Annotated in this window: 41 protein-coding genes (2 of these 41 cut by a window edge); 22 read left to right on the top strand and 19 right to left on the bottom strand. The window is 53.0% G+C overall.

Annotated features, from left to right (window positions below; all coding sequences use genetic code 11):
• Positions 1 to 599 carry the 3' portion of a TSUP family transporter gene (locus VE954_RS19335; protein WP_324955768.1) on the top strand. 169 nt of this gene lie to the left of the window's left edge, so only the last 599 of its 768 coding nucleotides appear in the window; its start codon lies off the left edge, out of view; it ends in the stop codon at positions 597 to 599.
• Here the strand turns inward: VE954_RS19335 and VE954_RS19330 are convergent.
• Complete coding sequence (locus VE954_RS19330; RefSeq protein WP_324955766.1) at positions 582 to 1,481, bottom strand: MnmC family methyltransferase; 900 nt, start codon at positions 1,479 to 1,481, stop codon at positions 582 to 584. The genes VE954_RS19335 and VE954_RS19330 overlap by 18 nt on opposite strands.
• A 469-nt stretch (positions 1,482 to 1,950) precedes the next feature.
• Here VE954_RS19330 and VE954_RS44670 point away from each other — a divergent pair, with 469 nt between their 5' ends.
• Complete coding sequence (locus VE954_RS44670) at positions 1,951 to 3,024, top strand: hypothetical protein (protein ID WP_324955764.1); 1,074 nt, start codon at positions 1,951 to 1,953, stop codon at positions 3,022 to 3,024.
• 64 nt (positions 3,025 to 3,088) lie between these two features.
• Here VE954_RS44670 and VE954_RS19320 read toward each other — a convergent pair whose 3' ends face one another.
• From VE954_RS19320 to VE954_RS19310, 3 genes are all read right to left on the bottom strand, one after another.
• Positions 3,089 to 5,584, bottom strand: a complete 2,496-nt coding sequence (locus VE954_RS19320) for a S9 family peptidase (protein WP_324955760.1) — start codon at positions 5,582 to 5,584, stop codon at positions 3,089 to 3,091.
• A gap of 199 nt (positions 5,585 to 5,783) precedes the next feature.
• Positions 5,784 to 6,230: a mannan-binding lectin gene (locus VE954_RS19315; protein ID WP_324955758.1), complete on the bottom strand. Its 447-nt coding sequence runs from the start codon at positions 6,228 to 6,230 to the stop codon at positions 5,784 to 5,786.
• 73 nt (positions 6,231 to 6,303) lie between these two features.
• Positions 6,304 to 6,870, bottom strand: coding sequence for a hypothetical protein (locus VE954_RS19310; RefSeq protein ID WP_324955757.1), 567 nt, complete (start codon positions 6,868 to 6,870; stop codon positions 6,304 to 6,306).
• 271 nt (positions 6,871 to 7,141) lie between these two features.
• Here VE954_RS19310 and VE954_RS19305 point away from each other — a divergent pair, with 271 nt between their 5' ends.
• Both VE954_RS19305 and VE954_RS19300 read left to right on the top strand, forming a co-directional pair.
• Positions 7,142 to 10,600: an ATP-binding protein gene (locus VE954_RS19305; protein WP_324955755.1), complete on the top strand. Its 3,459-nt coding sequence runs from the start codon at positions 7,142 to 7,144 to the stop codon at positions 10,598 to 10,600.
• Positions 10,597 to 15,024, top strand: a complete 4,428-nt coding sequence (locus VE954_RS19300; protein ID WP_324955753.1) for a response regulator — start codon at positions 10,597 to 10,599, stop codon at positions 15,022 to 15,024. Before VE954_RS19305 ends, VE954_RS19300 begins: the two co-directional genes overlap by 4 nt.
• Positions 15,025 to 15,117: 93 nt before the next feature.
• On the opposite strand, the gene VE954_RS19295 is transcribed toward VE954_RS19300, so the two are convergent.
• Both VE954_RS19295 and VE954_RS19290 read right to left on the bottom strand, forming a co-directional pair.
• Positions 15,118 to 17,307, bottom strand: coding sequence for a prolyl oligopeptidase family serine peptidase (locus VE954_RS19295; protein WP_324955751.1), 2,190 nt, complete (start codon positions 17,305 to 17,307; stop codon positions 15,118 to 15,120).
• 78 nt (positions 17,308 to 17,385) lie between these two features.
• A complete protein-coding gene (locus tag VE954_RS19290) occupies positions 17,386 to 17,928 on the bottom strand; it encodes a GNAT family N-acetyltransferase (RefSeq protein WP_324955749.1) in 543 nt (180 codons plus the stop codon).
• Positions 17,929 to 18,387: 459 nt separating this feature from the next.
• Between VE954_RS19290 and VE954_RS19285 the strand changes: the two genes are divergently transcribed.
• Complete coding sequence (locus VE954_RS19285; protein ID WP_324955747.1) at positions 18,388 to 18,822, top strand: DUF5360 family protein; 435 nt, start codon at positions 18,388 to 18,390, stop codon at positions 18,820 to 18,822.
• A 4-nt stretch (positions 18,823 to 18,826) separates the two neighbouring features.
• Here VE954_RS19285 and VE954_RS19280 read toward each other — a convergent pair whose 3' ends face one another.
• Entirely contained in the window at positions 18,827 to 19,990 is a 1,164-nt protein-coding gene (locus VE954_RS19280) for a PQQ-binding-like beta-propeller repeat protein (protein WP_324955745.1), read from the bottom strand.
• A gap of 243 nt (positions 19,991 to 20,233) precedes the next feature.
• Here VE954_RS19280 and VE954_RS19275 point away from each other — a divergent pair, with 243 nt between their 5' ends.
• Entirely contained in the window at positions 20,234 to 22,552 is a 2,319-nt protein-coding gene (locus tag VE954_RS19275) for an NADP-dependent malic enzyme (protein ID WP_324955743.1), read from the top strand.
• Between the two features lie 43 nt (positions 22,553 to 22,595).
• Here VE954_RS19275 and VE954_RS19270 read toward each other — a convergent pair whose 3' ends face one another.
• The 5 genes from VE954_RS19270 to VE954_RS19250 all read right to left on the bottom strand — a co-directional run bounded on the left by VE954_RS19270 (position 22,596) and on the right by VE954_RS19250 (position 28,992).
• Positions 22,596 to 22,967: a hypothetical protein gene (locus VE954_RS19270; RefSeq protein ID WP_324955741.1), complete on the bottom strand. Its 372-nt coding sequence runs from the start codon at positions 22,965 to 22,967 to the stop codon at positions 22,596 to 22,598.
• A gap of 100 nt (positions 22,968 to 23,067) precedes the next feature.
• The gene (locus tag VE954_RS19265; RefSeq protein WP_324955739.1) at positions 23,068 to 23,418 is read right to left on the bottom strand and encodes a response regulator; all 351 of its coding nucleotides are present in this window, start codon (positions 23,416 to 23,418) and stop codon (positions 23,068 to 23,070) included.
• Between the two features lie 220 nt (positions 23,419 to 23,638).
• Complete coding sequence (locus VE954_RS19260; RefSeq protein ID WP_324955737.1) at positions 23,639 to 26,971, bottom strand: hypothetical protein; 3,333 nt, start codon at positions 26,969 to 26,971, stop codon at positions 23,639 to 23,641.
• 135 nt (positions 26,972 to 27,106) lie between these two features.
• Positions 27,107 to 28,135, bottom strand: a complete 1,029-nt coding sequence (locus VE954_RS19255) for a M14 family zinc carboxypeptidase (RefSeq protein ID WP_324955736.1) — start codon at positions 28,133 to 28,135, stop codon at positions 27,107 to 27,109.
• A 17-nt stretch (positions 28,136 to 28,152) separates the two neighbouring features.
• The gene (locus VE954_RS19250; RefSeq protein WP_324955734.1) at positions 28,153 to 28,992 is read right to left on the bottom strand and encodes a GNAT family N-acetyltransferase; all 840 of its coding nucleotides are present in this window, start codon (positions 28,990 to 28,992) and stop codon (positions 28,153 to 28,155) included.
• A gap of 152 nt (positions 28,993 to 29,144) precedes the next feature.
• Between VE954_RS19250 and VE954_RS19245 the strand changes: the two genes are divergently transcribed.
• From VE954_RS19245 to VE954_RS19235, 3 genes are all read left to right on the top strand, one after another.
• On the top strand, positions 29,145 to 29,909 hold the full coding sequence (locus tag VE954_RS19245; protein WP_324955732.1) for a lysophospholipid acyltransferase family protein: 765 nt from the start codon (positions 29,145 to 29,147) through the stop codon (positions 29,907 to 29,909).
• A 224-nt stretch (positions 29,910 to 30,133) separates the two neighbouring features.
• Positions 30,134 to 31,132, top strand: coding sequence for a hypothetical protein (locus VE954_RS19240; RefSeq protein WP_324955730.1), 999 nt, complete (start codon positions 30,134 to 30,136; stop codon positions 31,130 to 31,132).
• 82 nt (positions 31,133 to 31,214) lie between these two features.
• A complete protein-coding gene (locus tag VE954_RS19235) occupies positions 31,215 to 32,633 on the top strand; it encodes a hypothetical protein (protein ID WP_324955728.1) in 1,419 nt (472 codons plus the stop codon).
• Position 32,634: 1 nt separating this feature from the next.
• Here the strand turns inward: VE954_RS19235 and VE954_RS19230 are convergent, their stop codons facing one another.
• Positions 32,635 to 33,402 carry a hypothetical protein gene (locus tag VE954_RS19230; RefSeq protein ID WP_324955726.1) on the bottom strand — a complete coding sequence of 256 codons (768 nt, stop codon included), beginning with the start codon at positions 33,400 to 33,402 and terminating at the stop codon, positions 32,635 to 32,637.
• Positions 33,403 to 33,579: 177 nt separating this feature from the next.
• Here VE954_RS19230 and VE954_RS19225 point away from each other — a divergent pair, with 177 nt between their 5' ends.
• The 8 genes from VE954_RS19225 to VE954_RS19190 all read left to right on the top strand — a co-directional run bounded on the left by VE954_RS19225 (position 33,580) and on the right by VE954_RS19190 (position 46,599).
• The gene (locus VE954_RS19225) at positions 33,580 to 35,388 is read left to right on the top strand and encodes a S8 family peptidase (RefSeq protein ID WP_324955724.1); all 1,809 of its coding nucleotides are present in this window, start codon (positions 33,580 to 33,582) and stop codon (positions 35,386 to 35,388) included.
• Positions 35,389 to 35,641: 253 nt separating this feature from the next.
• Positions 35,642 to 36,868 carry a hypothetical protein gene (locus VE954_RS19220; RefSeq protein WP_324955722.1) on the top strand — a complete coding sequence of 409 codons (1,227 nt, stop codon included), beginning with the start codon at positions 35,642 to 35,644 and terminating at the stop codon, positions 36,866 to 36,868.
• Positions 36,869 to 36,916: 48 nt separating this feature from the next.
• Complete coding sequence (locus VE954_RS19215) at positions 36,917 to 37,609, top strand: hypothetical protein (protein ID WP_324955720.1); 693 nt, start codon at positions 36,917 to 36,919, stop codon at positions 37,607 to 37,609.
• Between the two features lie 75 nt (positions 37,610 to 37,684).
• Complete coding sequence (locus tag VE954_RS19210; RefSeq protein WP_324955718.1) at positions 37,685 to 39,271, top strand: hypothetical protein; 1,587 nt, start codon at positions 37,685 to 37,687, stop codon at positions 39,269 to 39,271.
• A 198-nt stretch (positions 39,272 to 39,469) separates the two neighbouring features.
• Positions 39,470 to 40,867, top strand: coding sequence for a hypothetical protein (locus VE954_RS19205; RefSeq protein WP_324955716.1), 1,398 nt, complete (start codon positions 39,470 to 39,472; stop codon positions 40,865 to 40,867).
• 140 nt (positions 40,868 to 41,007) lie between these two features.
• Complete coding sequence (locus VE954_RS19200) at positions 41,008 to 42,861, top strand: DNA topoisomerase IV subunit B (protein ID WP_324955714.1); 1,854 nt, start codon at positions 41,008 to 41,010, stop codon at positions 42,859 to 42,861.
• A complete protein-coding gene (locus VE954_RS19195; RefSeq protein WP_324955712.1) occupies positions 42,858 to 45,275 on the top strand; it encodes a DNA gyrase/topoisomerase IV subunit A in 2,418 nt (805 codons plus the stop codon). The genes VE954_RS19200 and VE954_RS19195 overlap by 4 nt, the downstream gene beginning before the upstream one ends.
• 853 nt (positions 45,276 to 46,128) lie before the next feature.
• Positions 46,129 to 46,599 carry a response regulator gene (locus tag VE954_RS19190; RefSeq protein ID WP_324955710.1) on the top strand — a complete coding sequence of 157 codons (471 nt, stop codon included), beginning with the start codon at positions 46,129 to 46,131 and terminating at the stop codon, positions 46,597 to 46,599.
• Here the strand turns inward: VE954_RS19190 and VE954_RS19185 are convergent.
• The gene (locus VE954_RS19185) at positions 46,596 to 47,879 is read right to left on the bottom strand and encodes a hypothetical protein (RefSeq protein ID WP_324955708.1); all 1,284 of its coding nucleotides are present in this window, start codon (positions 47,877 to 47,879) and stop codon (positions 46,596 to 46,598) included. The genes VE954_RS19190 and VE954_RS19185 overlap by 4 nt on opposite strands.
• A gap of 165 nt (positions 47,880 to 48,044) precedes the next feature.
• On the opposite strand from VE954_RS19185, the gene VE954_RS19180 reads away from it, so the two are divergent.
• Positions 48,045 to 48,989, top strand: a complete 945-nt coding sequence (locus VE954_RS19180; RefSeq protein ID WP_324955706.1) for a dimethylarginine dimethylaminohydrolase family protein — start codon at positions 48,045 to 48,047, stop codon at positions 48,987 to 48,989.
• Here the strand turns inward: VE954_RS19180 and VE954_RS19175 are convergent.
• Positions 48,971 to 50,251 (bottom strand): HAMP domain-containing sensor histidine kinase, encoded by a 1,281-nt coding sequence (locus VE954_RS19175; RefSeq protein ID WP_324955704.1) that lies wholly within the window; start codon positions 50,249 to 50,251, stop codon positions 48,971 to 48,973. The two genes, VE954_RS19180 and VE954_RS19175, sit on opposite strands and share 19 nt — an antisense overlap.
• A gap of 138 nt (positions 50,252 to 50,389) precedes the next feature.
• Here VE954_RS19175 and VE954_RS19170 point away from each other — a divergent pair, with 138 nt between their 5' ends.
• From VE954_RS19170 to VE954_RS19160, 3 genes are all read left to right on the top strand, one after another.
• Complete coding sequence (locus VE954_RS19170) at positions 50,390 to 51,235, top strand: M15 family metallopeptidase (protein WP_324955702.1); 846 nt, start codon at positions 50,390 to 50,392, stop codon at positions 51,233 to 51,235.
• 116 nt (positions 51,236 to 51,351) lie between these two features.
• Positions 51,352 to 52,530 (top strand): agmatine deiminase family protein, encoded by a 1,179-nt coding sequence (locus VE954_RS19165; protein ID WP_324955700.1) that lies wholly within the window; start codon positions 51,352 to 51,354, stop codon positions 52,528 to 52,530.
• A gap of 264 nt (positions 52,531 to 52,794) precedes the next feature.
• Positions 52,795 to 53,277: a hypothetical protein gene (locus VE954_RS19160; protein ID WP_324955698.1), complete on the top strand. Its 483-nt coding sequence runs from the start codon at positions 52,795 to 52,797 to the stop codon at positions 53,275 to 53,277.
• A 6-nt stretch (positions 53,278 to 53,283) separates the two neighbouring features.
• On the opposite strand, the gene VE954_RS19155 is transcribed toward VE954_RS19160, so the two are convergent.
• The 4 genes from VE954_RS19155 to VE954_RS19140 form a co-directional block, all read right to left on the bottom strand.
• Positions 53,284 to 54,165 (bottom strand): DMT family transporter, encoded by an 882-nt coding sequence (locus VE954_RS19155; RefSeq protein WP_324955696.1) that lies wholly within the window; start codon positions 54,163 to 54,165, stop codon positions 53,284 to 53,286.
• Between the two features lie 30 nt (positions 54,166 to 54,195).
• Positions 54,196 to 54,873 carry a hypothetical protein gene (locus tag VE954_RS19150; protein WP_324955694.1) on the bottom strand — a complete coding sequence of 226 codons (678 nt, stop codon included), beginning with the start codon at positions 54,871 to 54,873 and terminating at the stop codon, positions 54,196 to 54,198.
• Positions 54,874 to 55,029: 156 nt separating this feature from the next.
• The gene (locus tag VE954_RS19145; protein WP_324955692.1) at positions 55,030 to 55,956 is read right to left on the bottom strand and encodes a chemotaxis protein CheA; all 927 of its coding nucleotides are present in this window, start codon (positions 55,954 to 55,956) and stop codon (positions 55,030 to 55,032) included.
• A 110-nt stretch (positions 55,957 to 56,066) separates the two neighbouring features.
• Entirely contained in the window at positions 56,067 to 56,321 is a 255-nt protein-coding gene (locus VE954_RS19140) for a hypothetical protein (RefSeq protein WP_324955690.1), read from the bottom strand.
• A 222-nt stretch (positions 56,322 to 56,543) separates the two neighbouring features.
• Between VE954_RS19140 and VE954_RS19135 the strand changes: the two genes are divergently transcribed.
• Positions 56,544 to 57,671, top strand: the 5' portion of a protein-coding gene (locus tag VE954_RS19135; RefSeq protein WP_324955688.1) for a DNA topoisomerase VI subunit B. It continues 1,008 nt past the right edge of the window; the window shows 1,128 of its 2,136 coding nt (coding positions 1-1,128); its start codon is at positions 56,544 to 56,546; its stop codon lies off the right edge, out of view.

Genomic DNA, 57,671 nt, shown 5'->3' with positions numbered 1-57,671 from the left:
CCCGAGCGCTTCTGCATGCCAGACATATTAAATGGTCAATCATGCCATTTTATGCGGCGGGGGCGTTCGTCGCTTACGCAGGGTTTGCCTGGCTGAACTTTATTCCGGACGTGTGGCTGATCTATCTTATTATGGGCTTCATGCCCTGGGTCGCGATTTTTGGCCGACGATGGATGGTTCTCCAGATTGAGAAGCCGCAGCATGCCGTAGCGTGCGGATTGCTGGTCACGCTTCTGCAGTTGGCCTGTGGCGTATCAGGGCCGGCATTGGATATTTTTTATCTTCATACGAGCCTCGGACGGCACAGTATCGTGAGTACGAAAGCTTTGACTCAGACTTTGGGCCACGCTTTGAAACTTATCTATTATGGAAACCTGCTGGCGCATGATGATCTGCAGACTTTGGGGCTGAGGCTTCCGCTGTCTGTCTGCGTCATCACATTGCTGGGAACGGCTGCGGGAGGCTTCCTCTTAAATCAAGCGAATGACCAGAATTTTCAAAAGTGGTCGCGCCGCATTCTTCTTGGCATCGGAACGATTTATTTATACCAGGGTGGGCATGGGCTTTGGCGAAGTTTTGCATCAGCGTGGTTGCCATAGGCTGAATATGGGCTGCGAATTCCACGCCTCGCTGGGGCATATCTGCGCCCTGCGAAATTGCTCGGAGAGCTGCACGACCTCAAAATCTTCTTCGCTGATTCTTTCGATGGCATAGCTTTGACCTCGCAATGGAGCCGAGGCATGTGAGAGATAGACCTTCTTGAGAAACTCCCGGGAAAGAGGCCGATGAATTTCCACAGGGCTATTCGAGGCCAGCGTTGTTTCCTCCTTATCCCCGATCGCCGTTCCCACCCCGACAATGAATCCAGCCATCAGCCAGGTCACACGCACGAGAGTCGAGCGCGTGTAGTTGCTGAGCAAACAGGGGGGCGCGCCGTCCAGCCTTTGTCTTAATCTCTTAAAATGCTCGAGCGTCCACATTTCGACATTGGCGCTTGGTGAATAGGGGTCATAGAAAATTGCCTGGGGGACTGGCAGATCAGTCTTGAGCATCTGCTCCCGAAAATCCCCAAGATGAAGATACCAGCGTATCCTTGGATTAACCTGCACCACTCCGTCCTGCAAAAGACTGCTGAGGACGGGCGCGTAGGGAGCGAGATAGTCGAGATGCTCGGTATGCTGCAATCCGAATTGCAGAGGTTCCAGTGTCTTGTCAAAACTATGAATTTCCACCTGCCCAGCGCAATCCTTTAAGGCTTCGAGCGCAGCCACGGCATTCGCAGCGGCTCCCAATCCTACATCCCAGATCACCAGACGACCTGATTTTTTGAGGCGTTCCGTCAGCCTTTGCTGTTCGACGTGCAGAATGCGGGCTTCGGCGACGGGACCTATGCCGGGATGAAAGGTTTCCTGGTTATCGATCAAGCGAAGACTCTTGATCCCGGATTTGAGTTCGACGATTTCAAATTTTGTCTCTGGCATAAAGAGGGATTCGTCTCGCATTCATGGCCCGATCAAGGAGGATCGGAGTGGATATAAGGGGCGGCATTCGAGTGCGGATTCTACCTCAAACTCCGGCTAAGCTCTATAATGAATAGCCGCTCCTCGCCGCTGTCGTGGCCTCGGAACGGGGCTTCCTTCGGCCTCATTTTGCAAACCCTCTTATGACTTTTCCCGCTATAATTACAGGGAAAAATAATTCGACATGCATTCAGAGCTTGCGATTTTGCAAGTGTCTCAAAAATTCTGAAAAATGATTATCATAAATTCCAGTATCTTATGCGTAAAAGTTTGCAAAATTAGCAGATATATTATTCTGAAATTTCATATTTCTCCTAAAATAACAATAACATAAAAATTTTACTTAATTGCAGAAACTAACGTCCGATAAGTCTTTTGTAGGTTGTGATGGGTGCCTCCCATCGATCTGAAACTCACTTGGAGACTAAACATGAAAAACAACATCCGTCTCGCTCCTGTCTGCATAGCTTTGGCTGGTTATCTGCTGGTCGGCTGCGGTCAAAATGATGAACGCGCCGACGTTTCGTCTAACCTGGCAAGCGACGAGGCTCAAAGCGAGGCAGCAGTCTCGGCCGGCTTCAATGAAGCCATGGACAGCATGAGCGATACCAACATGTCGAGCTCATCCAGCAGCGCCCTGGCTCTCGACGGCGGCATCGGTGTGGATGTGGAAATCACCATGGACCGCAACTGTGCGGTGGTCGATGGTAACGCTGTCGTGACCATCAATCGCGACAAGGAAATGAGCTGGGAGCGTTCCAATGCACGCGTCTCCATCAGCGCCTCGTCAACCATTGAAAACGATATCATTCGCACCTGGTCCAAGGATGATGCATCCGTTGCCTGTGAACTGAATGGTAAAGCAGCGGCGATTGATTTTGAACCTGATCTGACCGGTTATGAATTGAATGTCTCGGTGAAGCGCAGTGCCAGCCGCGTGATGGAAAAAACAGTGGCGCGCACGGGTGAAACAACCAGTCGTTCCCTGAAAAGTACGGTCGAAGGGACCCGTTCGGCCCTTTGGTTATCCCAGGAGACAGAAGCCGACGGCAGCATTAGCCGCACCAAAAGTGTGAGTTTCAACGTGACCCGTACCGATAACTTTGTGGCCAAGGACGGTACGATCAAGGATTTGCAGTTGACTGTGGAAACCAAGGAAGATCTGCAGGTGACGGTGACCTGGGATAACCTCACCCGCGACCGTCAGCTGCTGTCCAAGAAAATAGCCTCGGGTATTATCAAGGCCTCGCATGCGGCAACGGGCTATATGGAAGCAAGCTTCAGCAATCTTCTGATGAAATTCGAAGATGCAACGTGTGCGGTGGAATCTGGTTCGATGGAAGCGAAAATCTATGCTGAAGGCTCGGTCGAAGCTTCCAAAATTTACGCGCTGACCGCTGTGGATGGAGCCATTACAGTGAGCGACGTCACCGATCCTGCCAATCCTCAAGAGGTCGAAGACTTTGATTACTCGCCTTGCGACCTTAAGGACTTCAATTACTAAAAAAGTTCTTAACTAGCCGAAAACTCCTGTTGGTCAAGGTCCCAACAGGAGTTTTCATTGTCCATCAGCCTTTATTCTCTGGATCTGTTTGCGATGCCTGACGGTCGTCGCGAGTTTCAGGGTTCTTCACATAAGTGTCAAACCACTGAAGCGATTCCCACACCACGTGCTCGATGGATTCCCGGGCCTGGTAGCCATGCGATTCAAACGGTAAACGCACGAGACGCACCGTGCCTCCGTTCCCTCGCACAGCCTCATACAATTTTTCCGATTGCATGGTCTCTGTGCCCGGATTGGCGTCGGCCGCTCCATGAATCAGCAGGAGTGGTTTCTTGATTTTGTCAGCAACAAAGAAGGGCGATACCTTCTGATAAACTTCCGGCGCCTCCCAAACTGTTCTCGTCTCGTTTTGAAAGCCGAATGCTGTCAGACTGCGATTGTAAGCACCACTGCGGGCAATTCCGGCTTTGAACATATTGGTATGAGCCAGAAGGTTGACTGTCATCAATCCTCCATGACTGTGCCCCATCACGCCGATGCGGTTGCGATCGGTGACGCCCATGTCAACGGCTTTGTTGACAGCGGCTTCCGCGCCGGCAATCAATTGCTCCATGTAATTGTCATAAATTTTATTCGTATCACCGATAACCGGGATGGAAGCATCGTCGATAACAGCATAGCCAGCCTGCAGGAAAAACAGCTGCAGGGGCCAGCCAGGCATTGTGAACTCCTGTGTGGAACCCGTAACCTGTCCTGCTACCTTGGCATCCGAATAATCCAGTGGATAGGCCCACAGGACAGTTGGCAGGCGGGTACCCTTCTGATGGCCAGCAGGCAGATAGAGGGTGAACGAAAGGTCCACGCCATCCGCACGTTTGTATTTTACGATCTGTTTGGTAATGCCGCGGAGAGCCGGTAGCGGATCTTGAAACTGAGTCAGAGCCTTGTTACGGCTCGACCATTGCGCTTCTCCCGCAGGAGCTTTGGCAGTCACCTGGGTCAGCTTGTGTACGAAATAATTTGGGAATTCTTGAGCAGATTCGCGACGAGTCAGGAACTCCTGAGTGCTGGACCCGACCCAGCCAAGGTAATGTTCCAGATGTCCGCGATCGCTGCGGAACAGGCGTTCCTTTTTCATGGTTTTGATATTCAAGGCGTCGAGGAAAGGACGGTCTCCTTCCGGCGACGATCCCTGACCGCTCAGGAACACCCGATCACCGTCCTGGTGAATGAGGTAGCGGCCATTCTTCTGCGCACGACGAACAAATTCACCAGGATTGCTATAGACATCATCCGAGCTGAAGTTTTCCAGCACCTGGGGTTTCATCTGCGGTGTATCGATGTCGATCAAGGATACTTTAATCATATGACTGATCGCGTCATATTCGGTAGCTACCGCCATATCTTTCTGTTCGCCCCAGGAAAGTTCGACCAATCTCTGCTCGGTCTTATAAATTTCCTGAGCTGCACCTTGAAAGGGAGCTCGGAGCACCATCAGGCGATCCCGAGGGCTGGCTTTCTTGAGCGACTCGCCGCCGTCCAGGGCTTCGACGTACACCAGTGTTGCAGGTTCATTACCGCGCCACTGAAAAGATCGTGGGCCAGTCTGGACTCCATGGATGGGAACTCTTTCCACCAGGGGCAATGAGGCGATACGCGCTGGAGCCTGGCCGTTGGCCTTCCAAACTTCAACGTTGGTTGGAAAACGATTATAGGTCGTCACATAGGAAAACGGCCGGTGGATGCTTTGCACCAGGATATGCTCACCATCCGGGGCTGGATCCACTTTGGTAAAGAGAGCAGGCTTGCCGAGATTTTTAATGCTGCCTGATTTGACATCGACTAATGCCAATTGCGAGCGGCCATAGTATTCGAAAAGTTTTTCATCATGCGGGTTTTTGAGGACATCACGCACTTCATAGGTGCTGCTGGCCTTCGTACGACCCAGGGATTCCTGAATGGAAGGGCCAAAGACTTCGGTGTCGGCAGGTTCCTTGCCAGCATTGGGATCCACCAGCTTAACGAGTAGATGCTGCTGATCAGGCATCCAAACCACGGCTCGGTCCAGGATACGATTGACCTGCACTTTATCCAGGCGGCGCACAGCGCCTGAATCGGCTTGACCGATCCAAAGTTCGACACCCTTATCGGTGTCGTTGGTGAACGCAAAATATTTTCCGTCGGCGCTCCATTGCAGGGATCCTATATGGGCTTCGCTTGGGACTTTGACGGTTTTCTGCTGACCGCTGGCTGTATCCACCAAAACAAGACCGCTGAGAAAGCGACTGCTATGGAGTGATTTATTGTGAGGAGTCACGCGCACTCCAGCCAGTCGATAATAAGGAGCCGATAGTTCCTTGATCGATGGGTAACGGATAGGGGTCCCAAGGATCATTTTATCCGAACGAGGGCTCAGGAAAGAGCGAGCCGGCAACTCTGCATTGAGGGTTTTCAGAATCTCAGCTGGTGGCTTTTGATAGCTGGCCTGAGCCATGAGTGGTGTGAGCTCAGAACCGGAAATCAGTAGGCATGCAGTCAGGATGGTCTTGCTTAAAAGCATGGAGTCTCCAAAACAGAAAGATAGGAGAAGGTTGCTCTACCACAAGTGAAGTTTTAGGGCCAGTCGGAGCCTTTTTATGAGAACGTTTTTTGCTGGTTCAGCTATGTCTGTATGAACAGGGCGTAGCTCGTTAAGGAAAGAACGCTCATCGAACTGACAAGCGTCCTAACCGGATCCATCGCGCTCAAAAGAAGTCTGGTTATTCGAACGGGAGTGGACGCTTCGTACACTTCAAGGCTTTAAAGCTAAAAGCTTCGCCTTGGTCGCACGCTACATTACGAAGTTTATCTGCAGCTTTGCAGTAGTTGTCGCCAAAAGACGTGCGACCTTTGGAATCTTCGCATTCCCAATTTTCAACGCCAAATGTGCAAAATAAACGCTCGGTGCAGTCCGGTGATGGAGCGGGAGCAGGTTCAGGTTCAGCATTGGGGGAGCAGCTGCAGGCCGACTGTTCGTTCGGTACAGTCGTCCACCAGTGACCATTCCAGGATTCATTGATACTGGAGCAGGCTGCAGGGCACACCTGGTTGGCATGATCATTGTTCCAGATCGCTGGAATTTCCAGCGTCGCAGCTTGGCCAGCTCCTGATTGTGCTGCCATGAAAAGTCCAAAAGAAAGTGACATCAAAAGTTTTTTAAAGCTCATAGTGGTTATCCAATTCGTAAGTTACCTGGTGTTTAAGACAATGCGGATGAGACGGTTTTAGAAACTGATTCCATCAAGGGATAGCGATTTGTTCGACGACGAACGACTTGCGTGGCAAGCTTGTAAGACCTTCGACGGTCCGGTAATTTCCCTCCACTAAAGCGATCATGCCGCTGGAAAAAGCATTCTCTTTCTGATGGGTGCGCAAATCGATTCTTACGAAGTGACCGTTGTCCAGCTCAAGGGCTGTGAAGGGTTCGCCGCCAGACGCTTGAAGCGATATCATGGTTCCGCTCAGAGACGTTTCCTGAGAAAGAGTTTCGATATTTTCCACTTCGATATAGGGTGTGCGAGCGGCAGTCGAGGCCGACTTCTGTGGACCTCCGACTTTCACTTGCTTACCGACTTTGAAGAGATGCTCGAGATTGTACGCTTTCAGATCCAGATCAACCTTGGTTCCATCAGAAAGCGCCAACGCATACTGGGTTTTTTGCCCACGGGTGAAGGTGCCGTCCAGGTATTTGTAGGTCCAGAATTGGGTTTCAGTTTCCCCGGCAAACGCGGCATTTTCCAATGCGATGGAGACGACGGGGCCTTGCAGTACGATCATGGCTACAATAAGACTGCGAGTGAACTTCATGTGATACCTCTTGAGATTTGATTGGGTCTTGCCGTTTCGTCCGGCTGAGATCGTTTTATCGAATCCGATCGGACATGACGAGGCAATCAGCGGGACATCACGGGACGTGACTCGCGCCGGGGACGAAATCAAGTGTGGAAACAGATGCGGTGTGGATATTTGTACTCATTAAAAAAGATGCTGTCTGGGCCTGGTGCGCTGCTTGGGATTATTGTTTACAAGTATGTTGGCTGGAAAGACGAATCACCGATAGGCCCTTCGAGGGCTATCTATGCCGAATTCATACTTGAGCGTATCAAAGCATTTTCTCTGGTGGCTGAGCAGGCTGGTTGTTGTGCTGGCTGCCGTCTGGCCGACCTGGGTTTTGCAGGCTTCACCGTCCTATCGCATTGAAAAAGGGGTTCTGGACCTTCGGAATTGGGACCCTCAGCGGGATCCCATCATTGAGTTGAAGGGCGAAGCGGAGTTTTACTGGGAGCAGTTTATTGTCTCCGCTCCTCGTGCCGGTGCAGATCCTCAGTATCTTGAAATGTCACTGCCGTGGAACCGTGACGGACGATTTCCCGCCTTGGGATTTGCCAGCTATCGCGTCCGCATCCTCCTTCCGAACCGTACCCAGGGCCTCGGCATGACCCTCGTTGGCGCTGTGACCCGCGCTCGCGTCTTTATCAACCATGAGCTTCAATACACTTTTGGTGAACCTCTCAGCATACTCGACTCGACTTATGAATCAACGCAGGTGTACAGCAGAAAACCCAAACACATACCAATACCCAGTCAGGAATCTGAAATTGAGCTGGTTTATGAAGCTTCGAATTGGGAAAGCCCTTTGAATGGCGGTTTTAGGAGAAAAGTTTCCAGGATTGGTCTGACTCATGCACTTGAAGATAATCTTAGAAAGCAACTCGGCCTTGAAACTTCATTGATTGCAGTCTGCTTCGTCATGGGAATTTATCATCTCTTTCTGTTCGCCTTGAGGAGCGACGACAAAAGCAATCTCTTCTTTACATTGATGACTATCGCCGTCGCGCTCAACTTAACGGCAATCAATGAGTCTGAAGTTATAGAGCTCGTACTGCCCTCCTGGCATTACAACCATCGCATTCTTCTCTTCAATCTGGGCTGGCAGGGCACGTCCGTCGCTTGCTTTTACTTCGTCGCCAACATTTTCCCGGCCGAAGTTAATAAAAAATTTGCCCATCTCTTTGCCATTGCAACTTTGTTTTTCTCAGCACTCGTTATATTTTCAGTGCCGGCACAGTATATTAAATTTCTCGGGATTTTTCAGCTTATGTGCGTCTCATTGATAGGATACACTCTTGTGTCAGTCGTCCGGGCGCTCCGGCGGAAACCGACAGAAGCGCGAATTTTTCTCGGCATTATCGGTGTCTTCGGCATTGCCACCGTCAACGATATGTTCCTGATGATGGGGAAACTCAATACTCCAGCACTCACTATGTATGGCATCCTTATTTTCATACTGGGGCAATCAGCGCTCTTATCTATGCGGTTTGCCCAAGCTTTCCGGCAGGTGCAGATCTTATCCGATGAAATCATAGAAAAGGAAAAAGCCCGTACGGTTTTCTTCCACAACACGTCGCACGAGCTCCGGACGCCTCTTAACGGCATTCTTGGCTTTCTTGACCTCGTACGTGGCGGCCACTATGGTCCTGTCCCTGACAAGGCCCGCATTCAGATCGACAAAGCCTGGCGTCTCGCGGAATCCTTGAAACTTCAAGTTAACACCATCCTCGATCTGGCCAAGTCCAAACGCGGGGACCTGCGCCTGACCATGAACGTCATCGACCTCGCTCAACTTAAAAAAGACTGCGATGTCCTCGCTGAAGGACTTCAGTTGAAATTTCCCGGCACCCAATATGCCTCGCAGCTCGATGATATTGCCGGGACACGTCGATGGAATGGTGACAGGGAAAAAATATTGACCATGATCCGTAACCTGCTGGGCAATGCCTTTAAATTTCGCAGCCCCGATCGTCCCAACCAGGTCCGTCTCGTGATTGAGCACCGGCAGGGCGAGCTTCTGATCCGCGTCAGCGATCAAGGCATAGGGATTGCCCCTGAAAACCAGACTAAAATCTTTGACGAGTTCAGCCAGGCGCAATCGGACGCGCGACGTTCCTATGAAGGAACAGGCTTGGGGCTTGCCATGGTACGGGATCTGGTGAAACTGAGCCAGGGCACCGTTCAGGTTGAATCCACCTTGAACAAGGGGTCGCTCTTTTTTGTCAAACTGCCAGAACTTTCCCGGGATATTCAGGCCCAAGCAGAGGAAGCCAACGACGGTGCGATTACAGTCAGCGAAGTCAACGAGGATGGTGGAGCCGTTCATAGCCTCGCGGCCGGGCATTCGGCAGCGATTCATGATTTTGCCTCGCAATTCCGCCTGCTGGTCGTGGATGACAATTCCAGCAACCTTGAGGTGATTCAAGACATTCTGAGTCTTGATGGCTATCAAATCGAGCTGGCGGATGGTGGGAAAAAAGCACTTCAGAGCCTGGACGAAGCTGCTCCCGACCTGCTGATCCTGGATCTTATGATGCCCGAGGTTTCCGGTGAGGATGTCCTGCGCACCGTGCGATCCACCCCCCGGCTCAAGGACCTTCCTATTATTATCCTGACCGCAAGAGCGTCGGATCAGGACCGTATTGCCAGTCTGGGCCTTGGCGCGGATGAATACATGTCCAAACCCTTCGATCCCCGGGAATTGAGCCTGCGCGTCTACAATACGATTGAACGCAGGGAGCTTCAGCGCCAGGCTCTAGATTCAGAACACCGTCAACGTCTGAGCGAGCTTGGAGCGCTTTTTACGGATCTCAGTCATGAGCTCAAAAACATCTTTCAACTCCCGCATGCAAAACCTCAGGAGCTGGCTCAGCTATTTCCTGAGCTTTGGTCACGTCCGGATTTGCCAGTTCCTGCAGTAGCGGCCTTGCAAAAAGCCTTTGAAATGTCGCGCCGAGGCTCCAACCGTCTTGCCTCTTTCGACCAGATGCAGCAGCAGGCGAAGCAAAGGTGGCCCGGTGAGAATCGCCGTCGAGCCGCAAGGATTCTGGCCTTCAGCTCTCTCGACGACCCTACGACCCTCGAACTTTGGAAGACCATCCACGAGCTCCCCGCAGAATCGTTCGCCTCCTTGCAGGATCAGCTGGACATGAGCGACCAGTTCATTGACTTTCAGCTGGCGCTATATCGGGGCCGTGATCTCGCCCTATCCGCCCTTGACCTGGAACGCATGGGGCACAGCCAGGGCCAATCCATCCTGCGGGAAGTCATTGCCAGCATCCAGACGCTGATGCAGGCCCGTTTTCGCAAGTCTGGTGTTGAACTTCGGTCTGACGTTCCGCCCCTTGATCTGCCGATGGCTCCTGGGGTTTTGCAGCAGGTTCTGATTAACCTGCTTGGGAATGCCTGCGATGTCATGGCCAAGGAACCCATGGAAAAGCGGTGGATTGAAATAGCTTATCGAGAGCACCGTGATTCCTGTGAGCTACGTATTCGCAATGGTGGACCAAAAATTGACGAGTCCATAGCCAAACAGATTTTCCGCCGTGGGTTTTCAACCAAGGGTCAGCAAGGGACAGGCCTCGGCCTGTCATTGTCACAGAGGCTCGTACGGGAACAGGGCGCTAACCTCAGTCTTGATTTGAAAGACGAGCATACGACCTTTGTGATCAGCTTTGTGAAAAAGAAAGAGGAGAAACTGGCATGAGAACAGCCTTTCTTTTTCTGGCCATGATGTCCCTCTTCTTCAGTTCTGCGGCATGGTCACTGAACGTGCAGAACGTGCATGTTGAGAAAGGTGTTCTGGACCTGACATCGTGGGATCCTCAAAAAATCCCCGTGATTAACCTTGCCGGCGAATGGGAGTTTTATTGGGAGCAGTTGCTCGAACCCGGTGCCTTTGTCAACGATAAGCCCAAGGGCATGGAGCTTTTGGGTGTCCCAGGCGGCTGGTATCGGCATTCCAATCATCCCAAGAAAGGCTACGCCACCTACCGGCTGCATGTGAAACTCGATCAGCCCCGGGAAATTGCACTGAGCTGGCCGGCGATTTGGTCAGCTTCACGAATCTATATCGATGGCAAGCTCATAGAGGCCTCAGGTCGGGTTGGGCCGAGCGATGATTCAAAACATTATGAACCGGGCGTTCGGAACGGGCGAAAAACGTTTACCCCGCAAAACGCTGAATTTGATATTGTTGTTCAAACCGCAAGTTTTGAATTTTTTACGACTGGAATAACCGCCGTTCCCCTGATAGGAACCGTTGCCGGCATTCAGAGTCAACGAGAGAGGGAAATCTTCACCGATACCCTTTTGATTGGCAGTCTTCTAATTATGTCAATCTACCATTTCTGTTTGTTTGCACTCCGAACCCAGGCTCGGTCTACTCTCTATTTCGGTCTCGTTTGCCTCGTCTCTGCTGTTTATATGTCGGCTGCGTCCGGACGTACAGCGGTCATCGTGTTTCCCGGAATCGGGTTTACGCCTCAGCTCCAGATATTCAATACCTGGATTCCAGGCATCGCCTTTTTAGCTCTTTTTACTCACCACCTTTTCCCAAATTTCTTTCCAAAGCGTGTCACGCAGATTGTGGCCTGGCTATCGCTTCTATTTTATGGTTTTGTTTTGACGACCGAAGCGCGGACTTTTGTTGATGCAACCATAGCGATGCAGGTCCTCGTCATGATCTTTGGGTTCATATGTTTTTATACTGTTCTCAAGGCTGTACGGGCCAAAGAGGAAGGTGCTGGGATCTTCCTCAGTGCGATTCTTATTTCCCTTGCCGCTGTTATCCACGACGTCGTCCTAAACAGCGGCCGTTTCGTTTTCCAATCTTATCCTCTCGGATCAGTTGGGATGGTGAGCTTTGTCTTCTTCCAATCGATTCTTCTCGCAAGAAGGTTCGCCAAGGCCTTTTTCCGGGCCGAGACATCAGAAGCAGCTGTACGGCAATTGGCTGAAGAGTTGCGCATCGAGCGCGACCAGATCAAGGAACTTAACCGAACTCTGGAAGATCGGGTCTACGCGCAGACCAAGGAAATCCGAAGTATTCTGGAAACAGTGCCTGTCGGGATCTTGACTCTTGAAGGATCGGCGCTGCTGGTTGGCAAGGATTATTCCCGATACCTTGAAACCATTGTCGGTCAGGAGGAGCTCCTCGGCAAACCCGGTGTAGCCCTTTTGAATCCTGATGGGCTCAATACCAAATCCGGGATTTTCGAAGAGACCTTGCGCCAGACCATAGGCAGCGATATTGAAATCTTTGACGCGTCGCGGCTCCAGCTCCCTCAGGAAATCGCACTCCCGTCCCCCAGGATGGGCTTAAGGGATTACGAAGTCAGCTGGAGTGCCCTCGCGCCCAGCGACGGCCGGATCGACCGAATTCTGGTCACCATGAGTGATGTAACTGCGATCCGTACCTTGGAACGGCGTGCCCATAAGCGTGCCGAAGAACTTCAGACGCAACGTGATCAGATAGCTGAGCAGAGACAAGCCCTGGAAGAAGCCCATGAGGCTTTGAAGAAACTCGATCGCGAGAAAACCCACTTCTTCCAAAATATCTCGCATGAGCTTCGCACTCCGCTCACGCTGATCCTTGCGAGCGTCAAGGAGAAGCTCCACGATCTGCCTCAGGACAGTGAACTGCAAACGGCCGACCGCCACGCGAGACGCCTCCTGCGTCTCGTCAATCAGCTGCTTGATTTCCAAAAGCTCAGCCAGGGCGCCTATGAAATGGAACTGGGCCTGGTGAATCTCAGCGACTTCGTTCGCACCTGTCTGGCCAGCTTTCAGGCGGCCTGCCAGGCCAAGGGAATTGAATTTCAAGCCCTTAACATGACGGCTGCTGATGTTCAGGTGATGGGCCAGACGGATGCCCTGGAAAAGATGCTTTTCAATTATCTCTCAAACGCACTGAAATATACGCCCCAGGGCGGAAAAATTACAGTTTGCCTTGAACACAAGCTCTGGTCCTATCGAGTGATTGTGACCGATACTGGCCCCGGTTTGGCTCCAGACGACCAGCAAAAGCTCTTCAAAGTCTTCTCCCAGCTCGACAACTCCGATCGTCGGAGTTATGAAGGCAGTGGCCTCGGCCTGGCCCTTGTCAAAGAACTTTCGAGTAAGATGCAGGGCACCGTCGGTGTGGAAAGTAGCAAAGGCCAGGGAGCATCGTTCTGGTTTGAACTTCCTTGCGTGCTGGATCAAAACGAGTGCGAGGTGCTCATTCTAAGCCAGAATCAGCAGCGCAGCCAGCAGTTGCAGGAACGATTGCGGGAAGCGAGCAGTATTGAACGCATTCAAATCTGTGATGACATTGAAGAGGCGCGGAACCTGGTCCGCTCACAACGTATCTTTGCCTTCATTGATGGGGATGGACAGCTTCCGGCTGCTCTTGAAAGCCTGCATGCCCTGCAGCCGCAAACGCATATCTTCATCATTCCAAGCGGCCCCGTAGATCCATCCCGCTACCCGAGTGACACTCATATCTGCCGCCAGGGGTTGGATGAGATTGATTTGATGGCCCTGGAGCGGGCCACTCTGCCTCGGGGCCTCGGAACGCAGCGTGCTGTCAAAGACCTTCTGATTGTGGATGATGACCCGGTCGTGCTCATGACTCTCATGCGATCCTTTGATAACCAGCCTCAGGTCAGTGGCATTGCCTGCGTGCAAACCGTCAAGGAAGCGAAAGTACTGCTTCGTCAATTCCGCTTTCGCGCGGTGCTCGCCGATGCGAATCTTGGAACGGAACATGGCTGGCACCTTCTCGAGCATGTGCTGGAGACCGAACCTGACAGCAAGCGCTTTCTCATAACAGGCGACCGATCCACGGCTGTCCTGGGCGAAGCGATCAACCGTTCGAAAGTGGATCATCTCTTCTATAAGCCGGTGGATATCAAGGAACTGCAGAAAATCGTGCTCGATGCTGTGATGCATTCCACGCTCCGTAGCCACGGTTCGTCTCCGAACAATTGGGACAAGCCAAGAGATTGGCATTTGGCTGATCTCGAGGGCAGCCATGCGGCGGAAGAAGTGACCCAGATCGCTGTCCTGCCGACGGTATCGGAAGGGAACATTGTCGTGTGTGATGATCTGCGGGATATGCGCCAGCTCATTAGGAGGGGTCTGGAGCAGAAAGGTTTTACCGTTCATACAGCCGATAGCGGCCAGTCCGGTCTTGAGTTGATCCGAAAGGTTCAACCTGATCTTATTGTCACAGATTGGATGATGCCTGGGATGACGGGTCCGGAACTTATCGAAGCGCTCCATGAAGACCCGCAGCTGGCCACGATTCCGACCATCCTTCTGACCGCCAAGACGGATGAGGAATCGCGCCTTCTGGCCACTCAGCGAGGGGCTTCTGCTTATCTCGGCAAGCCATTCGATATCATCGAACTGCAAAGCCTTGCCAAGAACCTGATGGACCTGAAGCGCAGCGAACGCAAGGTTATGGAACTCAATCGTTTCCTGACCGAAAAGGTTCTCCAGCGTTTCCTTCCACCTTATATGGTGCAGGAAATCATTGCGGGGCGGACTCAGCTCGATGAGCAGGCCAGGACTACGAATATCACGGTGCTGTTTTCCGATATCGTTGGTTTTACATCGGCTTCGGAGAAAATGGGACCGAAGAAGATGTCGCGTCTTCTGAATGAATTTCTCGATGAAATGACACAAATTATTTATGCCCATCAGGGTACCATCGATAAATTCATTGGCGATGCGATTATGGTGCTCTTTGGAGCGCCCCAGACCCTGACGCCTGTCAAGCAGGCGGAACTTGCCTGCGACTGTGCCATGGCGATGCATAAGGCCCTCCAGAGTCTCAATGAACGTTGGGCCAAAGAGCAGGTCGAACCGTTTGCGATGCGTATTGGGATTCACGCCGGGCCGGCTATCGTCGGGACCTTCGGCAATGATATGCGTTCTGAGTACACAGCAATTGGTTCAACCGTTAATATTGCCTCACGCATTGAAAGTTCGGCCGAGTCAGACACCACCTTCATCTCGCAAACTGTCCGTGACAGCCTGGAGCATGAAGACTGGGTGGCGGCCGGCAGCTTTGAACTGAAGGGAATCGGGATAACGCCTCTGTTCCGCCTGATTCCACGGCGGCCAAATCGCGATGTGGCGTGAATAGCCAGCAGCATGGCTTCTGATTTGTCATTTTACTTTCATTGTCATTGGACTGCGGAAAAGGAGCGAGGTCCATGACCTCGCTCCCTTTTGTTAATGGCTGGCTTTTAGAAAGCGGAGCATAAAGGAATAAGCATCGAGATTTTGATCGATCTGTTGCGCTACAGAACTGCCCATCCCGTGGCCGGCATCGAAGCGCGTATACAGAAGCGCGGGAGCGCCCGATGACGAAGCTGCCTGTAATCTGGCAACCATTTTGCGCGAATGCCAGGGCGCGACGCGTTGATCGGTGGCGCCCACCTGCATCAAAATCGGCGGATAGGCGGTTCCATCCTTGATCCGATGATACGGTGAATACGCGTAAAGAGCTTCAAACTGCTGCTTATCGGCAATAGTGCCATATTCGGTGGTATTGAACTGACCATTGGGTTCACTTTCAATTCGAATCATATCGAAATACCCCACCGACGCAACGGCGGCTGCAAACAGTTCGGGTCTCTGGGTGATCGCGGCTCCCACCAGAAGGCCTCCATTCGAACCACCGATGATGGCAACTTTTCCAGGCAAAGCGTATTTGGCTTGAACCAGGAATTCACCCGCAGCAATAAAGTCATCAAAGACGTTTTGTTTTTTAGTGAGCGAACCCTGCGCATGCCAGGTCTCACCAAACTCACTGCCACCCCGAAGGTTGGCAATCGCATAGCCGACGCCGGATTTGAGCAGCACCGAGCGCGAGCCCAAAAACTGAGGTTCGATGCTGATGCTAAAGCCGCCATACCCATTCAGGACAAAAGGAACGGGTGTCCCCGGCTTGACGCCTGGTGGCAGGATGATATTAACGGGAATCATCGTCCCATCCTTGGATTTCACCATCTCGCGAATCACCGTCACACCGGTAAGATCCACCGGACTTTTTTCCTGCAGCTGGGTCTTGGTGGTGCTGTTCTTTTGAATGGAATAGTGATAATACGCCGTGGGCTCAAGATAGGATCTTTGAGCAAACAGCACATCGCCATTGGCCAGGCCCGCGACATTATTCACGCCAGTCACAGGTGCAGTCCTGGGGCCAGGCTTGGATTTTCCATCCAGATCAAAGCTGCGAATTTCAGAAGGACCACCGGTTTGATAGGAGACGTAGAGCCGGCCCTTGTGGACCAAAAAGCCTTCACCGCTGGTGATATCCGTAACGATCGAATCCTTGCCTTCTGGAATAATCACCCGTGCTTTGGCAGGACTGGGATCTTTCAGGCTCACAGCCATGACCTTGCCGTGTGGTGCATCCTTTTGGGAAATGAAGTAAAGATCATCGCGCTCGCCAAAAAAGAATTGAGCGATCCGATCGGGATAATCCGCAAGCTGCTTCCAGGTGCCGTCCAAAGACCGCAGATAATGTTGGAACTCGCCGCCGTCACCTTTTTGAACCGCGGCGATCACACGACCGGACGGATGAATTTCGACAAAAAACTCGGCGATGCGGGAAAAATCCTTGCCGAGCTCAAAACGATCCGCGGTCGTCGGCGTACCTAGTTTGTGAAAGTACAGCTGAGTAAAAAACATCTTATCCGCAGCCGGGCGTTCATCGCCGCGCGGATAACGGGTGTAATAGAAACCACCGCTATCGGGAGCCCAACCGAGATCACCGCCGGCTGTTCCCGCGTTGACGCCTGGAATGACTTCAAACACCCGCTTGCCGGTCGCCACTTCGAACACCGAAACATCGCCGGCTTCACTGCCATCAACGGATAAGGATGCCGCTACATAGCGTCCGTTCGGAGACACACGATACCAATCGATAGCTACCTTACCCTTGGGTTCGAGGGCATCCGGATCGATCACAACGCGTTCCTTTTCAGGATGCCCTGCGTCCGGCAAGGTGACGAGAAAACGATGCTGCTTCGGAGGGTGCTGCTTCAAAGCGAAGAGTTGGCCTTGCACTTCATGCAAACTGCGATAGCTGATGGAGCTGGCACCCAGGATTTCATTCAATTGCTGACGCAGGCTCTCGCGACTCTCGAGAGCATCAAGATACGTTCGCGCGTATTCGTTTTGTTGTTTGATAAATTCCTGAACGTTTTTGTCCTGGCCTGATTCGAGCCAACGATAGGGATCGGTGACGTCCACTTCATGATGACGATCGATCACCGGCTGGACTTTGGTGACGGGCGGAGGGCTCACTTTGGAGCGGGATGAACCGCCCGTTTCGGACGTGTTCGGAACGGATGTGCAACCGAGGGCGAGAACCATGGCGGCTGACAGGGGCAGCCTGGGGTATCGGGCTAGCATGGGGACTCCTTATGCGCAGATGAGCCAGGCCTGAACGCATCAGGCCAGCTGCAGCTTTAACAAATGTCCGGGTTGGCATCAAGGAGAAGCAGCAGCCGCACGCAGAGGCAGCTCGAATAGCAGAGTATCGCGAAGACCATCACGCAGCATCATATGCTGATGGATCAGACCTATGGACTTGAATCCGCATTTTCGCAAGACAGACTGTGAGGCGATATTACGCCGATCACAGGATGCCGTGAGGCGCGTCAGAGGCATGCGTTCTTCAATATGCATAATCAGTGTTTGCCCAGCTTCCGTGGCAAAGCCCTGACCCCATGCATCACGGGCCAGGGAAAAACCGAAGGCCGCGGAAGGGAGCTGATCATCGATTTCCAATGAAACAGCTCCGAGCATGCGTGGCTGATTTTTTTTGCGAATGGCAAGGACAATGAACCGGCGCGGTTTGTCATGCTGCCAGCGCAGGACCTGCTGAACAAACTCTTCGGTTTGGAGCAAGGTGTTCGGTCCCCAAGTTTGATAGCGCACCACTTCAGGGTCTGACGCATAACGATGAATGGCTTCAACGTCATGGGCCGTGACTTCGTCGAGAATCAGGCGTGGGCTTTCCAATCTGGGCATGCGTCGGCTCTTTGATCAAAGGTTCGGTTGATAAAAGGCATCGTAGGGCATCAGATTCGGCCAAACAATTATTTTGTGAAGGCGATGCATATTAGTTTGTAGTGAGGAGCTGTGGGCTCAGGCAAGGCTTTGCTGGGGCACTGCTTAAATGTTCACCATAAGACGTGCAACCGCAGCGTCAGAATCATGACGAAGGTTCCTACCAGGCCATCGGCTTAGGGCGAAGAAACCTTCGCTGTCACAACTTTGTGTCCAAAGCGCGACGTCGCGCCTGATTTTGTGCTTTCGCGAAGCAAAAAACGGGGCTGACTCGCTCATTTCAGGCTCTGGAGCCGAACGGTATTTGAGCAGGTGCAGCAATTTCCTGGTGATCCTGGCATCCAAGTATCCTAGTATGGAAAGAGTACATTCAAGTAAGGGCTCGCAATCAAGCGGGCATTCGCCAGGGGGGACCCCAACATGGGCCGACCAAAGCAGCGCATGTTTTCAGCTCCTGATCTGTTGCCGTCGGGGCTTCGGGCCTGCTTTCTGGTCGTCGATATTGGTTTTATCGTGTATTGGGTCCTGGCTGCATTTCAGCAAATTCCGCGGTCCTGGCTCTTCAAGGATCACGAACAGCCTATGCTGATGGATTGGAGCTGGTCGTTCCTGATCCTGGACGTGCTGATTGCCGTCACCGGATTGCTCAGCCTTTATCTGGCTGCCAGGCGGTCGGGCAAGGCCTTACCCATGGCCCTGGTTTCGCTCACATTCTCGTTTTGCGCCGGACTGCAGGCACTAAGTTTTTGGACGCTGCGTAACGATTTTTCGTGGATCTGGTGGCTGCCCAATCTCTTTCTTTTGCTCTATCCCCTGCCTTTTGTGATGTTCATCGTCAGACGCAGCGGACGTTAATCGGCTAGTCCCGCAGCAGGATCATTCCGTCACGACCCACAGCATAGACGCCACCTTCTGCTGTCACGTGCAAGGCCTCCGGTAAACCGACAGCACCATACAAATGACTCCATAGGCGGGCACCCGCGCGATCATATTTTAATATAAGATAACGATCGACGGTCCCAAGCCAGCCTGATTTCACATAACTCGACGCCAACACATAAGCATTGCCCGCCGCATCGGTTGCTATATCAACCGCGCGATCCTGAAAGGGACCGACATAGTCATCCCGTGCCTGCACGGCTCCGTTTTCACTCAGCTGGAGCAGCCTCACATCCCAATCTGCGGTTTGACCGACGACTTTGGTGCCGGCCATCCAGATGGTTTGATCCGGGGCCAGCGTTAAGGCCGAAGCCCCCTGATCCACCTGCCAGATGAGTTTCCCGTCTTCATCAAAGCGTGCGGTGCTGCCCAGCGGTGCGCGCAGGTTGGTCGCGATCAATTCACCATCCAAGCGGCTGGCAATCGCTGTGGTGGGGAAATCCTTTTTCCAGAGCAGAGTCCCATCGTCCGCCACCCGCAGAACCTCGGAGAAGCCGCCAATATAAAGACTGGAGTCCGGACCAGCAGCCCCACTGCGGCGATCAAAGCCAAGGCTATCATGGACACCGCTGTCATAGCGAAAGGACGCCGCCCGTGTGCCCGAGCTGGTGTAACGCGACGCGAGAATATCGGCATCGCGTGCATCATTCACCCCAAGCCACCAAATCCCTCCATGAGGCAAGGCCACCAGATTGAGGCCTACGAAATGCGACCCTTCGTCCTGCCATAAAATCTGCAGAGATGCGGGCTCAAGAGCGATCAGTTGGGAATGTGTGGCGTCGTCGGTCTGGAGAGTCTGGCTGAGATAAAGAATTCCCTCGTGCAAGAGGAGATCGCGCGGCATCAGACTTCCCTTGTCCAAGGCAGGCAAGGATCGGGTGCCGGTCAGGCGTCCATTGCTTGCGTAGCGATAGACCACCGCGGCTTCGCCATAGGGCTGCTGACAGGTGACGTAACTCTGCCCTTCGGGATCCACGGCGAGGTCAACGGGAGTGCAATCCGCTAAAGGGGCATTCCACTCGACCTGGACTGCGCCAAACGCAGAAAACGATAACGCAAGGCCGAGCACGATAAGTGCTTGCATAAGATATCTCCATGGAAGGTCGTGAAGGTCCCGAAAGAAGGCGTGGGCGAAGTGCGTGTCTTCCGGAATTTGAATGTCGGGATGGTTCCCTCCTTTCTAATTAGCGAGGCCAGGATGGAAAATCAACCCGAAATGCAGAATTTACATAGTGAACAAAACGCGAACAGTATCGGGTTTGACAGCCTGCAGTGCGAGCGATAGCATGAACGCTCAAAAGCTCCAGCTTGAAGGAATAAAAAGGCTATGAGTCAACAAAACAATAAAGATGCAGGCGACAAGGAAATTCCGAAAACCATGGAAGAGGACGCGCTGGAATACCATCGCCGATCTCCTGCGGGCAAGATATTCACTGGTATTAAAAAGCCCGCATCCACGCAGAGGGACCTGACTCTGGCGTATTCTCCCGGCGTCGCGGTCCCGTGTCTGGAGATTGAGAAAAATGAAGAGGACTCGTTTATTTATACGGGTCGAGGCAATCTGGTCGGCGTCATTTCCAACGGAACCGCCGTCCTCGGGCTGGGTGATATCGGTCCTTACGCAGCCAAACCGGTGATGGAAGGCAAGGCCATGCTTTTCAAAAAATTTGCCGACATCGATGTCTTTGATATCGAGGTGAATGCCAAAGATCCCGATCAATTTATCGCCTGCGTGAAGGCTTTGGAGCCGACCTTTGGTGGTATTAACCTGGAAGACATCAAGGCACCTGAGTGTTTTTACATTGAGGAAAAACTGCGTGAGCAGATGAATATACCGGTTTTTCATGATGATCAGCATGGGACAGCCATCATTGCTGCGGCTGCATTTTTGAATGCGCTGGAAGTGGCGGAAAAGAAAATTGAGAACGTGAAGGTGGTGTTTTCCGGTGCTGGAGCGGCCGCGATTGCCTGCGCCAATCTATTTTTGTCGCTGGGTGTGAAAGCCAAAAATCTGGTGCTCTGCGATAGCAAGGGTGTTGTGCATCGCGGTCGCAAGGATCTGAATGAGTATAAGGAACGTTTTGCTCACGACACGTCTTTGCGAACTTTAGCTGAAGCTTTGGATGGGGCGGATGCCTTCGTTGGTGTGTCGGTGGCCAGAGCTCTGAGTCCCGAGATGATTCGCAAGATGGCCGTGAATCCGATTATCTTTGCCCTGGCCAATCCCGAGCCGGAAATTAGGCCAGATGTGGCGCGTGCAGAAAGGCCCGATGCCATTGTTGCGACGGGACGTTCCGATTATCCCAATCAGGTGAATAACGTTCTAGGCTTCCCCTTTATTTTCCGCGGTGCCCTCGATGTGCGCGCTCGTGTGATCAATGAGGAGATGAAGCTGGCCGCCGTGCGGGCGATTGCGGCGTTGGCCCGTGAAAGTGTGCCTGATGCTGTCATGAAAGCGTATAAGGATGGTGAAGTCTATCAGTTTGGTCGAGACTATCTGATTCCCAAACCGGTTGACCCTCGTGTGCTCTTTCACGTCGCGCCTGCTGTCGCCAAAGCTGCCATGGATTCAGGCGTGGCCCGTCGGCCGATTGATATTGCCCGTTATACAGAACAAATTGAACATATCCTTGGTCCTACCCAGAGCATGATGCGCTTGATTCAGCGTGAGATTCATGTCGTTCATAAAAAGAATCAGCGCAAGGCGCGAATTGTGATTCCCAACTCCTATGATCGGCGGATTCTGCGTGCTGCCGCGCAGGTGGTGGACGAAGGGGATGTGGATATTTCCCTGATCGGTAATCCCGAGCGGATTCTCATCAATGCCGAGAAGTTTGGGCTTTTGAACTTCAAGGATAAAGTGGATATCATTGCGCCGGTGCACTCGAATAAATTTGATGAGTATGCCGCGCGGCTGTTCAAGGATCGGCAACGCAAGGGTGTATCGCTGAGTGGAGCCCGCCAGCTGCTGCATAACTACAATTACTTTGCGGCCATGATGCTACAAAATGGAGACGCGGACGGCGTCGTGTCCGGTGTGGTGGAACCCTATGGTCCCTCGATTCGACCACTTTTGGAAGTGATCGGTGTCCATGATGAGCAAACACTGGCCGGGATATACATGGTGATGCAGCGGGACCGGCAGTTTTTCTTTGCTGACTGTACTGTGAATGAAAATCCCAATGCCGAGAAGCTGGCTGAAATTGCGTTGAGCACGGTTGCGGTTGCGGAACGCTATACCAAGGATCCCATTCGCATTGCCATGTTGAGTTTTTCGAGCTTTGGAACGAGCCGTTCCCCGGAAGCGACCAAGGTTGCCGAGGCCGTGCGGATTGTCCGGAAGCTGCGACCCGACCTGGAAATCGATGGTGAAATGCAGTCAGATGTGGCGTTGAATGCAGGGCTGCGTGAAAGAGAATTTCCTTTCTGTGGTTTGACTGGTGACGCCAATGTTTTGATTTTCCCGGATCTGGCTTCAGCCAATATTTCCTATAAAATGATGGCGCAAATAGGTCAGGCTTCGCTGATCGGACCGATTCTGCATGGCATGCGCAAACCGGCGAACGTCCTGCAAATCAGCGCGACGACGGATGAGGTGGTGAATATGATTTATGTGACGGCGCATCAGGCTGTGGAAAGCTGGTAGGACGAGGCAGGATCTGGTCCGAGGGCCAGATCCTCGCAAGGCCTTATTTCAGGTCGGAGCCGCCGGCCAGCCAGTCGAGGAGCATGACGCCTGCGTCGCTGGTTTCGAAAGTTGTGTTATTCTTAGGCATGCGTGTGCTGTCATCAGCCTTGATGCGTGTAATCATCTTGGCAGCTGTCACAGCCTTGATTTCCGCCAGGGTGGTCATGGGCTTGTTTACGCTGCCTGCGGCATGGCAACCAGAGGCGGTGCAGTTCGCGTCGATAATGGCCTTGGTGTTGGCCGTATAGGTGTAACTTGATGTCGTGGTCGTGGCCGCGACTTCGTCCGAGTCGTCGGATTTACTGCCACAAGCCGTATTTAATGCCAAACTCACAAGCGTGACAGACACAAAGCTGAATGCAAAAGCTCTCATAACGGGACTCCAGTTGGATAGGAATAGCTATAGAAAATGGTAGGCTTTTCTCAACCTGAGAGCAAGGGATTGAGAAAAGCTGGGGCCTGTGCCATTCCGCTTAGAGAACTTTTTTCAGCTCCAGAAAAAAACTCTCGGTATCCAACCACTTACTAATGAATGTATACGATCGGGCATCCACTAAAGGCTCCGCATCGTCGACGTGATTGGTGGCGCTGATCATGGCCACGGGGCGGTCGATTTTTTTGGCACTGAGAAAGGCCAGCACTTCATCGCCGGTGGCGTCGCCCAGATCATAGTCCACCATAAAGCCGTCATAGCCATCGAGTTTATGGATCTTGAATTTTTTGAAGCTGGAAACGTATTCGATTTCAATCCCATAGTCCTTGGAGGCTTTTTCCGCGACCAAGGCAAAGACCGGATCGTCGTCGATCAATAGAACTTTTTTCATGATGTGACTCCCTCTATGATCAGACGCTATCACCCGACATTTCCAGACCGACAGAACTCGCGCCCGAACACTTTATCGAAGAGTCGGGCGCCGATCCTTCTTACGATTGGGAACGAATTCGAATTTTGAAATGGTGTCGTGAGATTAGAGTCGTTGGACGGTGGCTGGCGGCCCTGAAATAAAACGGCTCCGGACCAGGGCCCGGAGCGATTTTTGGAAGTTAGGGCGTTATGCCAACAGCCTGTTCCAATGCATTGAGTCGTTGCATGATGGCGGAAAGGTCAGGCGTGGAGCCTGTTTCGCCTTTGGGTCCGCGGGGTCCGACCGGACCTTCAGGACCGATGGGGCCGGAGTCGCCCTTATCGCCTTCATCACCTTTCGCCCCGGATTCGCCTTTAACACCGCGCGGACCATCAGGTCCGGCAGGTCCAGTGGAACCTTGCGGCCCGGTGGCTCCCGTGGCTCCAGTTTCACCTTTGAGTCCCTGCGATCCCTGGGCTCCTGTAGGGCCGGCATCGCCTTTATCACCTTGGGGACCTTGTAAACCCTGCGCTCCAGTTTCGCCTTTCGTACCTTGCGCTCCTGTGGGTCCGGCATCGCCTTTATCACCTTGGGGACCTTGTAAACCCTGCGCTCCGGTTTCACCCTTTATGCCCTGGGGACCAATAGGCCCAGCGTCGCCCTTATCGCCTGTATCGCCTGTATCGCCTTTGAGGCCTTGCAAGCCCTGCGCTCCGGTTTCACCTTTTGGACCTTGCGGCCCAGTGGGACCGACTTCGCCTTGAAGACCTTGAGCCCCTGTCGCTCCGGTTTCACCTTTCGTTCCTTGGGGACCGATGGGACCGGCAACACCCTGGGGTCCCGCGGGGCCTGTTAGCCCTGTATCACCGGTTTCACCCTTGGGCCCGCGCAGACCTTCCTCGCCAGTATCGCCTTTGGGACCTTGCGCACCTGCAGGACCGACTGCTCCTGTTGCCCCTGATTCACCGCGAATGCCCTGAGGACCTTGAGGTCCAACCGGACCGGCATCACCTTGGGAGCCTTGTGGTCCGGTGGAGCCTGTTTCACCCTTTAGTCCCTGGGGTCCTATAGGTCCAGCGTCACCTTTGGGTCCTTGCGGTCCGGTTAAGCCGATGGGTCCAATGGGACCTTTTTCGCCTGTTTCACCTTGGACTCCTTGGGGCCCGGCAGGTCCAATTTCGCCTTGAGGGCCTTGCGGACCAAGGGGACCCAGCACGCCCTGAGGACCTACAGGACCCTGCTCGCCTTGTGGGCCCGTGGCACCTGTGGCTCCTGATTCACCTGGGATCCCGCGCGGACCTCCCACACCAGGATCGCCTTTGTCACCTTTTTCGCCCTGAATTCCTGCGAGACCGGTTGCTCCTGTTTCACCGCGAATGCCTTGAAGACCTTGTGGTCCGGTCGGACCAAAATCGCCTTTTTCGCCCTGAATTCCTGCAGGACCAGTTTCACCTTTTGGTCCTGCCGGTCCCACCGGCCCTGCCGGTCCGATAACGCCTGGATCACCTTGTTCGCCCTTGGGTCCAAGAGGACCTGCCAAACCCTGCGGACCAGCCGGTCCCATCGGTCCTTCAGGCCCAACGTTACCTTGCGGCCCAATCGGACCTGCATCACCTTTCAAACCCTGCGGACCAGCCGGTCCTATCGGTCCTTCGGATCCCATGTCGCCTTGAGGTCCAACTGGACCAGCATCGCCTTTCATGCCTTGCGGGCCAGCAGGCCCTAGCAAACCAATGTCACCTTTTTCGCCTTGCGGCCCAGCAGGACCTGCATCACCTTTCAAACCCTGAGGACCAGCCGGTCCTATCGGCCCTTCGGATCCCATGTCGCCTTGAGGTCCAACTGGACCAGCATCGCCTTTCATGCCTTGCGGTCCAGCAGGCCCTATCAAACCAATGTCTCCTTTGTCACCTTGCGGTCCAATGGGACCTGCATCACCTTTCAAACCCTGAGGACCAGACGGTCCCATCGGTCCTTCGGATCCCATGTCGCCTTGAGGACCGGCTGGTCCCGCGTCGCCTTTCATGCCTTGCGGTCCAGCAGGACCGATGAGTCCGATCTCGCCTTTTTCACCTTGCGCTCCTGTGGGTCCGGCATCGCCTTTCATGCCTTGCGGTCCAGCAGGACCGATGAGTCCGATTTCACCTTTTTCACCTTGCGGCCCAGCGGGACCTGCATCACCTTTCGCACCCTCGGGCCCGATTGATCCGATGTCACCTTTTTCACCCTGAGGTCCCGTGGAACCTGCATCACCTTTTTCACCTTGCGGTCCAGCAGGTCCCGCAGGTCCGACATCTCCTTTGGGCCCAGACTCGCCGCGCGGTCCGATACTGCCTTGAGGTCCCGCAGGTCCGAGGGGTCCAACGTCGCCTTGTTCTCCCTTCAGACCCTGAGGTCCCAACGGTCCGATGTCGCCTGTATCGCCTTTGGGACCAAGCGGACCGATCGGGCCACTCACACCGGTTTCGCCTTTATCACCTTTCAAACCTTGCGGCCCTGTTAATCCCAAATCGCCTTTCTCACCTTTGATGCCCTGGGGACCCTGAGGTCCGGCGGGTCCCTCGTCACCAAGTTCACCTTGAGGACCCTGGGGTCCTAAGGCTCCGCGGGGACCGAGAGGGCCGGCTTCACCACGCGGCCCGACGGGTCCGGATGGTCCAATGGGTCCGACATCACCTCGTGGTCCTTCACCACCCCCTTCGCCCTTGGGTCCCATAAGGCCCTGAGGCCCGATGGGTCCAACATCGCCTCGTGTTCCTTGAGGACCCGATGGTCCCGTGGAACCGTTGTCTCCGCGCGGTCCTTGCGGTCCGCGTTCACCGTCCTTGCCTTTGATGCTGAGCCAATAAAAATCCAAACGCTGTTCCATTTGATTGGCACCAACAAGATTCAGTTGCAACTCTGCAGCATCACGCTGAGTCACAGCTGGATCCAATGCCGTGTCACGACCCAGGAGGAGAACGGCCTGACAGCTCGCGTCCAATACGGTTGATTGTGTTTCTGGTCCCCACACCAGCGTGCCAGATGATTTCTCCCGAATCAAAACCTGCCAGGTCTGCTTTTCCAGGCAGGACGGCGTCTGATTGCGACAGCTGCAATCCGGTTCGGTATAAACCACAGTCGCCCCTTGCACAGCCGCCATGGACAGGGCCCGAGCGCGTGTGGTTGCATGATTGGATTGCGCTCGCACCAAAGGTTCGTTGGCATCATGCAGATCATTGAGGTTCCAATCGAAGGTCAGCATCCACGTTCCAGTGGATTCCGGCAGATCAACGGCATTCATGTAAACGTTGCCAAAGCACTTGAGACGAGGCTCACGCAGTTCGCAGCGAACGCTTCGAAAATCCAGGTTCGCCGTCAGCATCTGCTGCCCATCCCAGATTCGGGCCTTGTTCGCCAGAAGGTCCAGGTCCTGGGTGTTCGGATTCATATTCATATGAATTGGAAAACTCAATCGATCGGTTTGGCTTTGGGCGATCGGCATGTGAATACAGAGACCGATCAAAAGCCCGAGAGCTCTTTTTAACATCATTCATCTCCCACAGACTCAGGTTGCTTGCGCACTCGGAGTATGGGGCGTCCCTCTTGAAAGGAATTCAATGGAATTTAAAGCATCTTTATCAAGGCAGGCGAGTTTATGGATCTTTCGACTGTCCTTACTTTTCGATCAGCGTTGTGGAGAATACCAAAGCTGCCGCGATTTTTTTTCCAGAAAAATTTGTTTTTGGCCCTGAAGTTCCGCCCAGCGGTCCCCCGAAGCGATGGCCTTGACTAAAAAATCGAACAGGAAAAAATGTCGGCGTTCAGCCCGCTTGATGCGATGGGGGAGAACAGGATTGAAAATACCGAAACTGCTGAAGAGCTGCTTTGGGTTTTTCTTGACCCAATGCCAGGACCCCATTTCCATAGTGAGAGGGATCATGGTTCCAGGCAAATGCGCAGCCTGATGCTCAAGGCTCAAATAATCCCAGAGGTCACCATGCGTGGTATACGCGTGATGCTGAGGCTCGATGATGTAAACATGATGCGGATAGCTCTGATCCAAAAGTTTTTTCAGGGCCAGAATCCTTGGAGCATTGGGATAATAGCGGTGGGACGAGGCATAAGGGAACCAGACCCGATCGACCAGCCCAAAACCCGAATGCACATCCAAGATCAAAGAGGTGCGAGAGGGGAATACCTCCCGGCGCACAAAATCGCAGAGTGTCATAGCCTCCAACTCCATGGGCCTGTCCAACTCACCGCGGTACCAGGGCAACCAATTGCCGATGCGATGGCCTCCAACTAAAGGCAGGGTTCTCTCTTCGGCATCAATGGGAGCATTGCGCATCAGATCCACGCCATGGCCATTGGCGCGACTGTTTAACAGCATGCCGATGGGATTGACCAGGGGATAAAACAGAATGCGACAGGTCTCGAGCAAGTGAATCAGTGTGTGGTCCCACTGGGCGAGACGAATGAAAGACTTAAGAAAAGACGTGACGACATGGGTTCCAATCTTTTCCAGGCCGTGCACGCCGGCAACAAAAAGTAGAGTAGGGGCCGAGGGGTCGGTCGAACCAAAGCGAAAACTCAGAATGGGAAAATCCTGATGCCGATACCGGACCAACGCTTCTTCCCGCACCTCACCCACCGGTGAGATGCTGTCAGCGCAGATCATGAGTTCCTGCATTTCCGGAAAGTCAGGATAGTCCAACGTTGGGCCTCATGGTGTCAGGAGCGCATATATTTCCGGCCATGGGCTTCCGATAAGCGGTCAAAATCCAAAACCGTGAAAAGGTCGAGGCATTGAAAATCCTGATCGAAAGCAGGAGCTCCATAAATCCTGGCACCAGCTTTCAGATAGCCAGCCAGGATCGGGGGCAATAGGCTTTCACCCAGGGAGGATACTGATTTCATAACCAGAGCCAGCAGTCCCTCCTTATCAATAATGGAATAGCCAGATATGGGTTGAACGGGAAAACGGTCGTCCAGGCACCCGCTCTGATGCAGATACTGATAAACCTGGACCAGATGCCGCAGATCCAGGCTTTGGACACTGGAACAGCCGAAGAGGTAGCGGCTGCCGACCGCCGCGCTATAGGCAGCCAGGCCTCGCCAGAGCAGGTGAACGAAAATACCCTTGCTGCGTTTATCCGGGCGGACGCAGGCGCGACTCAGTTCCAGCTTTTTACCGTCAGACTGCAGGAAACTATCGATCATGAATTCGCTGCAGGAGTAAAAGTCGTCGGTAAAGTCCGAGCAAAGCAAGCGATAGCTGGCCAGGACTTCGCGTGTATCGCGATCCTGGATGATTAAGAAGTCAGCCGCCTGATCCCGGGCTTCCAGATCCATGCGTCGTGATCCGGTTTTGCCGGCAAATTCTTCGATGAATACTGCGGACCGCAGATCGATGACCTGGCGGAATTCCTCGGCACTGTCGGCTGTTTTAATGATGTAGCGGGCCTGTTCCAGATGGATAGGGACCTTGGCTTTCCAGCTGGAAGGTAACTCGATGTCCAATCCCAAGGCGTCGCAAGTCCAAATAGGGGCGAAAGCGTGATCGGTTTGCATCGTCCACTCCTGGTGACGAGGAATTTTTCTTCTCATGCTGACATCATACGAAAGGCTTAGGCCCCTGTATTAAATTCTCAGTAAAGAGTCGATAAATTGCATGACGCAGCCTGACGTCATGATTAAGCTAGGGGGTATCCATGTGAGGTTTTATGCGGAAAACTCTTCGCTCGATCCGGCGTATGCTGCTCCTTTTGTTCGTGATCTTGAGCCTTTTACTGACGGTGAGTTGGGTTCGCCTGATCATGCGTCGTGCGACACCACGCCGGATGAAAATCATCGCCCAGATGATGCAGGGTCATCTGAAGGCCATGGCCCGGGTGTGCGGTTTAAGAATCCATCTGCAAGGCCCGCGGCCCGAGCTAGGTCAAAGTTTTTTGCTCTTAAGCCATCACGTCTCGTATTGGGATATTCTAGTCCTGGGTTCGCTTTTTCCCGTGGGGTTTATGGCGAAAGACAGCATAGCGAGCTGGCCGATTCTGGGTCCTGTGGTCAGCCTTTGCAATACGATCTATGTCCGCCGGGAATGTGTGACGTCACGCTGGCGAAGTCTTCGCCTGCTGCAGCGGGCAGTTCCCCATCTGTCCTATTGCGTTTTTCCCGAAGGCACCACCACGTCGGCGGCCGCACCTCGGTTTTTGCAGTGGCGGCGCGGGAACATAGCCGTGCTTCGGGACCCTGGTGTTCCACTGTGGCTCGCGGGACTGCATTATGCCGAGCAGGGCGTGCAGGCCTGGATCGACGATGACGCTCTTTTACCCCATCTCTTCAAAGCCTTGCAGGCCATTTCCATCGAGGTTGTGGTTTGCCTGGAGCCTCTTGTCGTGGGGCCGGGCGATTCACCTCGAAGGGCCGCTCATGAGGCCTGGAGCCAGACCACGGACCTTTGCCTCAAGGCCCAATCTGCCTTCGCGTAAGAACCCGTGCAAAAACCTGTTCACCCTACCTCCATGCCGAAAAGAAATAATTGTTTTGACCTCTAAAACTGGCTGGGATCGCAGCCCTTTATGGGGAGCTTTGTGGTTTGTTTAAAGACTGGGGGGCTGGCACCGAATAGTGATTCAAATGAATAGCTGGGGAATGCAAACACTCATTCTTTACGCAACGAAGAATTCGAAGTGCAAAATCATAGGAGTCGTCCATGAAAGTTACTGTAGTACAGGGTCTGGTAGCGGTAGGCTTATCGATGGGTCTGGCTGCTTGTGGACCGAAACTGCAAAGCGTGGCGGATAATCAGGACGCCTCGACGGAGACGGACTCCACGCGACGTGAGACTGTGACTGTTGGTGTGAACGTGTCGGAGAGAGGCGCGGGTTTTAACCTCGCTGCAGCCAGTTCCTACGCGATGTCACTGGATGGCTGCGCCTCAGGTTTGACTGTAGCCAGTATCACACAAGCCAACCCTAGTGTGGATGTCTATAAATTCGATCAGGGCTGCAAGGTCAAGCTGAATTCCTTCGTCTTGAGCGGTATCACTTATGCTCCGGTTGCAGGTGTTGGTGGCGACCCCTTCACGACGTGGATATCGGGTGACATTGCAACCTTTGAAGAGTCAGGCAATGCCAGTAACAAGTTCACAGTGACCGTAACGTCTCAGCTGGGTGACCCGATCAGTGGAACAGAAGCTGTGTCCTATACCTTCTCGCAGTTGGTCGCTGGTACGGACGAAACTATCGCCAAGACAGTCGTAGGTGACTCTCATGCTCTGAGTGTCAGCGGTGTGGATGCCGCCTCGGTTGATATCGTAGGCGTGACCATGACGGGTATGGCGGCTGGTGGTGCGGGTCAGTTCACCTTTAAAGTGGAATGTCTCACCAACATTACCGGTACCAACCCTGCTTATTCCTGCGGTAATAACCTGATGACCACGCTCAAGTACGTCCTGGTTGAAGATACCTTCGGTGGAACTTTGACTCAAACCCAGGCCAACGCGTTGTTTGCTGGTGCCAGTACAACAGTTGCTGCAGTTGACCAGTTTCCAGTCGGTACAACAGGAGCGCTCAAAGGTGGCTTTAACACCCAAACTTTGACTGGTCCTGCACAGATGCACCTTAAGCCCAACATGCTTCTGGTTGTGCAATCGGGTGGCGCTTCCTACCGCTACTTCAACGTTGATGTTTCGACTCTGACCTATCCTTAATCGATAGTTACTCGAAGGCGAGCCGGTGAAAGCTGACCTTGGTCAACCTTCCCCGGCTCGCCGCCATCAGACGAGGTAATTTGTGCGGGCTTTTCAAACATGGATCACAGCGACCTTAGCATTATTGTTAGCCTCCTGCGGCAACAATAAGATCGATGTTTCCGCCATTCCCCAGTTCCGCTACTATGTGGAATCCAAGTTCACATCCCAGATTGAAAACACACTCGTGATCGAAGGCTCAGGCGTTGAGCAGCTGTCGTTCAAGCTGAGCGGTCGTGGCTTTACAGCAGATATTCCTTTGGATACCGAAGTCCCGGTTAAAACCCGCACCAAACTGCAATATGTCGAAGTTGGCGATTACGTCGTGAATATTCAATTTTTCAAATCCGACGGAACGCCGCTCTTGCAGGATGCTGTGAAGTGGTCCTTCAGCCTGGAATCACCTGACAACCCGATTATTGGTTTTGCCAGCCACGCTACCAATGATTCCCGCGTGGTCCTGCTGGTTTCTGAAAGTCGCGACCCCCTGACCAATGAAATATGGATTGAGGGCGACCTCTCCATCGAAGAAAGCCCCAAAGGATCCTGGCGCACCATTCCTGAATTCAGTAAGGTCCCCATTCATCTGACCGAAGATGATGGAATGAAAACCATACGGGTCAAGTTGCGCAACGATTTCAAAAATGAAACAGACCTGAAAACAATTCAAATCCGGAAAAAATCCACAGCACCTACCAACTGTCGTGTGGAAGTGCGAGGCACCGGATCACAGAATCGATATTTTGAAGTGATGGTTTATGCGGAAAATGATGGCCCGGTTTTCTACCGGGTGTTTGGTGACGTAAGCGATCCTAATGTATTCCATGAATTCGTCAACACCGGTACACGCGTCCCCATTAAAATGACGTCTGGTGCTGGCGTCAAAAACTTGACGGTTCAAATCCGTGATGAAGCTGAAAACTACTGCCTGCGTCAGGATATTAAGGTGACTTCGGATCCCAATTATATCGGTGAGGGGATTCGGATCAAAGATGACAAAGCCTGGTCGGATAGCAATCAGGTAACCGTACTGCCTTGGGTTGACGGCTTTGCCGATGACCAGGTTGAAATGTATGTCCACGGCGATATCCTGGACGATGACAACACGTTTCAGTGGATTGCGTACAAGCCTGAACTTGATGTCACGTTGCAACCAGCTGATGGGACGCGCTGGGTTCGTGTCCAGTATCGCATCAATGGTGCCGTCACCAGTTTCCGGTACACCTCTGTGTACCTGAAGCCGTATGTGCTGATTCAGATCGGCACGGATACACCATACAAAATCGTGGCGTCGGAGATCAATCAGCTGAGTCATTTGACTCTGACAGGCTGTGCCGAACCTTATAATCAAGTAGCCTTTGCCGCCTCCTATAAGTGCGCACCGAACGCACCAGCGGCCACCGTTGTCTACACGATGAAAGATGGCAGCTCCGTGACCAAGGCAACGAACTTTCCGCCCTGAGTCACATCATCACAAATGTTAAATGAAATGCAATCGAGAAGGCCTGGAGCTGATAGCTCCCGGCACTGTTCTTTTCGAGGCTATTGACCTTGCCTGTGGAAGGGGAGGTGGCCACGACCGTGTCATTGCGCTTGGAAAAACTTTGCATCAGCGTGCTGAAGGATCCACCCACAAAAAGATCCGCCCGGCCGAGCTTCCAGTTTATTTTTTTTCCCACATAAACTGGCAGACGAATCGAACCATTGCCACTGAACGTCGATAACGAGGCCGACTGAAAGTTATCGCCATCGATCGTCGTCTGCGAGTAGGACGCCGTACTCATTTTGGAAAACAAAATGAATTCAGGGGTCAGCTGCACGAGCCAGTTTTTACTCGCCACCAAAGTCATCCAGCCCGTTCGCGCGGTCAGAAAAAAGTTGCCGCCACTGTTTTTGATGCCGCCCGCATCGTAGCTGACCTGAGCCGTGTACATCCCAAGACCGAGGCTGAAACGTTCATTGCCGGTTCCGAGAAGTCCACGGCTTAAATTACCCACATAGTCGACACCCAGGGCAAAGCTCTGCTGCTGCAGCGGATGGCTCTTGCCCACGTTTATGCTGCCGCTGATGCTTTGCCCGAAACTCAGGTCCACAGCCACGCCGGCCCAGGAAGGGGCGCTGCATAGGCTCAAGGCCATAAGAATAAGGCGGGTCGCGATCATTGGGGTCCAATCGGAGAAAGTTATGCGGGCATTCTCACCATTATAGGTGGGAAAAGAAAGCCTGAGCAATGGCTAGCCGAATCCTTGGGCTTTTTTGAAAAAACCTGGTCAAAAACCCAAAATTGCGGGAAACCACCTGCACTTACTGAAATCTTGGTCACTGGGCCAGTCAAAGCGTGGGATAGAAGGAGCCCAGTGAACCGGTGCACCTGTTGACATTGTTGTTGTAGTTGAAACGGAGTTGATATGAAGTTGAAGAACATGCGACCAATTTCCCGTAGCCGTCTCCAGCCATGGATGCACATGGCCCTAGCCCTGGTCAGTCTATCCAGTATTTATGCCTGCCAACCCTCGACCAAACTGGAAAATTTGCGCCATGGTGTTCCCGCTAACGTTGTTCCCGGCAGTTATAAGCTGACGGTTGCTGCGGAAGCCAATGAAGAAGAGTCCTTGAATGCCATCAGCGCTGAAGCCAAAACTGTAGCCGAAGAACTCGGTTGTGGATTCGGCGGACTTCAAGCCTTGTCCTGGGAACCAGGAGCTATCTCCGCAGATCTCGCATCAACCTACCAGCTTAAGCTGACGGGCTGCGAGCAGAGCGAAGATCAAGTGGCCGACACCCTGCGAAAACTTCAAACCTTGAGCCACATCAAGGACGTGGAAGCCGAAGCTTCGATCCAATTGGCTCAAACTGAAAATGATCCCTATAAAGAACGTCAGTATCACCTTGATAAAATCAAGCGTGATCAGGCCTGTGATCTTTTGGGTGGCAAACTAGGTCAGCAGGTGATCGTCGCCGTCGTTGACTCAGGTGTGGATAAAGATCACGCGGATTTGCAGAGTCAGTTCCTGCGTGACGCCAATGGCCAGATTGTTGGGGCCAGCTTTGTTGGCAAAGGCGCCAGCGGCCGTCCTGATGGCAACTGGGATGATCAGAATGGTCACGGAACCCACGTGGCTGGTCTGGTCGGTGCGGCGAGTAACAATAACATCGGCGTCGTCGGTGTTGCCTCCTGTGCTAACGTGAAAATCATACCCGTTCGTGTTATGGACGCCAGTGGCCGTGGTTCGTCGATCGAAATCGACCGCGGTGTTCAGTGGGCTGCGGCTCAGGGTGCGGATATTATCAACCTGTCTTTGGGTGGTAATAACTTCCTGGCTCAACCGAAAAACTCGCACCCCAGTGCTCTCTATTCGGATCTGGCCAGCAAAGGCGTGATCGTCTTCGCTGCCGCTGGTAACGAAAGTCTCCGTTTGGGTGTGAACTCGGGTCGTGGTTACGCTTACAGTTACCCGGCCTCGTATGACAACGTGATCTCAGTCGCCGCCACCGATGCTCGTGATGCTCTTGCTGGCTTCTCGAATCGCGGTGCCACGGTTGATATCGCAGCTCCTGGTGATCAGGACGTTTCCACCTACATGGGTGGTGGCTACAAGGCTCTGAGTGGAACCTCGATGGCCAGTCCTGTCGCTGCCGGTGCTTATGCTCTGGCTTTGAGTATCGCCCGTACGCCGCCGAAAGATCGCCTGAAGCATAACGATGTGATGGCGCTTCTGATGAAATCGGTGCGGACGAGCAACTTGAAATCGGAAGTGACCGCTGGTGGTGTGATGGATACTTTGGTTTTGGCTGATGCCATGCTGAAGGGCAAAACCCCTGGTGGTGACAATCCTTCGACGCCTATGCCGAATCCAACGCCGACTCCCAACCCAACGCCAACTCCGGAACAACCGGCTCCAACCCAGCCCGTTCCTACGAGTATGAGCTTTGTGGGTCTTACCGAAGGTCAGACTTTGCTGAAAGCCACCCGCTTTGCAGTGACCGGCTGGCCCCAAGGTAAAACGTACAAGATCTATCTGTACTGGGTAACCAACAGTGATCCTACGCCTTATGCCTTCGCCAGCCTGGATCGCAGTGATCTGGATGCGACTGGTAAACTGGTTCAGACCCCGGACGCCTATTATCTATATGGTAGCGGCACCCTGGTTGCTGAAGCGGTGGATACCTCGGGCTCTCAGGTCCAGCTCATCAAGCTGAAACTTTCGGGTCGTTAATCCTCTGATTGTTAGCTTACAGAGAAGGCACTCCTGCCTTTTCTGTAAGCTTTTTCGTACGTTTCCTCATTTCCTGCTATTCTGCTCCCCCCAAAGATTTGGCAATTCTTCCAATTCTTCCGCGCTAAGTCTCCATAAGCCATACCGAAATTAAAAAACAGTCTGACCCCCTAAAGAAATTCGGAGTTTTGCCGATATTACAACATAGCTTTTTGTTGACTCTTAGAATCTCATGACAAGGGGTTAGGGAACTATGAAACACTTCGCATCAGGATTAATGGTGACTTTGCTCCTGAGTATGCCCGCATTTGGTGCAGGCACTGATGACCTTTCGAAGGCCAGAGCTCAGGTTGAATTTGTTTACCAGCGTTTAACAGGCATTCGGCCAGCTGCGGCCGACCTTGCCACCTGGAGTGCGGCCCTCGCCCCTCTTGCAGGTGCTGACCGAACCGCTTACCTCGCCGATGTTGTGGGCAAGGCTGCCACTGAGAACGACTTGTTCTACTCAGTGACCGTTTTGAATTTCGCACAAATAGAGGCCAGCGAAGATCGATCCGTTGCTGAAGGCAGCGGCGCTACATTTACCGGTGTTTTGAATGACTTGACCGCAACGGTCATTGGTATGGTTCGCGACGAGAAAGACTATCGCGCGATCCTCTCCGACGACGTGTTGTACATTCCAACAGGTACAACCTATGTGCCTGGAACCAACGCGATCTATGACACCCTTTATAACACGCATAAGACCACTGGCGGCCCAATTGCCAGCGCTCTGACCGCCGTTACTCAGACGGGTGCTACTGGTTTGGCTGTCCAAGCTGGTATCTTCACTCTGCGCGGTTTCGGTTCTGTGTATTATGATGCCGGTACCAACCGCGCTCCTTTCCGATTTACTTCGATGAACTATCTGTGTCGCGACATGGAAGATCTTTCCGATGTGTCTCGCGCCGACATCTATGTTCGTCGTGACGTTGACCGCGCTCCTGGTGGTGACGCCAGCAAGTATCGTACTGAGTGCGTGGGTTGCCATGCTGGTATGGATCCTTTGGCCAACTCGTTCTCTTTCTTTAACTTTGTTCCACCCGCCCAGGCTAACGCTGCTGCTGCGATCACAATCGCTGCCGCTCCAGTTGCCAAGACGAACCAGAACAACGATGTGTTCCCCGGCGGTGCTGTTGTCACCAACGACGCTTGGATGAACCTGTGGTTGGAAGGTACGAACTCGGCTTTGGGCTGGGATGCTACCAAGAAATCGGGTACCGGCGTTAAGTCTCTCGGCGACATGCTGGCATCTTCGAAAATGTTCCCAGAGTGTATGGCTAAGCGTGTTTACAAGACTGTTTGCGGCTTGAAAGAAGAGACTTCGACAGCTGAAAAAGCTGTTATCTCCCGCCTCGCCGGTGAGTTTACGAAGACTTATAACATGAAAGAGCTGTTCAAAGACACAGCTGCTGAGTGTGTAAGCAAAATCGGTATGTAAGCAGTTTACGGGATCATTTTTAAAGAAGAATAAGAAAGGATTATAGCAATGGTTATCTCAAGAAAGAGTTTGACTATATTCGGCCTGGCTGTAAGTGCAGCATTGTTTGCCGCAGGTTGCTCGTCCAAGAAGGCTTCGAAGGGTTCCCCCGACGTTGGTCAGGCCCCTGGTGACGTAGTCGGTGATGGAAATGCTGAGGGTGAAACCCCAGCCGAAGACGCTTCGAACAAGCCCAACAACAAAGTTGAAGCTCTGTCGAGTTCTTTCGGCCTCCTGAACTTCCGTCAGGTGTCCGCTAACCTTCAGAACTTGACTGGTGTGGCCTTGAACGCTCCAGCTGCTGCCGGCGGGATCGCTCCAGCTGCTGAATACGTACGGGCTCTGAGCTCTTTGCCAACTGATCATGCTCCTGCAGCGATCACGGCTGGTAAAGTGGCTTCGCTGACCAAACTGTCGTCGACCTACTGTGACGTCATGGCGAACAACGCTACGCTGTTGGCTGCCAAGTTTCCCGGTTTGACTCTCGCTGCAGTCCCTGCAGACTCCGCAGCCTTCGCCAAGACTTTGGTGGACGGCTTCTACGGTGCTGAAACTTCCTTGCAGGGTCCTCGTGCATCCGACATCGCGATTGTCGCTGCTACTGTGGACGCTCTGAAAGGTATCGCCGGTGCAACCGGCCCTGGAATTTTCATGGCTACCTGCGCGGGTATCGTCTCAAGCGGTGAGTTCTTCATCTTCTAAGATGCAGTTTTCAAGCAGGAACGAAACGAACGGGAATTACATTAAAACAACAGCATGACATACGGGGTAATGGATATGAAATTTACAAGTAGAAGAGAAGAAATCCTGGCCAAACTCGCTGCGAAAGAGAGCACTGAGAAGGCCGAAAAAGCTGATAAAGCCCAGCGCGCTGTCGAAGCTGAAGCTTCGAAAGTCGCCCTGCACGCTGACCACAAACTTCCAACCACCCGCCGTGAACTCCTCGGCGCTGGTTTGATGACTGGTCTGTCCTACGCTGTGGTACCCAGTATCCTCAGCACCTTCGGTCAGCAAGCTCTCGCAGCTCCTGTTTGTGCCAAGGGCGGAGCTGCTGGTGCCGCTGGCGCGAAAGTGCCAGGCTACCTGCAAATCGAACTTTCGGGTGGCGCTGCCATCTCGGGTAACATCATGATCGGTAAACAAGCTGCCGGCGCTGCTTTCGAGCCGCTTGCTGCCGCTGGTTATCAGACTCTGGGTGTAACCGGTGTTCCGACTCTCGACGCTAGCGTCAAGGGTCAGTTCATTGCCACCAGCCAGTTCCTGGCTGGTATGAAGAGTGTGATGAGCGCCGCTGCTCTTGCCAAGACTGTAGCGGTTGGTATGGCCGGTACATCCGGTGATGATACGGCGAACAACCCACTGAACCCAGTTCAGTTGGCAACTCAGGTCATCGGTAACCCAGGTCAGCTCGTGCAGATCGCCGGTACCAGCAACCAGGCTAACACCCTGGGTCGTACGGCTCCTCTGAACGTCGCTCAGAACCCTGGCCTTGCTAAAGCTGCTATCGCCAACGAAGGCAGCTTGGCTAACCTTGTGAACCCAGGTTTGATCGCAACTCGTTTTGGCGGCGACGTCAAGTCGTCGGTCGCGGTTGCTGACCTTGCTCACAAACTGACCGCTTCGAAACTCGGCGCGTTCTCGGCCAAAGATCTGAACCAGCAGGTTAAGGATCTGATCGAGTGCGGTTACATGGGTGCCAAGGATCTCTTGACCCAGTTCACTGCTGCTGCTCTGACTCCTACAACGGATCCAGCCATCACAGGCACTCCGTTCAACGCGATTCCAGTCGCGACTTTGACAGGTCCTACGACGGCTGCTCCTAACAGTCCATCGAGCTTGAAAGCCGTCATCATGGCGAAACTCTTGTCTGATGGTCTTGCTTCGGGCGCAGTGGTTGAAATGGGCGGCTTTGATTACCACGGTCAAGGCCGTGCGACTCAGAACGCCAAGGACTTCACCGCTGGTCAGACCGCTGGTTTGGCTCTGGAAGTGGCTCACCGTAAAGGCGCTCCACTCTTCATCGCCGTAACTTCTGACGGTTCGACCTCTTCGGGTAATGGTACGGACTTCTCCGCTGATAACGGTTCCCATGGTTCCGTTTTGATGCTGGCGATCGGTCAGACCGCAATCCCAGGTACCAACAGCCTCCAGATCGGCAAGTATGCTGATTCCGGTGCGGTTGATACAAGCTACGCTACAGTTACTGCTGGTACACCAGCTGCTCAAGCTCTGTGTATCGCTTACAACTTCGCTGCTTTCGCGGGCAAGAGTGCTCAGTTTGAAGCGATCCTGGCTGCCAACGCAACGGTCAACCCGTTCAAAGGTCAGGAAGCGATTTACCAGGCCTTTGCTCCAAAAGCCTAATGACATCGGATTCAACAAAGGCGCCGCTTTACGGCGGCGCCTCTTGTTGGCCTCCGCAACAGAAAATTGGTCATATTCTCCTGCTGCTCCGCATGCTGCTTGCTGTTGGTTCCTGACCATAGAGACCGGTTATGAGAGGGATGAAATTTGGCCGAAACTTTTTGGTTTCGGTTTTGAATTCAGGAGATGGGGACTCATATGAAGAAGTTCGGACTCATCCTAGCGCTGAGCAGCTTCGTGGCCATAGGACTCACAGGTTGCGGTCAGGCGCCTTCCAAGCCTACTGGTGGGATAACGACTACAAATTCACCGGTAAAAGATGCAAATGGTGATGGCATAGATGACGACACGGGTACACCTATTGTCGCAACCGACGATATTCCCATGGAAGCATCGCTGGCATCCTTTAAAGCCAACCTCTACGAGCCACTGCTCAAGCCTTACTGCGCAAGCTGCCACGCGACAACTTTCGTGAGCGGTGAAATCGACCAAGCCCACCTTGCCTTCCTGAGTCGTTCAGGCTTCGACAAATACGCTGGTATCGACCAGACGCTCCCTGTTTTGAAGATGAAACAAGCCCACAACTGCTGGGATGGGTCGAACAAAACTTGTATCGACACCATGACGGATAAAATGAAACTGTGGCTGGGAGATCTGGAGGCCAACGGCTATAAGCCCAAGCCAGTCGTTTATCCAAATGCCACAGGTGACGTGCTGATGAATACAGCTGCGCCCATCACGCTGTCAATTCCTACCGAATATGCCTTTGCCGGCATCACGGGAGCGACTTTGACTGGCTATACGATGGCGACCGATGATGTCGATGGAGCGATCAAGAACTACGCGACGTCTCCAGCGGCTGCCCGTGTTGCAGCTGCTCCTAACGCTGCCACCCCAGCTGTTCCGTTTATCACCTTCACTCTGGATGCGAAGGTTGCCGGAACCTACTTTGTGTGGGCTCGTGTGAAGACAGCAGCTGATACCAGCAACGAAGTGTGGGTTTCACCTGCAGCCGGCGCTGCCTTCAATGCTTTCATCGCTCCCGTGACCGGTGCTGACACCTGGAAGTGGGCTCAGATGTTTATCGCGGCGGCCAACGCAAACGCACCTACTGCGAACCCTTTCACGTTCAACGTCGCAGCACCTGGTCCGATCCAAGTGCGGGTTGCCCAGCGGGAAGGTGCTGTAAAAATCAACCAGATCGTGGTCACGACCAAGCCTGACTTTAACGGTGACCAGTTCACCCGCACTTTCATGGACATCACGGTGCCTCTGAAAGTGGCCGGAGCCCCCGATGCTAAAATCGTGGCGACGGTTTGGGAAAACACGACCGAGGAAGGCAAGCGCTCCCTGGGCGTGAAAGAACTCAAGATCGTGTCGAGCGTGCCTCTGCATGTGAAGGGTATCTATCCTCTGATCAACGGCATCTACAGCTCCAGCCACGGTACTTATACTCTGGTTGATACGGTTGCCGGTGGTCCAGATCTGACCAAGGCCGTGATCAGCACCGGTGGTTCCACGGCTTCAACCTGGATTGCCGATGTGAAGGCTGACAAGATTTCCTTCGCTTTCGACGTGATTGAGGTCGCCAGGTAAGCTGACCAGTCCCTAACTCAAGATCTACGAAGCCGGGCGTTATTGCCCGGCTTTTTGCTTTTTTCCTTGCCAGGTTCCCTCGCATCGAGCCATCCTTTGCACTATTGTATGATGCGAACGGACGGAAACGAGGAAAATGAATGGAGCAGGAATATAGCGAAGAACATATCCAATCCCTGGATTGGAAAGATCACATCCGCCTGCGACCTGGCATGTATATCGGCAAATTGGGCGACGGCAGCCAGAATGATGACGGTATCTATATCCTCCTCAAAGAGGTCGTGGATAACTGCGTCGATGAGCACGTTATGGGGGCTGGCAGCCGCATTGAAATCCATCTGGAGCCTAATGGTGTGCGGATTCGCGACTACGGTCGTGGGATTCCCTTGGGCAAGGTCGTGGCCTGTGTCTCACAAATCAACACAGGTGGTAAGTATGGCTCGGGTGCCTTTAAGAAATCTGTCGGTCTGAACGGGGTCGGTACCAAGGCTGTGAATGCCCTGTCTGAGGAGTTCACGATTGCTTCAAGACGACAGGGGCAGGGTGTCAGAGCCACCTTCTCGAAGGGCATACTCCAGAAAGAAGAAAGCTTCAAGGATCCCAAGGCGCCAGATGGGACCGAGGTTTTCTTTCGGCCTGACGAAACCATCTTTCGCAGTTACGCGTTCGATCGTGAAATCGTCGAGCAGATGCTGTGGAACTACGCCTGGCTGAACGGTGGCCTGGAATTGGCTCTGAACGGGCAGGTCTTTGCTTCCAAGGATGGTTTGCTCGATCTTTTGAAGAACAAAACCGCGCTGCTGGAACTGCGCTATCCCATCATCCAAATCCGTGGGCCGGACATCGAAGTGGCACTCAGTCACGGCGAACAGTACGGGGAAGAGCACTATTCCTTTGTGAACGGCCAGCATACCACCATGGGCGGCACGCATCAGGCGGCGCTGCGCGAGGGGCTGGTGCGGGCGATTCGGGAATTTTATAAGAAGGATTATGATGCTGCCGATGTGCGGAGTGGCCTCATTACCTCCATAGCCATCCGGATTGAAAATCCGGTGTTTGAATCCCAAACGAAGACCAAACTTGGGACGCAGAACCTGGGTGATGATGGGCCGAGTCTGCGGACCTGGATCATCGATTTTCTGCGGCAGCAGCTCGACAATTACCTGCATATGAATCCTGAAACCGCGCAGGCACTCCAGAAAAAAATTCTGCAGTCCGAACGTGAGCGCAAGGAAATGCAGGGTATCAAAAAGCTCGCCAATGAACGGGCGCGCAAGGCCAACGTTTTCAACAAAAAGCTGCGGGATTGCCGCGTGCATCGCTTGAGTCGGGATACCGATGCTCAACTGTCGACGCTGTTCATTACCGAGGGTGACTCGGCCAGCGGGTCGTTGACCAAAGCTCGGGACGTCAGGCTGCAGGCGGTGTTCAGTCTGCGAGGTAAACCCCTGAACTGCTTTGCGATGACTAAAAAAGTCGTCTATGAGAATGAGGAGTTCAACCTTCTGCAGCATGCTCTGGATATAGAAGACGGCATTGATAACCTCCGTTATCAGCGCATCGTCCTTGCGACCGATGCTGACGTCGACGGCATGCATATCCGCCTGCTGCTGATGACCTTCTTTTTGCAGTTCTTCCCGGAGCTGGTCAAGTCGGGTCATCTCTTTATTCTGAAAACACCGCTGTTCCGCGTGCGCACGCCGAAGGCCCTACGGTACTGTTACGATGAAAAGGAAAAGAACAAGGCCGTGCAGGCCCTGGGCGCCAAATCGGAAATCACCCGCTTTAAGGGTCTTGGGGAAATCTCGCCCGATGAATTCGGGCAGTTTATTGGATCGGAAATGCGTCTGGAGCCCGTACGCCTCTCGCAGAAGGCGGCCATCCAGGAGATTTTAAGCTATTTCATGGGAAAAAACACACAGGAGCGTCAGCGCTTCATTATTGATAATCTGCGTACGGAAGAACCTCTGAGTGTTCTGGAGCAAGCTGAATGAGAACGGAAACGGGCCATGCCCATGTGGAAGATTTGTACGAGTCATGGTTTTTGGACTATGCCTCGTACGTGATATTGGATCGGGCGGTGCCGCATATCAAGGACGGTCTGAAACCCGTGCAAAGGCGCATTCTGTATGCGCTGTGGGAATTGGATGACGGTCGTCTGAATAAAGCCGCCAACGTTATAGGTCACACCATGCGCTATCATCCTCACGGGGATATGGCGATCGAAGATGCTCTGGTCAAAATCGCTCAAAAAGAGCTGCTGATAGATATGCAGGGCAACTGGGGTAACACCTTCACCGGTGACCGGGCGGCGGCGCCTCGATACATCGAAGCACGTCTCTCGGTGCTGGGCAAGGAGATCCTTTTTAACGAGTCCCTCACGGAATGGCAGGCATCGTATGATGGGAGGAATCGGGAGCCGACGCATCTGCCGGTAAAATTCCCGCTGCTCCTGGCCCTAGGGGTCGAGGGGATTGCCGTCGGCCTGCAAACCAAAATATTGCCGCATAATTTTGCCGAACTCTGTGATGTCGCCATCCTTCATCTGCAGGGCAAGCCTTTTACGCTGCTGCCTGATTTTCCATCAGGTGGTCTTGCGGATTTCAGTGCCTATCAGGAAGGTCGGCGCGGGGGCCGGATTCGGGTTCGAGCTAAAATTAAAATCGTCGATGTCAGGACGCTGCAAATCAGTGATCTGCCTTTTGGTACCACCACGGTGAGTTTGATTGAATCGATTCTGACCGCTCACGAGAAGGGCAAGATCAAGATCAAACGCGTCGAGGATAACACTGGTTATGAGGTGGATATCCGCGTCCATCTTCCGACCGGGGTTTCGGCGGAGCAGACCATGGAAGCGCTCTATGCTTTTACGGACTGCGAAGTGAGCATCTCGGTCAACTGCTGCGTCATCCAGGATGAAAAGCCGGCGTTCTTAGGCACGCGGGATCTGCTGACATTTGCCGTCGATCAAACCCGTGATCTTCTGAAGCGTGAATTGGAGTTGAATCGCGAGAATCTGCTCCATAAAATTCACAAGGCCACGCTGGAACAGATTTTCATCGAGCAAAAGATCTATCGCAAGCTGGAAGGAGCCACGTCCTGGGAGGAGGCTCTGCCCATCCTGCAAAAAGCCTTCAAGCCGCATCTTAAAGAGATCGTGACCACGGTCACCGATGATGATCTTGAGGCCCTCCTGGAGATTCGTTTCAAGCGTTTGACGAAATTCGACAGCGAGCAGGCGAACAAGGTTCTGGAAAAACTGCAGAAGGAATTGAAAGAGACTGAAGGCCACCTCAAGCAGCTGACGGCTTACACGGTCAATTGGTACAAGTCGCTGAAACAGCGCTTTGGCAAGACCAGCAAACGTCGCACTGAAATCGCCGTCTTTGGTGAAGTGAGCGCCCGGGAAGTGGTGCTGGCCAATCAGAAACTTTATGTGAACCGGCAGGAAGGTTTCCTGGGAACCGGTTTGAAAAAGGATGAATTCCTCACCGATTGTTCGGATCTCGACGAAGTTCTGGCTGTTCGACGCAACGGCCAGGCGATGCTGGTCAAAGTCAGCGATAAAGCTTTTGTCGGCGAGGATCTGCTGTTCGTCAATATTCTGCCGCCGGGCAGTGGGACCAGCGTTTTGCATATCGCCTATCGCGAGCAGGAGGATGGACCCGTGCTGGCCAAAGCCGTGCGTTTGAGCGGCTGGTCGCGCGACAAAAGTTATGAGCTGGCCAAAGGCATTCAGTCTGTGCTGTTTGTCCAGATCTGGCCTGAAGGCACCGATGCCTATGTGGAAGTGAAATTGGTCCAGGAGAAGCAACCGCTGCTCTACAATATGGGCAAGCTCACCGCTGAAACACGCAATAGCCGAGGGCGGGTCCTGACGCTCCGTCGCGTGGAATCCGTGGCACGGGCGCAAACGCCGAAGTTGACCTTGAAGTTGACCTACGATGGCAAGACCCATCGTCTTGGTGAAAGTGTGGGTGGAAAAGCGATTGGCACCTTTGCCGCCGATGCGCGACTTTTGGCTGTGACACAGGAAGGCCATCTTCGGGTCTTTACCGCGGCCTTTGCTCAGAAACTACCGGGCGCCTTGCATTCCTGTTTGCTCTTGCCGCAGGAAGCTGTGCTGAGCGTCATCAGTCGTCGACGCCAGGAGGATGTGCTGCTGGTCCGCCGTTTGAAAACAGAAGAGTGGGGGGACGGCAGTGAATTTCAACTGAGTGAACTCCGGGATCATACCTTGGTGGGATTGAGTTTTGCCGATGATCCTCTGCTCCGCCTGACCTTTAAAGCCGAGCAGGGACCGCCCGAGATCATGTCGCTGTCCGACTGGGTTTCGTGCAAGGCGCCCCACGCTTCACCGACTAAAATTGCCCGTCCTGGGCTGGCGAGTGTATTGCTGTTAACGTAAGACCGAGAGGGGGCCAGCCCCCTCAAAGGCGCATGTCCTGAAAGCACGGCGTTCTTGTCGCGCGTCGCCTGGTGTCCTCCTGGTGTACAAGACTTTCGTGATGCGCACAATTTCAGCGGGTTTACCCAAGTCACGCTCCGATTTTGAATCTTTGGCACATACGATGCACCAATCCAAGACGAATTTTCATGCTGATGGATCCCATAAAAGCGTTGGTTTTGCGAGGTGCGAAGATGGGCAGCGTTTCGAGGAAAGATACGCACATTCTCTGCGAAAACCTCAGCGACTTTCTGCCCGTACCGACGCAGAAAGACAGTGTATGGGAGCACCGGCATGCGAGATGATTCATTCATGATGAAAACCGAAATAGTCGTGATGAATAGTGTCCGTGAAAAATGGTGTTCTGCTGGGAAACGGTGAGGGCTAGCCGGAGAAGACGATGCAAGCCTTCGATGCTAGGAAACCCAAGCTGCATAACGATTCTGAACTGCAGTCGGTCAAGGCTCGAACCCATGCACCGGATCCATGTCCTGCTTGTTATCGGACAGAATTTTGTGTGATGTTGGCACCCAAGCCAAAAACCTGAGCTGAAGATTTGCGGTAAAAAGAGGAATTGGCAGGCGTCTTAAAAAGGCTTAAATTGCCAACTGAAGCCAATCATATTTGCCGAAGTGGATCTCAGGTCAGCTGAGTCATGAGATGCGTGAACTTCATGAATCACATTCCTGGGATTTGCTGAGTTGACGATCCAGTCGACAGGTTCGACTTATGATAGGAAGAACTGATCTTTCGAAGACCGAAGTACCGTCCAGGTATTTTTGAGATCGGGCTACCAGCTGCAAGGAGAAACGATATGAAACCACTCCAGGATGAAAGCAAAGTCCGACCGACGCGAACCAACGCCGCGGACCAGCCCCTGCTGAATCTAAAGGGAATTAAAGTTCTCTTTGTGGACGACGCACCCGATAACCGTGAGCTGGTCTGTCGCATGCTGGGTCTGGCCGAGGCCGAAGTGGAATTGGCCTGTACCGGTGTTGAGGGTGTGGAAAAGGGCATGCGTGGGAATTACAACGTTATTCTCATGGATATTCAGATGCCCGAGATGGATGGCTATGAAGCCACGACCCGGCTTCGCAACATGGGATTCAAAAATCCCATTCTGGCCGTGACCGCGCATACCCGTCGGGAAAATCTGGAGCAATGTCTGAAGGTGGGTTGTGATGATTTTGTTTGCAAGCCGATCAACCGGACGCTTTTGATTCAAAAGATCAAGGAACATATGCATCATTATAAGATGGCCTGTAAAACGGCGGCGCAGGCTTAGAGTTTGAAGGTCCAGCTCAGAAGAAAATTTTCGGTGGTGGCTTCCACGTCCTGATTGGCCGCAGCGCCGGCCACGATTTGTGCGGTGCCTTTGCCATCCTGCCTGATAAAACCGAGATGAAGGTCAAAGGCCTTGGTGATAATGGAAGTCCCAATGGTTTTGCCGATATAATCCAGATGCGCGGTTTGATTGGTGGCATCGGCCACGATTTTAGGAAATACCGAGTTGTTGGTAAAGAGTCCGAGCATGAGGCGCCAGTTGGCGAAGCCTGTTTCCAAACCCAGCGCGTAATTCCAGGTCGCCAGGCGATCAGGCGATCCATTGTCCACATCGACAGGCGTTGAGTACGAGGCATCGGTGGTCACGAGAAACCCTTTTGCAGGATGAAAAGCGGCTCCGAAGCGATAGATGGTGGGAATGACCTCGGTCTCGATTTCATACTCATCGCTCCTGTAATTGACCACATCAGGCACTGTATTGGCCACCGCGTGGGTGACTGAGTTGAAGTTCAGACTGCTTTCATTCAAAACAGGTTCCCCGACGCGCATACTTACGCCCAGGCTCAAATTCTCGCTGTGATACTGCAGGCCACCGGTGACGTGAAAGCCCTGGTTGGAGACGCGGACCTTGGATTCCTGGACCAGCACCTGTCCCCCATTAAAGAGCACCTGCTGATAGTCCATGGCTTCAATATTGCGATCATAATAAAAAACCGCCGTACCGATCGACCAGGATTTGCCGAGTTGGAACGCCATCGACGCTCCAAAGAGGTCGTAGGAATTACTTTCCTGATGGATGCGCGTAAAATCACGCGCTTGGCCTTCCTCTTCCGATATATCCTGGAAATAGTCATTCTGATTGATGTTGCGTTTATCCAAAGTCGCGAACACATAGCCGAGCGTGAGCCACTTTTTATGGAAGATACCACCGGCGAATCCACCAAACCGAGTATCGGATGTTTCCGTGTAATCCTGGCCCTTGACGGCTTCCTTGAAGACGACTTCACTGCGATTGGTCGACCAGGTGTTTAAGGAAACCTGATTTTGCGCGCTATGAACGATACCAGCGGGATTGTAAAAAAGGCCTGAAGGGTCGTTTGACAGAGCCGTGTAAGCCCCGCCTAGCATGGCCGAGCGTCCTCCAGGCAGTATCAATCGATCAAAGGATTGATGCTGTCTTGCCAGATCCGCTCGGGCGATGCTCGGAAGACTACCGAGCATAAAAGCCATGAGCAGCCATGGTTTTGAAATTTTGTCTGGCATGAAGGAAGCCTTGGGCACACCGACCTCTTTGAAATTCCATGTCTTACGTTTCGGAAGAAATGTCCTGTACATGAGCCACTTGCGGTGCCGTTATGGCTCGATTTTGAATTTTCTTGCAACATATTCTAAATTTTTGGATAAATACCAAGAGGCGTTCAATTATTTTAAAAACAGAGTGAGTCCATGGAACGATGTTTGATCGATCGCAGCGGTGGAAACTTGCGTCCTGCAGACCAATATCCTGAGATGATTCAAGGCCGATCGGTCTTTTTTGTTAAGCCGGATGCGTTCGATCTGGTGGCTGCGATCAACGCGCACATGCGTGATGCCAAGGGCGATCTGCATAAGGTTGATCGGGATCGCGCCCAGCAGCAGTGGAAAAAACTGGTGGATATTTATCAGCAGCTCGGGCTGAAAACCACGATCATGGACTGCCGCATCGCCTGCCCCGACATGGTGTTTTGTGCCAATCAAACGTTTCCTTTCCTCGACGCCTCGGGCCATCCCGCGGTCATTCTCAGCAACATGTGGGATGAAACAAGACATCTGGAAGTGGCCTGCCTTGCGGGTCAGCTGGAAAAACTAGGTGTGCGTATTCATTCCTTGCCAGCAAGGCAAGACCAGACTTTGTTTGAAGGCATGGGGGATGCCCTGTGGGTCCCTGGCCGACGCCTGATCTGCGGTGGTTACGGCTTCCGTACCGATCGCCGCATCTATGAAACGATTCATGCGATCACTGGCACCCCCATCGTCCTCTTTGAACTGCTTAATCCAAGATTTTACCATCTCGACACCTGCCTCAGTCTGCTCGATGCCCGCACGGTCCTGGCCTGTCGCGAAGGATTTACGGACGAAGGCTGGACGACTTTGGGTCGACTTTTCCCGCGCATCATTGAAGTGCCGCTGCACGAGGCCGACGCTCCGGGTTTTGCCTGCAATGCACATTGTCCTGATCAGCAGCATGTGATCTTGCAGAAGGGCTGTGAGGAAACCTGCTCGGTCCTTCGCAGTTATGGCTTTACGCCCATTGAAGTGGAGACCGAGGAATATATCAAATCCGGTGGTTCGGTGTTCTGTATGAAAATGCAGAGCCCTTGGAACAATTGGCCTCAGGAAGCCTTGGCCTGAGTCCTGGATTCACGGCAGGTCGCCAGCAAAAGGATAAAGACGCTGCCTGAATTTTTCCGGTGCTCATCCGTGGATCGACTTTTGACATGCAAACTGCCGCCAAAGGCTTCGACGATGTGGCGAGCCAGGGGCAAACCAAAACCCGTCCCCGCTTCTCCCTCCGTTCCCGGTCGACTCGTGGAACGGAAGTCGTCAAAGATATAAGGGAGCAGCTCTTTCGGGATGCCGATACCCTGATCCCTGACCTCAATTCGCATAAAATTCTGCTCACGCGCCACGGTAATGGTGATCACACTCCCCGCCGGCGAAAATTTGATCGCATTCGAAACGAGGTTGCTGAGCACCTCATTGAGCAGCATCACCGGCTCCGCATGCACCTGGACGTCCTGGAAGATGTTCGGCAGGTCGATACGGAGCTGCTGCTCCTTTTGCTGCAAGCGATTGTCGAAGACGAAGCGCAGCTTGTCAAAGGTTTCAGCGAGGCTGACCGCGCAGGTTTGGATCCGCAGTTTGCCAGCTTTGGCGGCCTGAATCTGTCGAACTTTATGCAGAATCTGATTGATCAGTTCCGAGGCCCGGACGATGCGTTTTAAGGCCTGGTTTTGTGGGGCATTGGCCTGACCCTGGGCGATCAGCAATTCCGCATGGCCCGAGATAAGGGTTAAAGGATTGGCAATATCATGGGTGACAATATTCAGAAGGTTGTCCAGCTTGCGAGTCTGATCGGCGACCACAATCGCGTTTTTCTGCAAATAAAGGTAGGACATAAAGCTGATCATGCCAACGAAGCAGCAAAGCGAGACGACCAGATAGAGATCATCGGGGATCAGCACATCGTAAGCCCGAGGTATGAATTTACGAAGGGCCAGGATCAGAACAGCACCAAAGGCCAGACACGTTCCAAAAATAATTCCACGCAAATGCAGAAGCAGCCCCCCAGCGAGGGGCAGGATGCCCACCCAATAGCTGACAGGCCCCTCCAGTCCCCCTACAAAGAAGACGGAGAAGGTCACGGTAAAAGCACCGTTGCTGATCAGATAAAGCGACGCTTTTTGGATATGCTGCTTCTGTTGGAGTAAGAACAAAACCGGCAGATTATTGCCCGCGACCATGAATAAGGCCAGACCCAGCCCTTGGGCGCCGTACAGCGCAATCATCACGCTAAAGATGAGAGTGATGATAATAGCACCCAGGGTATAGAGCGCGATGATACGTCGCTCCAGATCCTGCTTGCCAAGCAAATTTTTCAGCCTAAGTGTCATCCTTTGACCTCGACTGTGGTTCGGCATTTCTTTCCAAAAGTTAAGAATTGACCTGGAATAGGCCTCAAGTTTTTCTTCCGGACTCCGAAGCAGAATCAGAGCGAAGGGTAGGTTCCCGGTATATGAGGAAGAGTAGGTATGCAACGCCGCGAAATATTTAAAGGTTTTGCACTCGCCTTGGGCGTGATGGCCACGCGACCACTCTCGGCGTCTTTTTCCGAAGAAGGTTCTCAGGAGGGCAACGTCCCACCGATGGATCCCAACACGCAAAAGCGCATGCAGGATAAGATCGACAACTTCAACAACGACTTCCCCGATGACATTTTTTTGACTCCTGAAAAATTCAAAGTGCTGAAGCAGGTCCAGGCTCGACTCGCTCGGGCTCAGGATGTGATTGGCTTTGCCCGCTTCAATTTGATTAGTTTTGATGAGCTTTTGAAGTCGGCTGCCAACCTGCCCCAGGTGGGACTCTTTCAAACGGAAGAAATGGCGTTCATTGAAGAAATCTTTTTCTTCGATGCACGTAAATATGGTTTTTACGGTGACAAGGTCACCGATAAACTCACGGCTCGATTCGAGGAAAAGGACACTCTGAAAATTGCTGGCTCGGGCCATTATATTTTCAAAGGTCGTCCGCAGGCGCTTTATCAGGAAATCGTCCGTGATGTCGGCAGCGATATCGTACTGACCTCTGGCATTCGATCGGTTGTGAAGCAGCTTCATCTGTTTCTGACGAAGGCGATCAATTGCGAAGGCAATCTCTCACGCGCCTCGCGCTCCCTCGCACCTCCGGGACATTCCTATCACGGGATCAGTGATTTTGATGTCGGCAAGCTGGGCTGGGGCTATCGTAATTTTACAGATCATTTCGCGAAAAGTGACGTCTTCAAGAGACTCATTGATCTCGGTTATGTCGATATCCGCTATACGCCGAATAATACTTATGGTGTTCGATTCGAACCCTGGCACATTAAAGTAGGCTAATCTTCCTTTAGTAAAACTGCATATCCTTTGCGGCTTGTTAAATTGAGCGAAATTGTATCCTGGACTCCGCTTCGATAAAAGGAAAGACGGTTATTCCATCTTTCAAGGAGTCCTTCATGAATTTCAAGCCCATCAGCTTAAGCCTGCTGACACTGACTTTGGTGGCAAGTGCCTGTGGCACTGGTGCCAAATCAAAACTCGACGGACATTACGAAGAGGCCACCGCATCTAACATGGCGGTTTATCGTGGTCAGCAGGTCGTTCCTGCAGAATATGCAAAGGCTGATAGTGTCATCGTTTCCTCGGAGTTGCTGAGTGGTTACGGTCGCGAAGATCTGGTGAAAGCCATTCTCGACGCCGGTGCTAAAAAAGTTTGGGTGACAGTGAACCGTGGTTCGGGCCAGACACTGCAGTCTTCCACCTTCAGTCGTTTGCGCCAGGCGCTGGGAACCAGCATCAGCAAGGTGTCTGTGGTGGAGCAAAAAGATTCAGGTCAGGTTACGGTCTGGGCCCGTGACTGGGCGCCGCTGGGTGCTTTGTCCGACTCTAGCGAACTCCGTTTAATCGATTTCAATTATTATCCACGTCGTGTCGCTGATGATGCCACCGCGCGTTCCTTTGCTGGCCTCACCGGCGTCGAGCGCGTGAGCGTTCCCGTCTATAATGAGGGCGGCAACTTCATGAACAACAATCGCGGCGATTGTATGATGACCACGCGCGTTACCGATGCCAACGCCGACGTTTTCAAGGCCGGTGACATGGTGTTGGATGCCGAGGACATCCGACAGTATTACAGTGACTTTGCCGGTTGCGCCCGGACGAACATCTTCCCTCGGATGCCAACCGAAGGCACCGGCCATATCGATATGTGGGGCAAGTTCATGAATGACGATACCGTCATCGTGGGTCAGATCAGCGAACGAACTCTGTCGTTGGCCTCGAGCAGCAACCGCAGTCTGACTCTGCAGATTCAAAGGTATTTGGATAACCGTGCGAACGACATCGCCGACCTCGGCTATAACGTGGTGCGCATCCCGATGCCGGTTCCAAACGCGGGTCTGTTCCGCTCTTACACCAACTCGCTTCTGCTGAACGGCACAGCTATCATCCCTCAGTATGTTCGCCCCAGCTCGGGCAGCTACAATGATCAGTCCTTGGTAAGCACCTATGAAGCTGAAGTTCGCCGCGTGTATCAGTCGCTGGGTTATAAGGTTGTGTTCATCCCAAGTGATGAACTGATTGCGACCGGTGGCGCTGTTCACTGCGTGACCATGCAGATCCCTGCCGTCCTCTAATCCTGCTTCCTTATTTTAAAGATGCGAAGATTTTCGGTCTTCGCATCTTCACATTCCCGTTATTTTTGCTGCAAAAACCAGGGACTTCCGCCTCGAATTCATGTTTGAGAGGAAGATTTGCGTTCGCACTTTGCTCATGGCGATCATTTCCCATAATCTCGGTTACCAAGCTCCCGTCGCTTTTTGTTGAAAAGAATTGTGCAGGTTGATAGCCAGACCGAAGCTGCCTTTCAGGTGACTCCGGATAGGCCGAAGGAAAGGAAAATGACGATGAACATTCAAACCATGGGATGTGAAATGACATCTCTGCAAAGACAAACCGGAGTATGGGACAGTCGATACTTTAGCCAGTTGCAGAAACCATTTTCACCGCCACGTCGCCTTGTTCTGATTGACGACGATCCCAGTTTTTTGGCCATAATGCAGCGTTTGGCGGACATGGAAGGAATCCCGCTCGACTGCTTCGAACAGCTTGAAGATATCGGAGTTATGGATCTCTTTAAGAAATATGATGCCGCTATATTGGATTATGATCTGGGTGACCAGACCGCTGTGGACATCTCTCTCTATCTGAATTGCTTCATCAAGGAGCTGCCCACGCTGATCATCAGTGCCAAGGATCGCACTCAAGAGTGCAAGGACCTGCCACGCTGCGTGAAGTCCGTGCTTCGGAAATCCGCAGGCTACCGCTATATCCTTGAGCTTGCTGTTCGACTCAGCCAAAACGAGGACTATGGCATGAACTGATCGAGTTTAGCTGGCCAGAGTGATGAGGGCAGCCCCACTCATGGCCAGACAAATGGCGATAACCTTGGAGCGGGTCAGCTTTTCCTGCAGAAAAATGATCGCAAAAATCAGGGTAAAAATCGTGGACGTTTGATTGAGTAGAGCTGCCACCGAAGCCTGCAGGTACTTGTAACCCGCCACCCAAAGTATAATCGACAGATAGGCGCTTAAAACACAGCCACTGAGCAGAATGGCCTTATGAGGCGCTGTGAAAAATTCACGGAAGCGGGCTCGACGGTCACCAACCATGGCGAAAATCAGCGCGGATCCCACGACGCCCGCTGTCATCCGTATGGTCACGAGTGAAATGAGACTCGTGCTGTCGAACAGCGGCTTGACCAGGATAATTCCCAGCGCAATCAGGAACAGGCCCATGGCCATCAGCAGCACGCCTCGGCTTTTGCCGGGTGGATCCTTGGGATCGTCGCTGCTGGGCGTTGGCTTGACAAAAAGCAGTGAGGCCACGATAAAAGCGCCGCCGACGAACATGGTGAGGGTTGGTTTTTCGCCTAAGAAGAGCACCGACAGGATAATGACAAAAGGGGCAAAAAGACACTCCAGGATGCCGACGTGCGAGGCATGGAGATGCTGCATGGCTCGCAGCACAAGACCATCCGCTACACCAATCCCCAAAAAGCCACTCAGAAGCAAAAGTGATGTTTCGCGCGCTGGCGGCACCTGCACCCCACCATCGACAATCCATGCGGTCAGCAGGAGCAGCACGAGGCCAATCACATTCTTGCCAAGATTCAAAGCCAGCGGATGGATGCGCGCGCCCGATTTTTTCATAAGGATGATCGACAGCGACCATACCATGGCACAGCTGATGGCGAGCAGGTTGCCTAACATGAAATTTTGCCTTTCTGAGCAGACCGGGGATCAGGGTTGTTCCATGAGGTCGAGGAAGTCTTCGACAGTCCAGTTGCTTTGGTTGATGTTGATGCGAAATGGTTTATTGATGCGTTGCCCAAGCAGCTGGCGGAACTCGGCCTGATTCATAAAGCGTTGGTTAAATTCTTCGGGGAGGGGCAGGGCAACCTGACCCATTTCAGAGGCAACGTAAATCAGGGGGCGAACCCGATCAATGCCACAGACCTGCTGACGAAAGTGATCAAACGGCTGTGTCTCTGAGCGCACGACAGCTTCCGAGGCATCGCTGTAGTGGATGCGATGATAGGTGAGACTTTGGGCATCGAGTTTTTCGATTTCAAAGAGGTCGTATTCCATTCCCAAAAAGGCCAAAAGACTGAGGCGCAGTGTCCAAACCGTATCGGATTTTATTTCTTTGCGTTCCAGGCCATGGAGGAACGTATGATTGTTAATGATGGATGACCAATCGATCTGACGAAGGTATTTGCATTCGGCGTCATCTTCCGGATGCGTAGCTCCCGTGTTTTCTGCGGCGTCCGCTGACCCCTGAGACTGACGAGCCTCCTGGGCGAATTCCTCGATGTAAACAGGATGCGCAATCATGCGGCTCTCACGGAATTTATAATAGCCGTAGCTGGCTCCTGCCAGTGTACTGACGAAGATCGCAATCCATAGAATGAGGCGCATGGAAATCCTTTAAGGATACAGGACGGGCCACAAGAGGCACATGGCCTTGTACTATAGCGAAATCCAAAGGATTGTCCACAGTGGTCCCTTGCAATGCTGTTTTGGCCGCATTGTCAGCGGGGACGCCGCAAATTTCCCAAGAAAATTGATGCCATCTTACCAGGGTTGAATCGAAATGGGCTTCCTCAAAATCTTAATGACCACCGTGGTGCCAGCTCCTGGAACTGATTTCAGGTCGACCTGGCCTCCGATCCGGTCGATATGAGTGCGGACCAGGTCCATGCCCACGCCGCGTCCTGAGAGGGTTGTCACGTGGTCGGCCGTGGAAAGACCGGGGGCGAAGATCAGTTGCCAGGCTTCCTGGTCACTCATGTGCTGGACCGATTCGGCTGTCATAAGGCCTTCCTGGATGGCCTTTTCAGCGATTTTTTTGCGGTTCAGGCCTCGCCCATCGTCCGCTATTTCGATGATGAATCGCTCCTCTTCCAAGGACGCACGCACCGTGACGGTTCCCTGTTCAGGCTTGTGCTGAGCCAGGCGATCCGCAGGTGATTCAATGCCGTGATCCACCGCATTGCGAATGATATGAGTCAGGGGATCTTTGAGCGCTTCAAGCATGGCGGGATCCAGTTTGATTGCGGTGCCTTCCAGTTTGAGTTCAATGACCTTGCTCAGATCGCGCGCCAGATCAGAAACCATGCGAGGATAGCGGTTCAGTATGCTGCTGATGGGTTGCATGCGGAGGCGGGCCAGCTCGTGGCAAAATTCCGTGGACAGGCTATCCGCGTGTTCCTGTCGATCCTTTTTCACCATTTCCAGAAGGCGCTGAATATGATCCAGGCCTTTTAAAATAAGATCAACCCGAACGTCCGCACTTTGCAAGGACTCGGCGAGGCGGGCGATCTGCTGAAACCCAAAGACCTCAGCTGATCCTTTCATGGTCTGAAAATCCAAGGCCAGGGCACGATCGTGCTCCGGAGCCGGACCCGTCTGTCCCATGGCGGTGAGCGTGGCTCGAATGCGTTCCAGCAGGTCCTGGCACTCGTCCCGGTATTCCTGGATGGCTTCATCCCTTAATTGCATGTTCAAGGCTCCGCGCGACCTGTGAAAGAAAAACATAGCGTTTCAGAAGGTTTGAGGCGATGCTGAACTGAGTGGTGATGTCATGCGATTTCGTTTTCGCCCGCGGATCCTCATAAATATGTAGGAAGCCCGTGAGCCCAGACCAATCCAAAATCCCTGAACCACCATTGGTGGTATGCGCAATTCGAAAGATATTTTGAATTGAATTGGAGTCTTGCTTGAAAATGCAAGCCATTGATGTCACCCATTTCAAAATCCGGCCCAACAACGATAATATTATTATATTCGTCAGGAATAAGTGCCAGGCCTTCAATGGGATCAGCCGCGCATATAGCTTCGAAGCGTATGCTCTGGGTATAATCCATAGGAGGCTCCATCATGGCTGGCGTAGCATCGTCGCAAACTCAAGCTGGTAAGCTTTTGTGGGCCATGGTTTTTGAGGAGCTGTGAACAAACCAGGAAAAAGTCTTTAACTCAAGGGCGTTTCGCGCGGGGTAGGGACAGAAACCTGAGTATTTTGTATAGTTTAAGGTGGGCCGTTGAATTGAGGCTCGAATGGGCCTCAATGGGGAATGCAGGGGGAAGGGATGGCAGTCGGCAAGATCAAGGAACCAGCACAGATTAAGACCAGCAGCACCGCTGAGTACTTTGCCAAGAATCTGCAGCAGGTCGGCTTCTCCTCGCCCACCAAGGCGGTTTTGACAACGCTGAAAGAAGCGTTCGATAACTCTTTGGATGCATGCGAGGAACATAATATCCTGCCCACGATTCATGTGCTGATCGAGCGCAAGGGTAAAGGAGCCACCAAGAACACGGATCTCATTCTGATCCGGGTGGAGGATAACGGGCCAGGCATACCGGTCAAGGAATTGCAAATGGTGTTCGGCGAGTACCTCGCTTCATCCAAATTCGGCCGTGGACGCTGCACACGGGGCCAGCAAGGGATCGGTATTTCCGCTGCCACGACCTGGGCGATGCAAACCGCAGCTCAGGGTGTGAAGGTCATCACCAAGTGCAAAGGCCAAAAGAAGGCCACGTCCTGTATTATTGAAATCGATCTCAAGAACAACAAGGGCGTGTTCAAGGACAAGGAAGAGATCGTCTGGGATCATCCACACGGCACCAGCGTTGAATTCCTGATCGATGGCCGCGTGCAGATGAACGGGGAAGCCGGGATCCTGGCTTTTTTGAAGAGCAACGTGCTGGTCAACCCTCATCTTGAACTCCATTATAAGTTAATGGACGACGAGGAAGTTCATATCGAACGCGTGGCCACCAAGGTCCCGCACATTCCCGAAGCCACGGCGCCGCACCCGCACACCATGAAGCTCGGCGAGTTCCTGGCTCACGGTAAACTCTTTGGCAAGATTTCGGTTCGCGAATGGCTCCTCACTGCTTTCTCGCGCGTGACGGAACCCGTCATGCAGGAAATGATAGCCAATCATGGCATTTCGAAAAAAATGCTGGATAATACCCTGGCCGAGATGAATGAAGAGCATCGCAAGGCTCTATTTACTGCCATTCAGAATGCTTCCCTGCTGCCGCCGTCGACCAATTCGGTCCTGGCGATTGGGGAAGCCGGTCTGGCCAAAAGCATTCTTCGTCTGGGTGAAGTGGATTATTTCTCGGTCGTGTCCCGTCGTCCGGCGATCTGTGACTTCAAGCCGATTCAGGTTGAAGTGGCCATGGCGCGCTTGGAAGAGCGGGGCAGCAAG

Origin of the sequence: Oligoflexus sp. (assembly GCF_035638955.1) — a bacterium.
Taxonomy (GTDB): domain Bacteria; phylum Bdellovibrionota_B; class Oligoflexia; order Oligoflexales; family Oligoflexaceae; genus Oligoflexus.
This window is presented reverse-complemented; position numbering and strand designations above follow the sequence as displayed.

Coding starts and splice junctions, on each gene's coding strand:
- VE954_RS44670 (WP_324955764.1), top strand. CDS start 1,951: ATGAAAAACAACATCCGTCTCGCTCCTGTCTGCATAGCTTTGGCTGGT.
- VE954_RS19240 (WP_324955730.1), top strand. CDS start 30,134: ATGAAAGTTACTGTAGTACAGGGTCTGGTAGCGGTAGGCTTATCGATG.
- VE954_RS19160 (WP_324955698.1), top strand. CDS start 52,795: ATGACGATGAACATTCAAACCATGGGATGTGAAATGACATCTCTGCAA.
- VE954_RS19210 (WP_324955718.1), top strand. CDS start 37,685: ATGAAATTTACAAGTAGAAGAGAAGAAATCCTGGCCAAACTCGCTGCG.
- VE954_RS19150 (WP_324955694.1), bottom strand. CDS start 54,873: ATGCGCCTCATTCTATGGATTGCGATCTTCGTCAGTACACTGGCAGGA.
- VE954_RS19225 (WP_324955724.1), top strand. CDS start 33,580: ATGAAGTTGAAGAACATGCGACCAATTTCCCGTAGCCGTCTCCAGCCA.
- VE954_RS19265 (WP_324955739.1), bottom strand. CDS start 23,418: ATGAAAAAAGTTCTATTGATCGACGACGATCCGGTCTTTGCCTTGGTC.
- VE954_RS19315 (WP_324955758.1), bottom strand. CDS start 6,230: ATGAGCTTTAAAAAACTTTTGATGTCACTTTCTTTTGGACTTTTCATG.
- VE954_RS19250 (WP_324955734.1), bottom strand. CDS start 28,992: ATGCAAACCGATCACGCTTTCGCCCCTATTTGGACTTGCGACGCCTTG.
- VE954_RS19215 (WP_324955720.1), top strand. CDS start 36,917: ATGGTTATCTCAAGAAAGAGTTTGACTATATTCGGCCTGGCTGTAAGT.
- VE954_RS19140 (WP_324955690.1), bottom strand. CDS start 56,321: ATGGATTATACCCAGAGCATACGCTTCGAAGCTATATGCGCGGCTGAT.
- VE954_RS19280 (WP_324955745.1), bottom strand. CDS start 19,990: ATGCAAGCACTTATCGTGCTCGGCCTTGCGTTATCGTTTTCTGCGTTT.
- VE954_RS19190 (WP_324955710.1), top strand. CDS start 46,129: ATGAAACCACTCCAGGATGAAAGCAAAGTCCGACCGACGCGAACCAAC.
- VE954_RS19200 (WP_324955714.1), top strand. CDS start 41,008: ATGGAGCAGGAATATAGCGAAGAACATATCCAATCCCTGGATTGGAAA.
- VE954_RS19305 (WP_324955755.1), top strand. CDS start 7,142: ATGCCGAATTCATACTTGAGCGTATCAAAGCATTTTCTCTGGTGGCTG.
- VE954_RS19205 (WP_324955716.1), top strand. CDS start 39,470: ATGAAGAAGTTCGGACTCATCCTAGCGCTGAGCAGCTTCGTGGCCATA.
- VE954_RS19245 (WP_324955732.1), top strand. CDS start 29,145: ATGCGGAAAACTCTTCGCTCGATCCGGCGTATGCTGCTCCTTTTGTTC.
- VE954_RS19180 (WP_324955706.1), top strand. CDS start 48,045: ATGGAACGATGTTTGATCGATCGCAGCGGTGGAAACTTGCGTCCTGCA.
- VE954_RS19155 (WP_324955696.1), bottom strand. CDS start 54,165: ATGTTAGGCAACCTGCTCGCCATCAGCTGTGCCATGGTATGGTCGCTG.
- VE954_RS19220 (WP_324955722.1), top strand. CDS start 35,642: ATGAAACACTTCGCATCAGGATTAATGGTGACTTTGCTCCTGAGTATG.
- VE954_RS19310 (WP_324955757.1), bottom strand. CDS start 6,870: ATGAAGTTCACTCGCAGTCTTATTGTAGCCATGATCGTACTGCAAGGC.
- VE954_RS19330 (WP_324955766.1), bottom strand. CDS start 1,481: ATGCCAGAGACAAAATTTGAAATCGTCGAACTCAAATCCGGGATCAAG.
- VE954_RS19285 (WP_324955747.1), top strand. CDS start 18,388: ATGGGCCGACCAAAGCAGCGCATGTTTTCAGCTCCTGATCTGTTGCCG.
- VE954_RS19320 (WP_324955760.1), bottom strand. CDS start 5,584: ATGCTTTTAAGCAAGACCATCCTGACTGCATGCCTACTGATTTCCGGT.
- VE954_RS19290 (WP_324955749.1), bottom strand. CDS start 17,928: ATGCCCAGATTGGAAAGCCCACGCCTGATTCTCGACGAAGTCACGGCC.
- VE954_RS19165 (WP_324955700.1), top strand. CDS start 51,352: ATGAATTTCAAGCCCATCAGCTTAAGCCTGCTGACACTGACTTTGGTG.
- VE954_RS19145 (WP_324955692.1), bottom strand. CDS start 55,956: ATGCAATTAAGGGATGAAGCCATCCAGGAATACCGGGACGAGTGCCAG.
- VE954_RS19270 (WP_324955741.1), bottom strand. CDS start 22,967: ATGAGAGCTTTTGCATTCAGCTTTGTGTCTGTCACGCTTGTGAGTTTG.
- VE954_RS19275 (WP_324955743.1), top strand. CDS start 20,234: ATGAGTCAACAAAACAATAAAGATGCAGGCGACAAGGAAATTCCGAAA.
- VE954_RS19195 (WP_324955712.1), top strand. CDS start 42,858: ATGAGAACGGAAACGGGCCATGCCCATGTGGAAGATTTGTACGAGTCA.
- VE954_RS19295 (WP_324955751.1), bottom strand. CDS start 17,307: ATGCTAGCCCGATACCCCAGGCTGCCCCTGTCAGCCGCCATGGTTCTC.
- VE954_RS19175 (WP_324955704.1), bottom strand. CDS start 50,251: ATGACACTTAGGCTGAAAAATTTGCTTGGCAAGCAGGATCTGGAGCGA.
- VE954_RS19260 (WP_324955737.1), bottom strand. CDS start 26,971: ATGATGTTAAAAAGAGCTCTCGGGCTTTTGATCGGTCTCTGTATTCAC.
- VE954_RS19170 (WP_324955702.1), top strand. CDS start 50,390: ATGCAACGCCGCGAAATATTTAAAGGTTTTGCACTCGCCTTGGGCGTG.
- VE954_RS19300 (WP_324955753.1), top strand. CDS start 10,597: ATGAGAACAGCCTTTCTTTTTCTGGCCATGATGTCCCTCTTCTTCAGT.